This window comes from Stieleria sedimenti (assembly GCF_025060895.1).
In the GTDB taxonomy this organism is placed as follows: domain Bacteria; phylum Planctomycetota; class Planctomycetia; order Pirellulales; family Pirellulaceae; genus Stieleria; species Stieleria sedimenti.
The window spans coordinates 1-46,782 of sequence record NZ_JANZKV010000026.1 but is presented as its reverse complement, the minus strand read 5'-3'; the positions used below and the strand labels follow the sequence as shown (position 1 = coordinate 46,782).

General features: G+C 57.6%; 31 protein-coding genes. 4 read left to right on the top strand and 27 right to left on the bottom strand.

Annotated elements, in window-relative coordinates; all coding sequences use genetic code 11:
• Window positions 1-23: 23 nt before the first annotated feature.
• From NZK35_RS03755 to NZK35_RS03740, 4 genes are all read right to left on the bottom strand, one after another.
• Window positions 24-1,364 carry a tetratricopeptide repeat protein gene (locus NZK35_RS03755; RefSeq protein ID WP_259631261.1) on the bottom strand — a complete coding sequence of 447 codons (1,341 nt, stop codon included), beginning with the start codon at window positions 1,362-1,364 and terminating at the stop codon, window positions 24-26.
• Window positions 1,365-1,516: 152 nt separating this feature from the next.
• Entirely contained in the window at window positions 1,517-2,647 is a 1,131-nt protein-coding gene (locus NZK35_RS03750; RefSeq protein ID WP_259631260.1) for a multiheme c-type cytochrome, read from the bottom strand.
• Between the two features lie 125 nt (window positions 2,648-2,772).
• Complete coding sequence (locus NZK35_RS03745; RefSeq protein WP_259631259.1) at window positions 2,773-2,955, bottom strand: hypothetical protein; 183 nt, start codon at window positions 2,953-2,955, stop codon at window positions 2,773-2,775.
• Between the two features lie 106 nt (window positions 2,956-3,061).
• On the bottom strand, window positions 3,062-4,333 hold the full coding sequence (locus NZK35_RS03740; RefSeq protein WP_259631258.1) for a DUF1559 domain-containing protein: 1,272 nt from the start codon (window positions 4,331-4,333) through the stop codon (window positions 3,062-3,064).
• Between the two features lie 486 nt (window positions 4,334-4,819).
• On the opposite strand from NZK35_RS03740, the gene NZK35_RS03735 reads away from it, so the two are divergent.
• Window positions 4,820-7,861 (top strand): FG-GAP-like repeat-containing protein, encoded by a 3,042-nt coding sequence (locus tag NZK35_RS03735; protein WP_259631257.1) that lies wholly within the window; start codon window positions 4,820-4,822, stop codon window positions 7,859-7,861.
• 65 nt (window positions 7,862-7,926) lie between these two features.
• Window positions 7,927-10,227, top strand: a complete 2,301-nt coding sequence (locus NZK35_RS03730) for a CRTAC1 family protein (protein ID WP_259631256.1) — start codon at window positions 7,927-7,929, stop codon at window positions 10,225-10,227.
• A 278-nt stretch (window positions 10,228-10,505) separates the two neighbouring features.
• Here the strand turns inward: NZK35_RS03730 and NZK35_RS03725 are convergent, their stop codons facing one another.
• Window positions 10,506-11,747, bottom strand: coding sequence for an Nramp family divalent metal transporter (locus NZK35_RS03725; protein ID WP_259631255.1), 1,242 nt, complete (start codon window positions 11,745-11,747; stop codon window positions 10,506-10,508).
• Complete coding sequence (locus NZK35_RS03720) at window positions 11,734-12,900, bottom strand: DUF2891 domain-containing protein (protein WP_259631254.1); 1,167 nt, start codon at window positions 12,898-12,900, stop codon at window positions 11,734-11,736. Before NZK35_RS03720 ends, NZK35_RS03725 begins: the two co-directional genes overlap by 14 nt.
• A 551-nt stretch (window positions 12,901-13,451) precedes the next feature.
• Here NZK35_RS03720 and NZK35_RS03715 point away from each other — a divergent pair.
• Entirely contained in the window at window positions 13,452-16,025 is a 2,574-nt protein-coding gene (locus tag NZK35_RS03715) for a S8 family serine peptidase (protein ID WP_259631253.1), read from the top strand.
• A 74-nt stretch (window positions 16,026-16,099) separates the two neighbouring features.
• On the opposite strand, the gene NZK35_RS03710 is transcribed toward NZK35_RS03715, so the two are convergent.
• The 21 genes from NZK35_RS03710 to NZK35_RS03610 all read right to left on the bottom strand — a co-directional run bounded on the left by NZK35_RS03710 (window position 16,100) and on the right by NZK35_RS03610 (window position 44,820).
• On the bottom strand, window positions 16,100-16,486 hold the full coding sequence (locus NZK35_RS03710) for a VanZ family protein (protein ID WP_259631252.1): 387 nt from the start codon (window positions 16,484-16,486) through the stop codon (window positions 16,100-16,102).
• 99 nt (window positions 16,487-16,585) lie between these two features.
• The gene (locus NZK35_RS03705) at window positions 16,586-18,019 is read right to left on the bottom strand and encodes a glycosyltransferase WbuB (RefSeq protein WP_259631251.1); all 1,434 of its coding nucleotides are present in this window, start codon (window positions 18,017-18,019) and stop codon (window positions 16,586-16,588) included.
• Between the two features lie 168 nt (window positions 18,020-18,187).
• Window positions 18,188-18,925: a class I SAM-dependent methyltransferase gene (locus tag NZK35_RS03700; protein WP_259631250.1), complete on the bottom strand. Its 738-nt coding sequence runs from the start codon at window positions 18,923-18,925 to the stop codon at window positions 18,188-18,190.
• Window positions 18,926-18,962: 37 nt separating this feature from the next.
• On the bottom strand, window positions 18,963-19,982 hold the full coding sequence (locus NZK35_RS03695) for a glycosyltransferase family 2 protein (RefSeq protein WP_259631249.1): 1,020 nt from the start codon (window positions 19,980-19,982) through the stop codon (window positions 18,963-18,965).
• Complete coding sequence (locus NZK35_RS03690) at window positions 19,979-20,959, bottom strand: nitroreductase family protein (RefSeq protein WP_259631248.1); 981 nt, start codon at window positions 20,957-20,959, stop codon at window positions 19,979-19,981. The genes NZK35_RS03695 and NZK35_RS03690 overlap by 4 nt, the downstream gene beginning before the upstream one ends.
• A 659-nt stretch (window positions 20,960-21,618) precedes the next feature.
• On the bottom strand, window positions 21,619-22,776 hold the full coding sequence (locus NZK35_RS03685; RefSeq protein ID WP_259631247.1) for a polysaccharide pyruvyl transferase family protein: 1,158 nt from the start codon (window positions 22,774-22,776) through the stop codon (window positions 21,619-21,621).
• Between the two features lie 95 nt (window positions 22,777-22,871).
• Window positions 22,872-24,089 (bottom strand): glycosyltransferase, encoded by a 1,218-nt coding sequence (locus tag NZK35_RS03680; RefSeq protein WP_259631246.1) that lies wholly within the window; start codon window positions 24,087-24,089, stop codon window positions 22,872-22,874.
• Window positions 24,086-25,270: a glycosyltransferase gene (locus NZK35_RS03675; RefSeq protein ID WP_259631245.1), complete on the bottom strand. Its 1,185-nt coding sequence runs from the start codon at window positions 25,268-25,270 to the stop codon at window positions 24,086-24,088. The genes NZK35_RS03680 and NZK35_RS03675 overlap by 4 nt, the downstream gene beginning before the upstream one ends.
• A 62-nt stretch (window positions 25,271-25,332) precedes the next feature.
• A complete protein-coding gene (locus NZK35_RS03670; RefSeq protein ID WP_259631244.1) occupies window positions 25,333-26,547 on the bottom strand; it encodes an acyltransferase family protein in 1,215 nt (404 codons plus the stop codon).
• The gene (locus NZK35_RS03665; protein WP_259631243.1) at window positions 26,544-27,977 is read right to left on the bottom strand and encodes a hypothetical protein; all 1,434 of its coding nucleotides are present in this window, start codon (window positions 27,975-27,977) and stop codon (window positions 26,544-26,546) included. Before NZK35_RS03665 ends, NZK35_RS03670 begins: the two co-directional genes overlap by 4 nt.
• A 57-nt stretch (window positions 27,978-28,034) precedes the next feature.
• Complete coding sequence (locus tag NZK35_RS03660; RefSeq protein WP_259631242.1) at window positions 28,035-29,315, bottom strand: glycosyltransferase family 4 protein; 1,281 nt, start codon at window positions 29,313-29,315, stop codon at window positions 28,035-28,037.
• Between the two features lie 110 nt (window positions 29,316-29,425).
• The gene (locus tag NZK35_RS03655) at window positions 29,426-30,541 is read right to left on the bottom strand and encodes a glycosyltransferase family 4 protein (protein ID WP_259631241.1); all 1,116 of its coding nucleotides are present in this window, start codon (window positions 30,539-30,541) and stop codon (window positions 29,426-29,428) included.
• 40 nt (window positions 30,542-30,581) lie between these two features.
• Window positions 30,582-31,865 carry a lipopolysaccharide biosynthesis protein gene (locus tag NZK35_RS03650; protein ID WP_259631240.1) on the bottom strand — a complete coding sequence of 428 codons (1,284 nt, stop codon included), beginning with the start codon at window positions 31,863-31,865 and terminating at the stop codon, window positions 30,582-30,584.
• On the bottom strand, window positions 31,862-32,929 hold the full coding sequence (locus NZK35_RS03645) for a GDP-mannose 4,6-dehydratase (RefSeq protein WP_259631239.1): 1,068 nt from the start codon (window positions 32,927-32,929) through the stop codon (window positions 31,862-31,864). The genes NZK35_RS03650 and NZK35_RS03645 overlap by 4 nt, the downstream gene beginning before the upstream one ends.
• Window positions 32,930-33,040: 111 nt before the next feature.
• Window positions 33,041-34,159 (bottom strand): GDP-mannose 4,6-dehydratase, encoded by a 1,119-nt coding sequence (gmd, locus tag NZK35_RS03640; protein ID WP_259631238.1) that lies wholly within the window; start codon window positions 34,157-34,159, stop codon window positions 33,041-33,043.
• Window positions 34,160-34,327: 168 nt separating this feature from the next.
• Window positions 34,328-36,013: a sugar transferase gene (locus NZK35_RS03635; RefSeq protein WP_259631237.1), complete on the bottom strand. Its 1,686-nt coding sequence runs from the start codon at window positions 36,011-36,013 to the stop codon at window positions 34,328-34,330.
• A gap of 69 nt (window positions 36,014-36,082) precedes the next feature.
• Window positions 36,083-38,509, bottom strand: a complete 2,427-nt coding sequence (locus NZK35_RS03630; RefSeq protein ID WP_259631236.1) for a GumC family protein — start codon at window positions 38,507-38,509, stop codon at window positions 36,083-36,085.
• A 409-nt stretch (window positions 38,510-38,918) separates the two neighbouring features.
• Entirely contained in the window at window positions 38,919-39,296 is a 378-nt protein-coding gene (locus NZK35_RS03625; protein WP_259631235.1) for a hypothetical protein, read from the bottom strand.
• Window positions 39,297-39,757: 461 nt separating this feature from the next.
• On the bottom strand, window positions 39,758-41,665 hold the full coding sequence (dnaX, locus tag NZK35_RS03620; protein ID WP_259631234.1) for a DNA polymerase III subunit gamma/tau: 1,908 nt from the start codon (window positions 41,663-41,665) through the stop codon (window positions 39,758-39,760).
• A gap of 248 nt (window positions 41,666-41,913) precedes the next feature.
• On the bottom strand, window positions 41,914-44,085 hold the full coding sequence (locus tag NZK35_RS03615) for an ABC transporter permease subunit/CPBP intramembrane protease (RefSeq protein ID WP_323379604.1): 2,172 nt from the start codon (window positions 44,083-44,085) through the stop codon (window positions 41,914-41,916).
• Window positions 44,086-44,091: 6 nt separating this feature from the next.
• Window positions 44,092-44,820 carry an ATP-binding cassette domain-containing protein gene (locus NZK35_RS03610; protein ID WP_145213103.1) on the bottom strand — a complete coding sequence of 243 codons (729 nt, stop codon included), beginning with the start codon at window positions 44,818-44,820 and terminating at the stop codon, window positions 44,092-44,094.
• Window positions 44,821-45,313: 493 nt separating this feature from the next.
• Here NZK35_RS03610 and NZK35_RS03605 point away from each other — a divergent pair, with 493 nt between their 5' ends.
• Complete coding sequence (locus tag NZK35_RS03605; protein ID WP_407699762.1) at window positions 45,314-46,678, top strand: MerR family transcriptional regulator; 1,365 nt, start codon at window positions 45,314-45,316, stop codon at window positions 46,676-46,678.
• Window positions 46,679-46,782: the final 104 nt, after the last annotated feature.

Sequence of the window (46,782 nt, the reverse complement as noted above, 5' to 3'; positions counted from 1 at the left end):
TATCCCGGCGCACCTGCCCCGAATCATTCTGCCTCCACTCTCCCCACCTCTCCCCCCAGCCCGACGCCACAAACGACAAACGAATCACTGGGCCCAAACTCCCCGGTCTCTCGAAGTTCCTGCCGCCGCTGATCGATCTGCCGCATCCGCTCGATCGCCTGCTGCTTCGTCAGCACCGATTGCCCGTAAAGCACTTGCACGGACCGCCAAGCCAGGGCCTCGTCATGGCGTTGCAATTGCTCAAGTCGTTGAATGAGTTCATCGATCTGGGCCAGACGTTCGTCGGCCGACGGCTTCAACCCGGTGGCGATCAGCTGGGTCCGCCCGATCAGCTCGGCACGCTCGGCCGCAGCATTCGACGATTCTTCACGTCCCAATTCGGCCAACGATTGACTCAGCGATTCATACGCCTGACCATCGGTCGGGTCTTGCAGGACGACCTCGCAAAAACAACGCGTCGCGGACTCGTGGTCCCCGGACCGTGCATGCTGTGTCCCCAAGGCGAACCAGGTATGGACATCGTTGCGGTCCATTTTTTTGCGTGCCATCCATTCATCAAGCGCCCTGCCATCCTGGACAAGTGCCAGCACACGTCCGAGCAACGCGTTTTGATCGGCGTCTTGGATTGAGGATTCAAGCAACACCTGACGCGCATCATGCAACTGGTTCTGCGCGATCAAATCGAGCGCCTTGGCACGCCCATTCAGCGGGTCGATCGAGTGTGTCCCGGACAGCGGAATGGAGACTTTCAACAGGGTCAGCAACTCTGATTCGTGAATGTCACCCTGGCGACAGATGATCCGCAGGTGATCGGCAGCTTCAAGACGTCTGCCCAGCCCGAGCAACAAGTTGGCCAGCGCGCGATGCGGCATCGCGACTTGGGGCACTTCATCCACGAGGCGTCGCAAGCGTGATTCGGCGTCCGCGTAGTCGCCGTGCAGAACAAGCCACTCGGACGTCTGGCCCAACGCGGGCAGACGTGTTTCCGGATGCGCGACCGCCAGCCGATCCAGCATCCGAACCGCTTCGGGAAAACGGTGGCGCAACCCCAGCACGCGTGCCATCAAGAAGATCACTTGCGGATCCTCGGGCGTTTGAGACATCGCCACCCGTACGTGTTGGTAGGCCGCGTCGATGTCACCGCTGCGCAAGGCTTCGGTGGCAAGTTTGCCCGCTGCGGCCGCCGTCAGCGAATTAGTCGGCAGAGTAGCCGACGCCGGAGCGGGCTTTCGTGCTTCGTTCGTGGAGGCGTCATCAAGTATCGGACGCGCTTTTGGCTTCGGTTCAGGACTCCGCCGTTGGTGGACCTGGATTTCGGCCGCGCCGCTTGAAGCGTTCGAAGTCGAAGCAGCGGAGTGAGGCACGCCGCCGTTCGTTTCTCGGGTTGCGTGCTCACACCCAGCAAACCAAATCAGTAGTCCGAAACACGTCGCGACAAAGTAAGTGTCTCGTCGAAACGATTTCGGCCAACTCCATGGGCACCATGCTTGAGACAGACGGCATCCAGGCAGGGGTTTCATGGTTCCTCCCGAACGCGAATCCAATGGTCGTGAAAGACCATTCCTTGCTCGAACGTTTTCGCCGGCATGTGACATTCGATACAACCGTGCGTCGGCGACACGCTGCAAGCGACATGCTTGTCGGAATCCGGTTGATGGCAATTCCGGCAATCCTGTTCGTAGTCGGCTGTCGACTTGGTCTTTGAGTCTTGATGCGGGTTATGGCACGTCGAACACATGAACGTGCCTTCGGATTCCAAGTAGCATTCGCTTCTCAGCAGCCCGACGGGTTGAAAGCGAAGTAATTCGTTGGCGTAGGCACGTAACGCTCCCGGGTCGATGTGGCGCGGCAACCGATGACAATCTCCGCACAATTGCAGTTCCGATTCTAAATCCCATTGTTCGCGGCCCACTGAATACGGCGGCGGTGACGAGGACGCTCTGGATTGACGAACATGCTCACTGCCAGGGCCGTGACACTTCTCGCAGTTCACGTCGGCGACCAGATTGATGATCTCCGTTCCGACGATGGTGCCGGTGGTCGTGTGGCAATCAACACACTGCCTGACGCTCTCGCCACGAACCACATTGCCCCAATGTTCCAGTTCGTTGTGCGGAACCAGGCCCACGTGTCCCGGCGTCAATCCGAAATCACCATGTGACCCGAACCAAGAGATCCGATGTTCGACCCCGGCGACATCCGGCCCGTTGTCGTCGATCAACGTGAGCAAGGTGACCGCATTACGTCCCGATCCGAGTACGAAATGCAGCGGAAATGGTTCTCCGTTGGGATCGGCCGTCCGTCGGGACTGCAGCCCCTCTTGTCCGAACCGATACTGAAAAACGCCATACGGCTCTCCGGCATCCAGAGCTTTCTCGGCATACTTCTTCGCGATGTTCGATTCAAGCGTTGTCGCAAACGTATCGGCGTGGCCGGAGTGCCGATGCAGTTCAAAATTTTCTTGGTGGCATTCCCGACAAACCTGTTTGCCAACATAGGTCGGCTCAGTCGCTCCAACGTCATCGTGAGCAACCACGCGATCGCCAGCCTGATCGAACGTCGCAAACTGGCACGACATCACCAATATGCACAGACCCGCGACGACTGCGGGAACCGCAACGCGGGTGTGATTTGCAAATCGATTCATCGGCAACGAAAACGAGACGGGCGATCCAATGGCGACCCCGCTGCCCGGATTGCCCGGGACGTTTGACCCAGGCAATCCGGCAACGATAGCCGGTAGGTGTGATGCGAGACAATCGGTGGCAGCGATTAACTCGCCGACTGTTGCATCGCTTTGGCGTATTCTTCCTCGCTCATGCCTTCAACCGGTACATCGTTGGTCGCTTCTGTCTCGGGCGGCCCGACGATCGCCGTGTCTCCGGAGCCTCCGCAACCGACGGCGGGAATCAAACAGAGTATGCAAATCGATATATAGAAATACTTTCTCATCATAAAACCTTTATAGTTAACTGGTTAATAAAGATCTCGCCCCCTAGGAACGAGGGCGAGACGCGATGGTTTCGAGCCGAGGTTGCAATTGGGTTTACTGATTCAGCGATTACTGATTCAGTTGCTCGTCGATCACTTCACTGGCAGCCTTGGTGCCGAGGGCGCCCCACAGGCCGTAGGGGCTTTCCGCACCGGGACGGGACTGGTTCTGGTCGTACCAGATCCCCGAGGCCCGCTGGTCACCGGCTTCGATCGAATCGGTGATAAACGTGACCGCACCGTCACCCATCAGCACGTGGCACCCGCCTTGATGAAAACTGCTCGGTGAAAAGTTGCCGGGATTGTCGGCCCAGCGTCCGATACAAAGCTCGCTGTTAGGCGGACGGACCGTAAAGACGGCTTGAATCGAAGTCCGGAACGCCGAGGCCCAACTCATGCCGCGGCCATTGGTCTCACCCACCACAACGCTGGTCGGCGGAGTGCATCCACCCGTGCTTTGGCTATCACACCAGAACCGCGGTCGATCCGGATCAATTTCATTGGAATCGACACAGTGCATCGGATTAAAGAAGTGATCGTCGTCGCCGCCAGTGGAAGACCACGAGATCGATCCATTGATCGCCTTGTCGCCTTGATCGGTGACAATTTCCCCACACGCGATCGTGTTGGACAAGCCGTCTTTCACATCACGAAACGCGAATTTCGTATACGGAGCGAACATGCCACGGTGAAGTGTTTTGGCGTTTCTCGCATTGCCGGCATTGGTCGTGGGCACCATTTGAGCGGTGTCAAAGTGGGAGATGATCTGGTTCTTGGGGGCTTCGCCCAAGCAGGCGCCGTAGTTGACGCGGCCACGCCCAGGAAGTCCCGATCCTCCGTCACTCGGGCAACGCAGCGTCGGAATCTCCGACTGCCAAGGGATATACCCCGGATTGGTCGAATACGACTTGGGACTCGGTCCCATCGCCGGCCAGTAATTGAGTGGGCCGGGCGGTGCGGCACCGGTCACCGTCTGGATACTTCGATTGGAAATGTGATCCCACAGGCCCTGCTGCTCAAAGTACGCCGTCAAAGGCACCCAAATACTCAGGCTTTTGCGATTGGCCGTGTTGCTCGCACGCCACCATGCCGGCGGCGTCTCGAGTCCTTTGCCCGTGCCGCCACCGTACGGCGGCAGTTGCTTGAATGCGGAATGATAATTGTGAATTGCCAAACCGAGTTGCTTGAAATTGTTGCTGCAACTCATTCGTCGTGCAGCCTCTCGAGCGGCCTGGACCGCGGGCAAGAGAAGCCCTACTAAGATCCCGATAATGGCGATGACCACCAATAACTCAACGAGTGTAAAACCAGCAGGGCGACCTGCTGCGCGGGTTCGAACCATTTCGTGCTCCAATGAAACAAAGAAGGAAGTGATAACGCCAACGAAAAGCCTCACGCACAATGTGGTCCGTTCTAGATCTAATCGCATCCAACGAATTAAATACCAATCAATGAACGTAGATAGATGTCGAACCACCTCCCCAAAGCAGGGAAAGTTTCAATGCCTGTTTGGTGGGTGAACGAATTGCTTCTAGGCGGGCAACTGATTCGCTGGCCCATCGATGGGTTTGCTATCAGCCATGTAGAGCAGTGAACCGCGGCAGAGGCCGAAATGTTCCGCATAAAATGCCGCTTTTGTTGTTTTATGGAACCAACTTATATCTTGCACACACTATGGGTCTTGCAGAATGGCCACAGGTGGCATTGGTTGTGTTCACTAATTTTCAGTGGGTATATTGTTATTCTGTCCCGTATCATTCTGCCACTTCAAATCGTTCTGCCATGCCCTCCTTTCGATTCGATTGGAGCGAGGCTAAAGGTCCCGCCGATGCAACGTTGGTTTCTGCTCGTCGCATTCTGTTGGGTCGTGGGGTGTGGCGCCGATGTAAACCAGACGATTCAACCCGAGGTCGGCAACGATCAGGAACAGTTGTCCGATCCGATCCAGGCGATGCAACGCGCGGTTTCAGATCGCAACTGGGACGTCGCTTGGGAAATGGCCCCAAGAGCATTGCTATTGGCCCCGGACGATCCAGCGATGATCACAGAAGTTGCAGTGATCGCGGCGAGGATGGGGCGCACGTCGCAAGCGGCTGATCTGATGGTCCAGGCTGCTCGGCACAGCGACTTCGATCCGCAGCGGGTTGAGCACGCGATCCAAGCCTTGATCGACGTGGGGCGTCTCTACGACGTGATCGATTTGCTGCAAGATACGGTCCAAGCCAATCCATCCGATCATCTGCTGCGCGTCAAATTGATCGGCTTCTTGAAAGAAGCTCAACGCAATGAATTGATCGAACCACATTACCAGACGCTGATTCGCAAACGTCACTTTGACCTGCAGTTGTTGGTCGCGTTGACCGATGCCGAGAGCCGCACGTTTTCAACACAAACGGTGCAATGGATGATCGAGCGAAATCCCGATGACAGGCGCGTTCGGATGGGAGAAGCGATCGATTTGAAGGACAATCGTAAGTTTGAAGCGTCCCGGGACGTTTGTCGCGAGATCCTTGACCGACATCCTGATTTCGCGCCCGCCCAAGCCCTACTTGGGTATGTCCTTGCGGCTCAACAGCTTGAATCGGAATTGGTGGCCTGGATCGCCCATACGTCGGAGCATTGTAAGGAACAGGTTGACTACTGGCTCGCCCTGGGCAGCTGGTGGACATCCAGAAACGAACACGCCCACGCGGCGCGGGCGTTTCACGAAGCGACGCGGCGAGATCCCAACAGCAGCGTCGCGTGGGCTCAATTGGCAACTTCGATGCGCGTGCTTCAGAATTCGGCCGACAAGTCTTCTGATTCGGTGTCGGAGGCCCAACTGAATCAGATCGACCAGCGTGTGCAGAACCTGTTGCTGATGCGCAAAGATCTAAGCGCGTTCACTTGGAGCGAACACAAGAGCCAGCGGATCGCTGTCGAGATCGCCAAATCGCTTTCCCGTCTTGGGAGAAACTGGGAAGCAGAAGCGTGGGCCGCAGTTGCCACGACGCTTGCCGACGAACCGGTTGCAGATCTGGCCGGCACACGAACACAGATTGTTGATCGACTGAAGCGCGATCAACGCTGGCAGTCCACGACCTGGAACCACGAGTTCGACATCGACCTGTCACATCTGCCGATGCCAGCGACAACGCCAGTGACAACGCCAGTGCCGGACGACATCGACGTCGATCCTCAAATCGCGAACATCCCCACCGATTCACCGCGTGTTTCGATTCGTCTGGGTGATGAAAGCGGTCGCTGGGGACTGACCGGGCTGGGGGCCGACAGCGATCCAGACGACGATCGACGCGGCGCGCTGACGCGGTCGACGGGCGTCGGCGGCGGCGCCATCGACTACGATCTTGACGGCTGGTCGGATGTCGTGGTGATGGGGGCCGGTGGAGAGATGTTGCAATCCGACTCGCACCCTAACGAACTGCTGAGGAACGACGGTGACCGCCTGCTGCCGGTCTCAAAGCCGGCCGGGATCGCCTACACCGACTTCGGCCAGGGATGTTGCGTCGGCGATTTCAACGAAGACGGATTCCCCGATCTGTTCTTTGCCAACCTCGGTGCCAATCGACTGTTGCGAAATAACGGCGACGGATCGTTCAGCAATTGTGATGACCTTTTCAGCGACGAAACGACCGCCGAGTGGACGACCTGTGCCGCGTTCGTGGACATCAACCGCGACGGCATCTCTGACTTGGTGACCGGAAATTATTGCTCGACCGCCGGCGACCCCGATCGGCCCTGCCCGAACGAATCCGGCAAACTGGGGACCTGTCATCCGCTTCGATTTCGCGCCCAAGCAAACCGTCTCTACTTGGCAGATGCTTGCGGCCGTTTTTCCGAAGTCACCGATCGCCTGACCGATCCCCTCTCGTCCGGCCGAACGATGGGAGTGCTTGCGGGCATGCTGATACCGGACACGCTGGGGATTTTTTTTGCCAATGACATGTCGCCCAATGAACTGTTGACGCAAACCGTTCCAGCGCAAATCGATCAATCGCATACCGCCCAATCGCAAACAGAGCGATCACCCGTGCGACTGGACCAAACGGCGGTCGCACGCGGCGTGGCCGTCGACGCCGCCTCCCGGCCCCAGGCTTCGATGGGAATTGCGGCCAGTGATTTTGACGGCGATGGCGATCTGGACTTGTACGTGACCGGTTTTGCCAATGAGTACAACATTTACTACGAACAAGTCTCGCCGGGGTTTTGGAGCGACCGGTCCGGCAAGGTCGGCTTGCTGCAACCGACCCTGGCGACGGTCGGCTTTGGAACCGAAGCGATCGACTTGGACGGTGACGGGAGCGACGAAATCGTGGTCACGAACGGTCATATTGGTGAATTTGATGATGGAGAGTATGCCTATGAGCAACCGTTCCAGATTTTCAAACGCCGCACCGACGGCATGTTTGTGTTACTCGACGACGACGATTGGGGAGACTATTTTTCACGCCCCCACGTCGGCCGAGCGCTCTGGACCATAGACATCAATGGTGACCACCGCAATGACGTGATGATCACCCACACGCGCGAACATGCTCGACTGTTGATCAACCAAACGCCCACGACCAACCGTCACCTCTCCTTTCGATTGATCGGTCGGGAATGTGCGCGAGATGCGACCGGCGCGATCGTTCGTTTTTCGCATGACGGTAAAAAGCGATCGTTGTGGTGCCTGTCCGGCGATGGCTACATGTGTAGCAACGAACGCATCTTGCGAGCCGGCGTCGGATCGTCCGATGAAGTCAACAACGTTCACGTCATCTGGCCAGACGGCTCGGTCGATCGGATCGGCAACCTGGCAACCAACACCCACTATTTGGTCGTCCAAGGCGACGACGCGGCAACCAGTCTCCTACGCGGACAGAAGTGAACGCAATGCAAAACGAGGAGCAGACGATGCGCCGGACGACCACACCGCTTTGCACCGATTCTCGCATGGGCCGATCTCCCTGGGACGCGGCTCGGTCGATGCTGTCGCTCATGCATGGGCGTCTTGTGACCGGGTTGATCCTCGCCTTGATCTGTTCGACGGGTTGCCACTCGCCACGATCGGACGATTCTCCGGGATCCGATCGCGGGGATCTGGCTTCCCAAGACTCGCATGATCGAATGCTCGACACCCTGGCAAAAATGAAAGCCGATATCCCCACGCAAAACTTCTTCCTCGGCGACGCCGACTTGGTCGATTTGCAATACCAGCTTGACGTCCAGCCGGACCACGCATATGCGATGCGGGGGGCGTTGCTGTTTGAAATCGGCAGCAAAAACGTCTTCTTGGGGCAGACGTCCAAGGGCATCCGACAGCAGAAAGCGGCGTTCAATCTGCTCCGCCAGGCCGAGGTGCCGCAAAGTGTGTTTGACAAACTGTTCTTTTCCATCGGAGTGTCACACCTGCGAAAAGCGGAAAACGACAACTGCATCGATGCCCACACCGCGGGAAGCTGCATCTTTCCGATCCGAGAGGATGGAGTCCATGTCCATCAAGACGAAACGCTCCGGGCGATCGCCTACTTTAACCGGGTGCTTGAGACTCGACCGGACCACTTGCCCTCGCGATGGTTGTTGAACCTTTCTTACATGGCGATCGGTCGTTATCCCGATGACGTTCCCGAATCGTTTCTGATTCCACCGGACGCATTTAAATCGGAACAGACCTTTCCACGCTTTGTGGACCGCGCCCCGGAACTGGGGCTGAACACCTTCAGTCTGGCCGGCGGAGCGATCGCGGACGATTTTGATGGTGATGGTCTTCTGGATCTCGTCGTCTCGTCTTGGAGTCCCGCCGGGCAACTGCGTTTGTACCACCACCATGGCAACGGGACCTTCTCCGACCAAACCGAACAGGCCGGGTTGCTGGGCATCTACGGTGGGTTGAACCTGCTGCAGGCAGACTTTGATAACGATGGAGACCTCGACCTGTTGGTCCTCCGCGGCGGTTGGTTGGGCGAGTCCGGTCGCCACCCCAACTCGTTGTTGCGCAACGACGGCAACGGCCACTTTCGCGACGTCACGTTTGACGCCGGGTTGGCCGAGCACAACTTCCCCACGCAAACCGCCTCGTGGGCCGACTACGACAACGATGGCGATCTGGACTTGTACGTCGGCAACGAAGGTTTTCCCAACCAGCTCTTCCAGAACCGGGCTGACGGGACCTTTGTTGAGATCGGCACGGACGCCGGCGTTGCCGATCCGGGATTCACCAAGGGCGTCTGTTGGGGCGACTACGATGGCGACCGGTTTCCCGATCTGTACGTTTCCAATTTAGACGGTCCGAATCGGCTTTTTCGCAACCTGGGAAACGGCCGCTTCGTTGACGTGGCTCCGGAACTAGGCGTCGCGGGGCCGAACGCGAGTTTTCCGCTTTGGTTTTGGGACTACAACAACGACGGTGCCTTGGACATCTATGTCGCAAGCTTTTCACAGAGCGTTGACCCGATCGCGGCCGACTTTTTAGATCTTCCCCATCAAACAGAAATGGATTGTCTGTACCAAGGCGACGGGGCGGGCGGATTCACCGAAGTCGCTGCGGAAAGAAACTTGCAACGGGTGACACAACCGATGGGCTCCAATTTTGGCGACCTGGACAATGATGGCTACTTGGATTTTTACCTCGGAACCGGCTTTCCAGACTTTGAAGCGCTGGTCCCCAATCAGATGTTTCGCAACGTCGCCGGCGAATCGTTTTCCAACGTGACCACCGCGGGCGGGTTCGGGCATCTACAGAAAGGCCACGGAATCGCGTTCGCCGATTTGGATCACGACGGAGACCAGGACGTGTTGCATGAACTCGGCGGCTGGTTCGCCGGCGACGCGTATGGAAACGCGTTGTTCGAAAACCCGGGGTTCGGCAACCACTGGATCGTCGTCAAACTGGTTGGTACCGAGTCGAACGCCGCCGCGATCGGGGCACGCATCCGCGTCGATCTCAGCGACGGATCAACGCAGCGTTCGATCTATCGTTGGGTCAACAGCGGCGGCAGTTTTGGCGGCAACCCGCTGCGTCAACACATCGGACTGGGACAGTCCAATCGTATCACGCGACTGGAAGTGTATTGGCCCACGACAGGCAAGACGCAAGTTCTGGAGGATGTGCAGGCGAACCAGTTCATCCGCATCACCGAAGGCCGATCCGACTACGAGCCGCTGCCGTACAAGCCAGCCCCGTTTTCCGCAGCAGCGACCGCAACGCCCGATCATTCCCATCACCATCATCACACCACCGACGGTCAACACTAACGATTCATCCCGTTCCAAAGTTTGGAATGTTCCCCAGTTGCACCGGCCGGAACCTCGTTTTCTCTCCTTGTCGGTGCCGTAGGTGTTAGCGGAACGGCGCGAGCCGTCCGGTCGCGTTTCAAAAACACCGTGAAAGACCGGAGGGCTCGCGCCCTACCGCTAACAAGCAACACCCCGCATGGCGTCAAAGCGGGAGGCATTGGGGTTGCGTTATGCAGCGAGACACCAACGAAGATTACATTTCCATTCGGACTCGGCACATTTAATCGCAACACCATTTACCAAAACACACCGACGACGCGCCAGATCCCCAACAGGGCGACGCCGCACACGACGAGCGCAGCCAGACCTTGCCGCCTCCGCCCAACGGTTTCTCCCGTCGTTCGTCCTTGCTTGGCCACAACCCCTAACAGAAAACAGGCGACAATCGGCAACAACAATCCGTTGGCAACCTGTGCGAATTGGATCGTCAGTGCCGGACTCTTGCCAAACCAGATCGCAACCAGCCCGCCGACAAACACCACGCCGAGTGCGATCATCCGAAAACGTCGACTCGACGGATCCGCGTCCCATTGCAGCGAACCGCAGATTGCATACGCGGTCGCGAGCGGCGCCGTGACCGCGCTGGTCAGCCCGGCCGCAAACAAACCCAGTGCGAACGCGATACCGCCGCCTCGGCCCAGGGCGGGCTGAAGCTGCTGGGCGATTTGATCGATCGATGTCCAAGCCGTTCCGGTCTGGTGAAAAGCCGTGCTTGCGGTCACCAAAATCGATGCCGTCACCAATCCGCCGAGCGCGACCGATAGCCCGGTGTCCCAATCCGATTGCACCATCGCTTGATCGGGATCAGCACCCCGCCAAGTGACCGCGGCGCCGCTGGCATGCAGAAACAGGTTGTACGGCACGATCGTGGTTCCGATCAGGGCGATCACGATCGTTAAGTTCTCCGCGTTGAGCCGCGGCAGGAAAACGCCTCGCAAGATCTGCGTCGCAGGCGGCATCGAGATCGCGCCGGCGACCAGGAATGAAACACTCAGTAGAATCACCCAGACGACCAAGACGCGGTGCAAAATCTTGTAACGCCCCAGCCAGATCACGCCCGACGTCAATGCGATCAGAATGACCAGCCAAACGACGGCGTCCCCATGGGTCACCGAAGTGATGCCCGCCGCAGCCCCCGTCAGATTTCCCGTCTGATAGGCCGCGTTTCCCACACCGATCGCCGCAATCACCAAAACGATCGCCGGACGCAGCCATCGCGACTGTGAGAGTGATTGCCGAATCGATTCCCCCAAACCCGCGCCGCTCAAAATTCCCAATCGGGCCGCGAGCGATTGCAGCACGATGGTTCCGAAGCTTGCGAACAGAATCGTCCACAGCAATTCGCATCCGAATTGGGCACCCGCCCGGCTGGCCGTGACGACGGTTCCCGGTCCGATGAACGCCGCCGTGACCAGCAACCCCGGTCCGACTCGAAACCGGATTCGCGGCTTGACTGCCGTCGCATCACTGCCCGCCATCGACGACCCCGACGCCCGCGATCGCGTACAACCCGAACGTCGCCAACCAGTGATCGCCCTCGTAGTGCCCACTGTTGATGTACGCCAACCCCGCCGCGAGATGCGACTCCGCGTTCTCAACCAAGACGCGTTTGAGTGGATGGTCGTCGCGAAGCGCCGACGCAACCGAACGCAGACACCAGGCGCGGTTCAAATTCAATCCCGCCAAGTGAACGATTTTCGGATCCGTCACATCGCTGACCGCAACCGGCGCGATCGTTCCATCGGTCAGTTGCGTCGCCAGCCGGGGCACAAACTTAGCCAGCCAGTCCTCGAACGCTTGTTGCGATAACACCCGGCGCATCAAATCGGCTTCGTTCCAACACGACGAGAAAAAATCATGACCTGAGGGTTCATAGTGCACGGGGTAGTCGAGGTCGGTGGCAAAGTACTCGTTCGCTCGATCGATGACCAAAGCCTGCAACGCGGGCATCTCCATCGCACGCGCATAATCCAAGATTTGTCCCAACGCGAATCCCGTGTCGGTATGCTGGCCGGTTCGAATCGGAAACGTCAACTTTGGCAGATAGTCCTTCACGCGTCGCGCCAAGACTTCTTCCAACGGGCGCAGATTGTTCCGCCAGCGTTTCGCATCCGCATCGTCCCAGCCGTCGAGCTCGATGACCAAGCGAAACAACCACGCCCAACCATACATCCGCTCAAAGGTCTTCTGCTCGTCCCGGGCAAAGAACGCAGCCTCCTGGCTCAGGTTTTCATCGGACAGGTGCCGCGACAGCACCTCGCGTATCTGGGGTGCCGATACCATGCCCGGATCGTCTTTCAACAGTCGAACCAGCACCCAATGCCCGTGTACGCTGCTGTGCCAGTCGTAGCAACCGTAGAATGCCGGGAAATGCTCACGCGGTGCTTTGATCTGATCCTTGCTCAGATAAACCAGTGACAGCTTGTTGGGAAACTCTGTGTCGACACCCTTCAGAACCAGCTTCGCCCACGACTCGGCCATCTCCGCGTTCATGACGACCGGAGTGGGCGACTGCGCGATCGCATTGCCTACGGACTGGAGCATCGCCAGCGCGGCGCAGGCGACCAACCACCAACGAACGAGCGGTGGCGAGGATGGCTTTGAACGGAGCGATAGGCTGATCGATATCATCGGCAATGGAGATCGAAAACGTTGAGTTTCGGGACGGACAACGGTGCATCATGACAGATGATCCGTCACCGCTTGCACGTCAGGCCCCGATTATGGGTCAAAAAATGGGTTGGTCAAAAAATGTCGGACACCGATTCGTCACCGTGCACTGCGCCCGTTTTTTGACCAACGCACCGTTGTTCAGCTTGGCACCGACGGCGCACGTCTCTCTGATGATGCCGGGCTCGGTGCGTTGTCCAAAACGACCGTGGCGAGCCAGGTGATCGATCGAGGCCTTTCTCGCGCCCCGAACCTGTGTTGTGGTACAGTGCCGCGGTGCGAAGCCGATCGAACTCTACTGCTCTCCCGATCGCTTCAAAGAAATCCCCCTGCCTGAGCGCCCGAACGGAACGCGGATCTTGTCTGGTGTATTGAGAGGCGTACCGATCGCTCTCGGTGTCAGTCTGCCTTGCCTGTCCCGTCTCCCCACCTGCCGATTCGCCGTCTACGTTTCCATGGACCCCCCAATGGCACTTCCTGATTTCCGACAACGAAGATCCGCTCCTCGACGAATGCCTCGATGCCTGCAACACAAACGGTCCAGACGAAAGCTTTTCGAACAACTTGAGCCCCGTTGCCTGCTTGCCGCCGATGGCGGGGACAATTGGCATCCCGACGATCTCGGAGGAACGGGATTCGGCGGCCCTTTCGTCACCACCGGCCCCCCGTTGGTCAGCTCGGCTCCGTCATTCTCTGACGCCGCTGAAGTGATGTCCAACGCGTCGTTTGATCCGGAAAATGCTTCAACGGCCAATCTTTTTCCGACTGCGGCCCACCCCGTCGATGGAAACAACAATGTGATTGTGCCGCAAGCCGGTGAACCTTTTTTTGTCCGTGTGGAGTTTACGTACGACAATCCGCTCAGCGACGCCTATTCCGTCGGCCGCACGGTCAACAACAATCCGCAGCATGTCGCCCCGCCGATCACCTGGGGATCCGGTTTGGGTGGCCGGACGACGTGGCACCACGTTTGGGGAGCCTGGGTGATGCACAAGGCGGGGACTTACAGCATCACAGTGACTCTGGATGTCGACGGTACGGTGGACGAATCGAACGAAGCCGACAATTCGATTACCGTCAATTTTTCGGTCGGGGGTGACATCACGCACGAATGGTCGTTGGTGGATGCTGAACAGGGCCGCAACCTGCTTGGCGACGGTACCGATGTCATTGTGGGCACGATGGACGACGCCTTCGATTTCAACCACCCTTGGTTCACCGGAGTGGATTCTTTGGGCAGGGAACGATTAGTCGCGTCCTCGCAAAACACCGACGGGCCCGGGGACAGCCCGGTCAATGCAAACCATGCCACAGCCGTCATGGGAATCGTCATGGCGCGCGGTGAAAACGATGGTGACGTGACGGGCTTGGCCCCGGACGCCCGATTTGTCACCGCTGAATTCATCAATCGGGCCCAAATTCCCGGCTTGAGCGTGCAAGATGTCTTCGACGCTGCGGGGTTCCTGGTCGAACATGGAGCCGAGGTGATCAACATGAGTTGGTCGTGGTGGGCGGGTTCGGCAACCGATTCGTATCTTGGGGAAACCTCCAAGACGAATCTGCTGGTCGACTACCTCAGCTACGGACTGGACATCGTCGCCGTCCCGGCCGTCAATCAACTGGGCAGTCATCCTCGTCCGACCGCGCCGGGATCGTCTCGAAACGTGATCACCGTTGGCGGACTCCGAGAGACCCTGGACCGGGCGTGGAGTCAACAAGATTACGGCCCGACGCTCGATGGACGCAGCAAGCCCGATTTGATCGGCAATGCGGCCGTCGATGTCGTTTCCACACGGGCCGACTGGCGCGACGGACGCCTTGCCGGTGGCGGATTTGGCGGCACCAGTTTCGCCACCCCGTTTGTCACAGGAGCCGTGGCGCAGATGCTCGACTACGGAAAACGGAACCAGTTGACCACCGATCACCGACTGATCAAAGCGATCGTGATGAATTCGGGAACTAAAACGCTCGACGCCGACGGTTCACCGTGGAGCAATACCGTCACGCAACCACTGGACAACCAGCAAGGCACCGGCGTCCTCAACCTGTCACGCGTTCACGACATGTACTCATCCGGGCAGCAGCTCCCAGGGAAGGTGGCGCCGATCGGATACGATTTTGGTGAAATCAACGGCACGGTTAACTCCGGCGGAGGCGTTGCAACGTACGATCTCGGCCACGCCACGAGCGCCGGCGAAATCGACGTCACCTTGACCTGGGATCGACATACGTTCTGGAACGATGTCAATTCAAACGGGCGCATCGATGCCGCCGACAATTTTTACGTCGACCCCAACGACGCACAGGACAATCTTGACCTCGTTCTGTTGCGTGATTCGGTACCGGTCGCGCGATCCGAAAGCACGGTCGACAATGTCGAACACCTGCACGTGACCAATCTGCAACCGGGGCGATACGAACTACAAGTGCTCCGTCGTGATGTCGCCAATTCGGGCCCGGGCGAAACGTATGCGCTGGCATGGCATTCCGACGCCGTCTACGCTCAACCGCCGAAGGTCGATTTGATCCAAGTGGGCCAATCAGCCTCTCGCAGTCTCGTGACCGAGGTCACTGTGAACTTCGATCAATTAGTCGAGCACGCCGAGCTGGCGAGTGCATTCGTCCTCACGAACACGTCGACCCAGACGCAGGTGGGGCAAGTCAACGTGCTCGCGGCCGACAATGGGAACAAAACCTCGGCAAAACTGACCTTCGCGGGAGCATCCACGTCGCCGCGACAGGGACCCGGTGCCTCGACAACTTCCTTGGTCGACGGCCAATATGAATTGCGGATTGTCGCCAGCCACGTCATTGGGCAGGGTGGAATCGGACAGGGCGGAATCTCGATGTCCGAAGACTATTTCTACACTGGTTCAGAGGCGACCGATGACTTTTTCCGACTCTTCGGCGATACCGACGGCGACCGGGACGTCGACGGACAGGACTATGGACGCTTCGGATTGACGTTCTTGCAAAATTCGCTGAATCCGAATTTCAATTCCCAGTTGGACTACGACGGGGACGGCGACGTCGACGGCCAAGACTACGGCAACTTCGGAATGCGTTTTCTCAAATCGCTCGACTGAACACAACGCCCGCAACCCTCCAACGCGTCTTACGCCATCCGCCTCGACCGGCATCACCGTCGTGGCTGAGATCGCTAGACGGAACAGCCCTTTCCCGATGCGGGTGGAGTCGCCGAACCGACCCGGCGGGCCAGCAGAACCAAAACTTCGGCCGCGGCAACACCTGCGAACGTATACCCTACATCGGCCCAACCGAATCGTCGTGTCGGGATCCACAACTGAATGAATTCCAGACTGACCAACACGATCAAGGCCACGGAAAGCAATCGACGTCGGACGTTATCCGACTCACCAGAAGCCAGCAAGAATGCCGGCACAAGACACACGCCGAGCGTCATCACAAACGTGCGAAAATTGAAATTCTCGTCCAGCCAACCGACGACCGGGTTCGGTAGAAATGTCAAGTCAGCCGCAGTCGTCCCGGGTTTCAAGATCGCGTAAGCGGCAGTCGATGCCGTCATCACAATCCAACCGCTAACCATACAAAACCGCCAAAGAACCTTGTTGTCTCGCTTGAAAGTACCCACACCAATCTCAACGTTTCGTTCTGATTTCAACGCTCAACGTCCTGTCGCATGCGGGCCTATCGCATGCGGGCCTATCGCAAAGGAATCATCTGACACCCTCCCCGCCGAAGAATCCGAATCGCTCTTGGGGGGCCGAATCGGTTCCGCGGCGTCGATCAGGACTGGGTCGACCCTGACGCCAGCGGTGGGTGAATCAGTACTGGACACCCGCACCGGCGCAACATCGGTCGCGCATAGCTCGTTCAAGTCGCTTAGGAACTGAGCGAGAATCGATCGTCGGCCTAAACGCTCCACCGCGTAGGTGCGTGCCGCCGCGCCCATGAATTCGCGGAGCAGCGTGTCGCCGGCCAATCGCACCATGGCGTCTTCGAACGCCGCCGCGTCCGCCGGTGGAACAACGATCCCGTGCCCCTCGACGACATCAGCAATCTGTGTCGCTTTCGATGCGCAAGCAACAATCGGCCGCCCCGTCGCCAGCATACCGGTCAGTTTGGACGGCATCACCAAATCTGCCGCATCGGCGCGTTGGGGCAACAAATGGATATCCGCACAGTTCATCAAGTCGTTGAAACATTCCATCGGCTGCAGCGGCAGGAATTGCACGTTCGACAAGCCTCGCGCAGAGTCCACCAGTTTCTCGTGCGCCGCTCCGCGGCCGCAGATGACGAAGTGCAACTCTGAACGATCCAGGCAATTGCGGGCGGCATCGATGACGATCTCCAGCCCCTGCTTTGCACCGATGTTCCCCGCATACAACGCCACACATCGATCCGCCGGGATGCCAAACTTCGCTCGCAATTCAGGACTCGCGTCGATCGGTCTCATGACCTCGCAGTCGACCCAGTTGGGAAACGACACGACACGCTCTTCGGCGACACCTTTGTGAATGAGTTTCATCAGCATATTGGGCGAGATACTTGAGACACGGTCGAAGCGCCGCATTAGAAACGCTTCCACCGCCAAGACCAATCGCTTCAATCGCGGCTGTTTCAAAATACCCAATTCGAACGCCGCATCGATTTCAAAATCCTGCACATGCAACCAGGCCTTGGCCCCGCAAACCCTTGCGGCCATCCAGGTCGTCGGCATACAAAAAGCGGCCGGTTCGACGGTCATCACGACGTCCGGCTGAAACCGGATTGCGGTCCAAAGCAATGCCGGAATGCTCGACAATCCGAAGGACGCCAAATGAATCACGCGACTTATCCCCGTTATCGTCTGGGGTACCCACAACGGACATCGAATCACCTCGACACGCCCTCGACCCGCGTCTGATTCAGTCACCTCCCGGGAATAGACCGACCCTCGGAAGCCGTCGAAAATTTTCCAGTGGGGATAATACGGAGGTGTTGTCACGACCACCACGTCGTGGCCGCCTTGAGCAAGCTCCTGTACCATTTCCCCTGAATATTTACCGATCCCGATTTCTTCGGGACTGTAGTTCAAACCATGCAAGAGGATTTTCACGAGTTTACTCACTCACCGGTTGCGTTGCTGCGTGTCCAACCAAGATGATCGCTACGCGTTGGGTCACGATTGAACCTTCGCCATCGCAGTCTGAGTTCGCCCCAAACAGGACAGCGGACGTGAAGCTCTGAGCGTTCCCGAGGACGCGAACGCTGAAACCGCACGACCTCAATTGCCCGGGGTCGTCGCCTTGAAGGCAAAATTCCGAGTCCAAATCCCTTCACCACGACACCCGGTTTCGACCAGATTGGCGGTTGCGAAAATGAAACGCTGAAATTTCCACGCCAACGAACGCATACGTCCTTGAATGCTCTTCGAGTTTCCGAGATGCTCTGCGGCCGCAAAATCGACAAACCGAGTTACCGAGAGCATGGTTCGCATCGCCGAAGGCGTCGGACACCACTGGTGTGTCGGGTCGCCGTAGAACACGTGGCCTGCGAAGGGGGACAATCCATTGGGAACGTGTCCGATCACCAGCCCACCGGGTCGCAATTTTCGTCCGATGATCCCGAGAAGGTCGAATGTTTCTTGCCGCGTCAGGTGTTCAAACACGTCAAACAGGGTGACCACGTCGACACTGTGGTCCTCTCGGTCATTCAGAAAATCAAAAAGATTCTCCGTCGCAACTTGGGACGTGATCGTCCTTGCCAACGCCACTTGCTCCTCGCTCAAGTCGCATCCGCACAGATTGCGAAAGCCGAGATTGCGAAATGCCAAGAGGAGTTCTCCGGCTCCGCATCCGAGGTCCATCACGACGGAGTCGCGCGACAGTGGCGTCACCCAAGGTTCAATCACGGGTTGCAGTTTATCGGCATTGAACGCCAAGGCATTGGCGTCGGCATCGCCTTTGAATGCAGACCGATAGGAAGCGTAGATCGCGTCTTGGTAGGACATGTACTTAATCATCGAAGGAAAATCCGTTTGAGGACGGGACGGGTATCGATCACAGCGTTGCCTGCGACGATAGAGTGGCTTCGCGGGCGTCACGCTCTTCCGAGCGACTCGACGGTGAGCATTCAGACGACTCGAAGTCTGTGCCAAGATCCAGCCCAGTCAGTCTGGAAAGCTCTTGCAAAATTTCATTCCTGTCGTCCAGATGGGCAACCGCCCTCTCAAGTTCCATCAACTTGGCCCCGACAAGGAAGCGGTACCAATAACCTTGCAGAAAGTGGTACACCAAACCGGATCGTCCGTCGAGAAAACCGAATTGGATGATGTAGCGATACAGGAAGTATGCCAACGCACTGATCGTGAAAGGAATACGGTTGTAGACACGTTCTTTGATCACACGTTTTGCTGACGCTTGAAATGAGGAGTTTTGACGCGTCACGCCGGACTGTGTCCCCAACAATCCCAACCGGTCGCCGAGGACCTGAACCGCCTCGCGGGTCGCGTATTTGTTGTGTTTATCGGTGAAATAGCTCAGATCGTTCAGATTGTGGTCGGCGAAACCGCCTTCCAACAGGACGGTGCGGCCGCCGGAAACCACCAGATGCTCATCCATCCAGCGATCTTCGACATGGCCGTGCCCGCGACGGAACAAACGCGTCATGACGAGCGGATAGCGGCCGCCATGACGAACCCATCGGCCCATGAAAATGTGTTTGCGTTTAAAGTTCACACCGACGACGTCTTGTGCCAGTGCCGGCACTCGTCGCAGAATTTCATCCTGCAGATCTGGTTCGATGATCTCGTCCGCATCGAGACGCAGAACCCATTGTGATGTGATGTTCGCATGATCCATCGCCCACTGAAACTGCTTCGCTTGATTGATGAATTTGTTCTGCAGGACCACCGCACCGAAGTCTTCTGCGATTTTGACGGTGTCATCGGTCGAGTAGGAATCGATGACAAAGACCTCGTCTGAGATCGCTTGGATGGAGTCCAGCGCGCGTCGCAGGTGATTCGCTTCATTCTTAGTGAGAATCACGACCGTGATGTTTTTCTTCGTCAATTCATTCACCCGACTGGATCATGAAACGTGAGCACTTGCGTGACGGGCAGCCTTTCGGACCGAGCGGCTCCCCGATCGCGTGCATTTGGTACACCGAATGCCATCATGAGAATGAGTTTCTCAGCCTGAGAGATTCCCGCGGCCTGTTTGATTTGCTTTTCGTGTCGATTGGTTACGGCCAAATTCAGGAAACAACATCCGTAGCAATGGGAGATGCAGGACATACCCAATTGCATGGCGAAGATGCCTCCGTCGACGTAGGGCTGATGCCGTGGTTTCGCACCGCTCCAGGCAAACGTTTCAGAGGTCACCACAAACAGGTTGCTGACCCGCTGTGAAAATCCGCCGGAACCTCCCTGCAGTCGCAACAGTTCTTCAATCAGATGTTTGCCCTGATAAACGTGGACGCGCACGGATTGACGGTTGCATTGGGAGGGCGCGGACTGCGCGCATTTTACGATCCTTTCGACGTCTTCCCTCGGAACCGTCGCCGGCGTGAAGTCGCGGCAACTCCAACGAGAGCAGAGAAAATCAGAGGGCGATAGACCGTCGATCTGAGTTCGAGGCGTGACGGTTCCGCCCTTGGGTTCGATGCCCTGACCTTCGGCGCGTTCGATAAATTTCGATATTTTCGAGCCGATTTCGCCCAGGTCGATGTTTCTCTCGGAATGAAACTCTCTGTACTCGCTTAACGCTCCATACGCCATTTGCAGAGGGAAACTCGGACCGCTCCAATCGTATTGATCACACAAATCGAGGACCGCCGCAATTTTCTGCTGACCGAACGACGCCCGAGTGTCGGTCAAGCTGAGTCCCTTCTCAACCGTGTGTGCCAACAGAACGATGTCGTAGTAGAGACTCGGCTGGGACGGCGAAAAAGGGCTGCCTTTTCCCCACCGCAGGCAATGCAGCCAGTCTCCAAAAAGCTCGCCCGGCAGCAACAGTAACGATGCCAGTGCCCGAAGGCGGTGCACGATCCACTTCATGACACATCTGCTCCTGCGGGATGGGATTCCAATATCACACGATCTTTCAATCGAACCGCAGGGTTCCCACCCACGATTTCCCATGGATTGACATTCCTGACGACGCAAGCACAAGCTCCCACGACGGCGCCTTCACCGATCGTGACACCCGGTCCGACGAACGCTTGGGCCGCCACCCAAACATGATCTGCAAGGCAGATCGGTGCGGTCGTCAGTGGCCGCCGCAAGCTCGTGACCTCATGCGTACCGGTGCACAGAAACGCGCGTTGACTGACCGCGACTTTCGAGCCAATTGTGATGCGGTTCATGCAATAGCAGTCGACTTGGTCGCCGAGCACCGAGTAGTCACCCATCGACAAATTCCACGGTGCCCAAATCTTGCAGGAGGGCGCGATTTTGCATCCTTCCCCGATTGTTGCCCCAAAGGCCCTCAACAGTGTCCTTCGCCAACCGTGTAGGATCCAACGCGGGGTGCTCCGAAAAGCGATGAACCAGATCATCGCCCATGCCAGCCTGAGCATCCTTTCGCGCCGAGACAATTGATCGACGTATTTCCACTGACGAAATTCACTTTCACTTGTCCTGGATGAACGGTTCTTGAGCGCAATCAATCGTGGTGCCTGTGGTGAGATTTGTCGATCGGGATGATTCACGGTCGTCTAAGCACGGACGAACGATCCGTCGCTGAATCGGCATGCCGAGATATTCTCGAGAAGAAAGCTTCGACCTTCCGCCCGCAATCGAGCGATCGCATGATTTGCTGACGACCAATCGATCGACTCCTTCGCCAACCTGTTGGCGGATTCAATGTCATTCGCATCGATCAAACGCTCCTCAAGCCCGACGGATCGGAGCAGGTTTTCAAGCCGAACGCTCAGCTTTGATCGCGCCCCGGGCAACTTGACTGCGATGAAGGAACGACGAAAGAGGATGCTGAATACCGTCGCGTGAAATGAGTTGGTGAGCACCAACTTCGACGCGTAGAGATTCGACAACCAAGCGATCGGGCCGCCCGACACAGGAATGCCGATCTCTCTCCATCGCCGCAACGGGTTATAACCGCTGATCACTTTCGCATTGAGCGTCTTCTTCAACTCGTCCGCCAGTCTCGAAAACCCCGCTCCAGATCGAAGGACATAGGAAAAGATTGCACGAGATGCGACGATCGTGTTGTCGTCGATCAGGGCCGAGTAGTCGCTGATCAGAAACGTGGGGTCGGGAAGACAGGGCACCGGTGATCCGATCAGAGACTCCGCAAACTTCGCGCCGCCCCGTTCCCGGATCGAGATCGCGTCCAATCGACCGAGATAGCCCGACAGGTCGGCATGAAAGGCCGGCGACAGTTCATTCGATCCGAAACTTGCGGCATAGGAAATCCGACGCTTTGATTTCGCGACAAAATCGAGGAAGTAGACGGGGTCCAATCCGAATTGCGGCGACGGATTCCAAATCTGGTCGCTCCCGCAGACGAGAAGGTCATATTCCAATTCGGCCGATTCCAGTTCCGCCCGAGATCGCCAGGTCGGGCCGCCGATACCAAGTTGAGTGGCCCTGAATTCTTCCAACGCGGCGAGAGCGTTGCGGTGAAACAAATGAGAACGTAGCTTTGAGTACTGAAGAAACAGCGATTTCAAATTCGTTCGGATCCCGTTTGCGCTCAGTTCAATGGCGAACTTTCCCTCTTCGACGTAGCGCGGGTGGTAATTGATAAACTCCGCATCGACTCCTTCACCCGACAACCATGTGCGCAACGCATACGCCTGGAGTAATGCGCCATAGTTGTTGCTAAAGTGAAACGTGAGCAATCCGACTTTCATGTACTTTTCTCTGCGTCTGTTCGTTGCAATACGTGGCACATCGGAAACATTCCGTGGTGCGGTCGCCGATGGAGAGCGAAGGGGGCGCCGTCCAGCTAAATTGCGAGTGCTCGGACGAGATTGTGTGCCGCAGTCTGTGGTGAAAAGAATCGCCCGAAGCAGGAAAGACAGTCTTCCACCATCATCTTCGGCGGATGGGAGTTTCGGTCCAACCAGGCCTCCAGCAACTGCCGTGTTCCGTCCAGCGAATCGGGTCTTGCGATACCGGCGTTCGAATCTGAAATCTCTTTCCAAATATTGACTTGGTCGGACACCAAAACCGGTTTCCCGCACGCCAAGGCTTCCACAACGGCGATGCCGAAATTTTCTTGGTGGCTCGGTAAGACGAATGCTTCACATCCGTAGAACGCGCCCCACTTGGCATCACCGCGAAGCATTCCGGGAAAAAAAACACCCCTGTCGCGTGAATCGCTGCCGTCGCCCGAGCTGCACAGACCGAGTTTCTCCGCGAGTTGCCGCATCTCCATGGCGTAGGCCGAATCATTCGGACCGGCAATCACCAGACTCGGCAGAGAACGTCGGGCCGATTCGTCGGCGGCCACTTTCGCGTACGCCTGGAGAAGCAGATCCACTCCTTTTTTGGGATGGATTCGACTAAGGAACAATAGATAAGGCTGGTTCTCTAGCGCCGGGCACGCTTGTCGAAACGCGGCGTCCATCCGGTCATCCTTTGCCGGCGGCGAGGGGACGCCATAGCCGATGTTGATCTCGCGTTTGGGTCGATAGGGGCGAAAAGCTTCGCGTGCCAACTCCAGTTCGCGTTGGCAAGTAAACAGCATCCCGTCGGCCTGCGAAATGACTCGGTTCTCAATCGCCTTCCAATACACCCAATTGCGATACGCCTTGAACCGTCGAGACCGTGCACGCTGAAACCATGGGTCGAGCATCCCGTGCGGCATCACGAAAACACGTGGCACCTTGGCTGACGGTGTTCGCTTCAACCTCGCCACCGCACGCGTCACGGCAAAGGAATGGTAGAGCCAGAGACCATTGGTGACGACGGCATCGTACTTCGGCAGGGACTCGATCAACCAGCGGTGAAGATGTCGCGAGTACGACCAAGGCCCGCGTCTTGATCCGAGACGGAAGATACGAAACGAGTCCGCCATCTCGTAGGTTGCATCACTCTCGTCAAGGCAGACCACGTCACTGTGGCAACCCATCGATTCGGTCGCCGGCAGCGTGTTTCGAATCCCCTGGCAGACTCCACCGGTCTTGGGATCCATTGATGAAACGACTTGAAGGATCTTCATCGAATCGCCTCCGTTTCAACCGACCAGGACTTCACGACCCGTTCATAAATCTCCTCGTACGCATCCAACGCGGTCTTGGTCGTAAACTTGCCCGCGTGTTCCAGTCCGCGTTGGACACGTTTCTCACGCTCCCGTTGGGAAAGGCTGAGCAATGAGTCGATCAGTTCGGCGCCATCGGAGGCCCAAGTTTTGTCCACCGCTGACCAGCGTCTGAAGTAGCTCGCCGCGTCACCCCCGACTTCGGTCATCGGTGCCGCGTCGGTTGTCAACACAAGTGTGCCGCAGGCCAACGCCTCGGCAATCGGCCAACCGAATCCTTCTTCGAGACTGGGAAACAGGAAAAGCGAGGCAAGATTGTAAGCGGCGATCACTTCCTCGTTGGAACATCCCGCCAGGAATCGCACCGTCCCGCCGTTGGGAATGTCCCGAGCCGCGACTCGCAACGATTCCTCCGGCTCGGTGCCGACCATCCACAAAGGCATGGGGCGTTCGGTGCGACTTGCCCAAGCTCGGTACAACGCGATCACACCGCCGCGGTTTTTGTACCACTGGCTGCCGCCGACATGTAGCAGAAACCCGGTCGCTTCTTCACCCCGCAGTTTGGACTTCAAGATTTCCTTGCTCGTCCGGTCGTCTAGCACCCGAAAGTCACCATTCAATCCCAAATGGACCGCCTCGGCCGACAGCGGGGGTCTGAGTGTCAAGCGTTGGAGGTCCCGGTTGGTCGCATTGGAAATACTCACGAAATGCGAGCCTCTCGAGAAACCGCGACGGATGAAGTGCTGATAGACTTTTCCCGACCATTTCGTCGGATTCTCAGGGAACTGATCGAGAGCCGATCGCAAGGCCAAAAAATCATTGCAATGAATCACATGCGGCCGGTGCGTGATTTTCGGTACCCAAATGCCCAGAGCCTGATCGGTGACGACAAACACCGTCCCATCGGGTTGGTTTCGAACATTCTTCGCGAGCGACCAAGGGTAGATGAGATACTGGTCGAGATACCCCAGCCATTTGCGAAGCGATCCGGATCGCTTCGCAAAACGTCCCAAACAGGGTTTCGACGTCCAGTAGCTCACGCGATGCCCCTTGGACTTCATCCCTTCGCCGAACATTCTTGCCAGACGTGGCATGCTTGACGATTGCATCCAGTCCGGGTGCGTCAAAAAAACGATATTCATCTCTTCCTTTTGCCTCACTTGTTCCCCAAGACTTGATTCACCAGCGGTGTCACGGAAATTGATTAGCCCCGCCCCAACGGTCGGCTTTTCGGATCTGCTTTCTCATCGAACGGGTGCATGCCAACGGTCTCGATCAGATTGTTTCCAGAAAGGGGATTCTGGTTTTCTGGAACGTGGAGACGTGTCGCCCGACGTTTGGCGAGTCGCCGTGCCCAGACGTGGCTCGGCAATTCAAAGACTTTGAAAAAACACCAGGCAAAGGGAATGACAGCGAACGTTGCGAGAGTCGGCGCGAAGAAACTCGTCGGTTTCGTGCCGTAGGTCTCGACCCACATCGCCCCGAACACTTTGAATAGCGGAAAGTGAATCAGGTACAACGAATAGGAAATCGTTCCCAACGCCGTCAAAGGTTTCAACCATCCCGCATCCGAAGGCAGCCAAGTCGCCCCGTCGGTGATCAGCCACCAAAGTACCAGCAAGGCACTCAGACCCCAGCCGTAGTCAAGGTAAAAGTGATCCACGCCGGCCAATCCCAAGATCGGCGTCACGATGCCCGAAATTAACATGAGTCCCGTGTGCCACTTCGTCCATGTCGGCAAGACGCCGCGAACATATTGCTCGGCGAGCCATGCTCCGCTATTCCAAATGATCGCATACTTGAAAAATGTTCCCGTTGCGACGGCGAGTCCTTGAAAATGCAGGATCCAACCGACTGACGTACACGCCAGCGTAAAGACGAGGCAGGACTGCATGCCGCATTTGATGTAGATCAAAAGCAGCAGTGGATAAACGACATACAACTCGGCCTCCACCGGAATGGACCACAGTGATGGATTCAACGCGACCTGGATGCCACCGGCAAACCAGTTCTGTAACATTGCCAAGCCCCAGAAATCGCTTGCGTTGAACGGCACGCCGCTTTCAAACCAACGATTGAGTGCGGTCGTGGCGATGAAACAAAAAAGGAGCGTTACCAGATACGCCGGATAGATCCTCAAAAATCGTCGGATGACGTAGGGTGACCAGTCCACCATGCGCCCCTTCCCGGCTTGAGGAAGGTGGATGCAAAATCCACTGAGCACGAAAAACAGCATCACCAACGAACCCAGTTGCGAGACGGGCAGCGACGCCCAACTCAACCCGCGGTCCAATACCGAATAGGCATCCGGATCACTCTGGATTTGGCGAAAGCCGACCCACAGATCGACGCGCGAGTGATACCAAACCACTCCCAGCGCGGCCAACCCACGTAGAACATCGATGGCCGGGAGATTCATCTGCCCTCCGTGGGTTTGACCAAACCATTCACCTGGCGCGAAATGAGTTCGGATGCATGGTCGACCGGGAACACCAAAGTACGGCGATGCCTACTCTTCGGCATGCAGACCGGGTTGATGCTTTGACGAATGTTCTTGGTGGATGCCAAGCAAATGCCACATGCGATAATGGACGACCCCAGCGAAGTTGTTTGTCCCCACTGTCCCAGCAGCAAGAACTGGGCCGCCGGCACCAGCATCGGCAACGCTTCGAACTGAGCTCTCAACATGGCTCGGCAAGTGCGCCAACAAATGAAGGCAAGCAGCAACATTCGGAATCCGAGTATGGGAAAGCCCAACAGAACCCCTCCCTCGGCCAGGATCCGTCCCCACTCCCCTTCCGATTCACCAAATCCTCGCTCTCCGGTCAACAATTTCTGCCCTGCTTGGGTCGAAATCCCGGTTCCCGATCCGATCGTCCCGACGGTGGAAAAGGGTTCAATGATCCCGCCAAGGACACGACCAAGAATCGCATGCTCCATCCCGCCATGCTGCGTTGTCGCACTCTTCCAACGCACGCCAAACGCCGCGAAGGCTTCTGAGGTTCCCGGTGTAAGGACGACGATGGCCAGTGCAATGACACCCCCGATTGCCGCCCGCCCGAGAAGTTGTGGTGTCAGTGAACCACCGGCCACCAAAGCGGCACACCCCGCGCTCGCAACCAACAGTTCCCCAAACAGCAGTGAACGGCTGATCGAAAACGGAATGGCCAACAAGATTGCGCCGCCGGCGAGTCCCATCAGCGCGAACGACAGTTTCCGACGACAAAGCAGATAGAACCAAGCAGCGCAGAACATCGGATAAAGCTGAGCGGGACCAGTGATGAAACTGAACGTGCCTGGGGGCCGAAACTTTCCGAGCGCTCCGGAAAAACCCGCGCCGCCGGTGCTTCCACCCAACCCGCGATTTACCCAAGCGCTTTGCGGCGAATAGAATTGGAGAATCAAAAGCAGTGTGTACGGTATCGAGATCCAAAGTGCTACCTTGCAGAGTCCATCAAGGTCTTTGCGGCGCATCACTCGCGCGATAATAAAGATCAACGGCACGTGTAGAAAATCACAGCGAACGCCATAGGTTGCAATCACCAGATTCCCATGCCCGACCGTCGTCGCCAGCATCCAACTCAGCGGTGCGAGAAACAACATCGCAGTCACCAAAATGTTTCTGGGCCAAACGCCCTGTTTCAGTGCGAGCCAATAGATCGCCAAGGCGACCGGGTCGCGAACGACCAGTAGCGGTGTCGCCAATCCGGGTAAAAACCAGCGCCGCAATCCGCCTTCGATCAGCCATAAAAACAGATACAACCAAATCCCCATCCGAATCAATCGGAACGGATCCGCTTGACTCGCAACGCGTGGGCGTTCGCCGTGATTCACAGAACCTTCAACCATCGCAGACGACACGACTGTCATCCATCCCGGCGAGGCCGCAAGGCCGATGAGCAAAATTCACGAGACCTGCGAAACCTCAGCGGCCAAGTCGGTGCAATCCTGGACCGCGGCGACAAGCTGCTCTCGATAACTCTTCCAACTGACTTCCGCCGCCTTGACGACCGCGGATTGAGACATCGCAAACAACAAGTCCCGATCTCTTTCCAGTGTTTCTAACTTGGATGCAATGGCTTCCGGAGAGCGGAATGGCACCAAGAATCCGGCGCGACCATCCTCGACCAGATCTTCCGCTCCGGCATTTCTTGTGACGATAATCGGTAACCCGCAGGCGAGCGCTTCCTGCTGAACCTGGGCCCGTCCCTCGACGATCGACGGCAGCACGAAAACGTCCATGGATCGCATCAATTGCAACACCTGGTGATGTGGCCTGGTCGCATGATAAATGAACGCGGGGTATTGTTTATAGTAGAATTCAAGGCCGGCGATTGGGCTGCCCATCACATGGAGTTCAAATCGCTTGGGGTCGAGCAGTTGCATTGCTTTGAACAGATCGGCCAAGCCCTTCCGCTGGGTCATCCCCCCGGCGAACAGGACCTTCAGGGGCCGAGTCTGTTCTCGAATCCCGCCCCTGCACTCTGCCCCACCGATCTCTCGATCAACGATTGGGCTTCCGAACGGAATCACATGCACCGGCTTCGCAGCTGAGATATTGTGACGCAGCGAATCTTTCACGAATTCACTCGGGCAAACGACGGCATCGGCCAGTTCCAGTTCTGCATCCTTACGGTCACACATCGCCTGGGAATCGCGGTTGCCGACCAATGTCTTTTCCCATTCAGGCAGACGTTCGGCTTCCTCGGTCAGCAACGTTTTGGAAGTCCGCCAGTGGGCGATGGGAAGGTCGTAGATACATCGCAATCCGTATTGCTTGGCGGCCCGAAACGTGTTCAACGCGGCCGCTTCGTAACAATAGACTGCCGCAAAACGATTCGCATCCGACGCGACCCGTCGGGCGACAGCCTTGTCAAACGAACGATAGACCGCATCAACGCAAAACAGGCCTGACTCCTGCGTCAGAAAGATGTCGCCGCCAAATCGCTCGGCAAGCAACCGAGCCGTCTCTCGCCAAGGGTGTAAATGCAGGAACTCGCGCAGTCGCGCGTCATACGTTCGTCGCCGGATCTCAGACACACCAGGAAGAGCAGCCAGACGGGCAAAAGAATTTCCTCCGCAAGCCGCAATCCCCAGATGCAACTCCGCCAGACAATGGGCGTCGAAGAAAGCCATGGCCGCTTCGCGGAAAAAGTTGTTTCCAGTTGGATGAGCAAGAAGAATCATAGCTAGCTCGCAGTGGCGTCTTGAGTCAAATGATACGACGGCGCTACCCGAGGGCGACGTGCATGATCCGATGCCGGCTTGGACGGTTCAAAGAGTTTCATTGAAACGCATCAGTCGATCTTGTCGAGACGCGGGCTTGCCCCCTCGCTCGACACGGCCACAACATGGCGCATCGGTTGGACAGAGAGGAGCCGTTCATAAGTGCGCGTGTAGTGTGTCATTGGCTTGAGATAGTCGGCGAGAGAGTCGAAGCCCTGGTCGCAACGACGAACGTACTCTGTCTCCCCCATCGCTGCGGCCTGTTCCAAGACGTTTGCCAATTCCTGAACGTTTCCGGGCGGCACGATCAGTGCCGCCGGTCCACCCGATTCGGGCAGTCCGCCATCACGGCTGACGATCACTCCGGTTCTTGCCGCACGAGCTTCGATCGGCGTCAGGCCCATGTCCTCTTTGGTGTTTGCCGCCGCGACGAGCCATTTGCACGATGCAATTTGCCGTTCCTTCTCCGCGCCGTCAACAAATCCGGGTGATCGCACGCTCGACTGCAACCCCAGAACCGATACTCGGTCAAGGATTTGACCACGAAGCGGCCCGTCCCCCAGGATCGTCAATGGCCATGCGGCACGGTCCAGCCGCGCACGGGCGTAGGCTTCGATCAGGTCATCGAGGCCCTTGTTCGGGATCCATCGTCCCACAAACAAGAATCCCCGACGCCTTTCAATGGGAACGAACGGAGAGGACAGGGAACAGACCGTGGGCACACATTCACTGTTGGGCTTTGGCCCTCTCGGTTCCCAAGTCTTCCAGACAAACGTCGAGTTATAAAACCTTCGTCCCACCAACGCGTTGCAAGCCGACCAGACGATTCGGTGCGGAGAAATTTCGCGACGTTGATAGTTGTGGATCGTCGCCAAAATTGGCCGTCGAAGGAAAAACGCCGGCAAGATCGCATCGGGGCAGAGATTCTGGACATGCAGCAGGTCAGCCCAGCGAATGTGTTCTCTCAGCTCTCTCGAATTGCGCTGCACGAAGTAGACGGGAGATCTATATCTGCTGCCAAGCTTCGTTTTGAGTTTGTCGAGATGACAACCCTTGACCCGCTTGAAGACAACTCGAACCTCGTACCCTTGAGAATCGACAAGGAAATCCGCAACGGTCATGACAAACGCTTCAATGCCGCCGAAATCACCTTGCGTCGCGGCGACAAGTGCTATTTTCTTAGACAAAATGAAAAGACCTCTGAAAGACAGACTGGCTACTCACTGGCTACTCACTGGCGGCGCGGCGGTTGTAGAACAGGAAGACGCCGATCGAGCACAGACACGTGGTTGCCCAAATCGACGCATTCATTTTCAAAATTCCACTGGTCGTTCCGACATCAAACGAGCACGCAAACAAGAGTAGTGAGATTGACCCGATGATCGGCGAAAAATACCAAGCCGGTAGATAAGCCCTGGCATGGCTGGCCGCGACGTTGACATGATTGATCATGCTCAACACACCGCCGATCGCCATCAGGATCACTTCGTCGTGAAGGTCGGCGTAGTTGTCGCCTAGCAAATACAGTGTCTGGGCCGGAAACATCCACACGAAAACGACAATCAGCGTCGCCAGGCCAAATAGAGCGCCCTGCATTGCGACAAAATTTCGTCGCAACTGTGCGCCGTTGTTTGTCGAGCGTGCAAATCGGGGGACGAGCGTGATGCCAAACGCCATGTTAAAAACTGAAAGTACCATCACCAACCGACTCAGTGCTCCGACCTCGGCAACCGCCTCGGTGGTCCCAAACACCGAAAGCAACCAGATGATCACCTGACAGGACAACGTGTAGTAAACAGCGGCCGGAAATACCCGCTTGACGACCTTCACGATTTCGGCGCGGATTTGTTCATCTTCGCCTTGGTCACGATCAACGTATTCATCACATTTCCGTCGCAGCAGCGTATTGCCATAGACCTGGGAAGTCCCCGCGGAGAGGATCGCGAGAGCAGCAAATGGCAGGCCGAACAGTGAAATTGCAGTGAGCAGCAACCGGCTCAACGCCGCCTTCACTTGAATCAGCTGCAATCCGGCGACATCTTGGTGAAGCTTGGGAATGATCTCAAGCAACCTGCTCGAGAGGGCGGACAAAAATGCGGGCATGAGCGATACCACCAACACGATCGTCATCGCCCACGGCGCGTTGTGCTTTCGCAGCAAACCCACGAACACGGGAATCGCGAACAGGAGACCAAATATCGCGAATCTCCGTCGGAGCGTCATGCCTGTCGACAAGACCGCGCCGAGTTTTGTCCGGTCTTGCCAAACTCGACCACCTTGCGACATCACCCCGCTCGCGATACCGCCATCGGCCAGAATCGCCATCGCGCCGAGCATCGTATTGGCCAAGGTGTAGAGTGCGTACTCATGGGTCGGCAACCATCGAATGATCAGAATTCCACTTGCAAATCCGATCGCCTGAATCGCTGCTTGGCTGAATCCGGTGATCGCAAATAGACGAGACCAGTGTCGAACACGCACAAACCGATCAACCGAAACACTCGCGGTCATGACGTGACTCGCCTCGACTGCGTGGGGTCCATTTCTGATGACACACGAGACGAGCCGGAATGTCTTTCCTGTGACGCAAGCAAATCGAGATCGGATCGCACCATCCGCGCTACGATTTCGTTGAAGTTGGTCTGCGACTTCCAGCCCAACACCTCGCTTGCTTTCGAAGGATCCCCGCGGAGCTCGCAGACTTCAGCCGGCCTCAGGTACCTGGCGTCGACCTGATAGTGGTTCTTCCATCGGAGCCCGACGACGGCAAACGCCTCTCGTAAAAAATCCTCCACACTGTGTTCGACTCCCGTCGCCAAAATGTAGTCGCCCGGCTGATCATGCTGCAGCATTCGCCACATCCCCTCGACGTATTCGGGGGCATAGCCCCAGTCACGTCTGGCATCCAGGCTGCCCATCAAAAGATGATCTTGCCGGCCCAACGAGATTGCGGCGGCGGCCCTCGTGATCTTTCGGGTCACAAACGACTCGCCTCGGCGAGGTGACTCGTGGTTGTAGCAGATCGCGTTACAGGCGAAGAAGCCGAAGGACTCGCAATAGAGTTTCGTCATTTGCGTGGCGAAGGTCTTAGCAACTCCATAGGGCGAAACCGGTCGCATTGGGGTTTCTTCATTTTGGGGCGATCGATCAGGACGCCCAAAAATTTCGCTGCTGCTGGCATGCAAGAATTTCGGCCGGTTCGGCAAGTCGCGGATAATTTCCAGGAGTCTCAGTGTTCCCATTGCGGTAAATTCACAGGTGGACTCGGGAATTTCGAAGCTGGCACCGACGTGACTTTGACCGGCCAAATGATAGATTTCGTCGGGTAAAGTGTTGATCAAGATTCGGCGAATCGTTGTTGTGTCGTCGAGGTCGGCATAGTGCAGGAAAAGCCGTTTGTCGTAGATCGTCTTGTCGTGGAACAAATCTTCCAATCGTTTTCGTGACGTCGAGCTGTTGCGACGCACTAACCCGTGAACGGTGTATCCCTTGTCAAGCAACAGCTCAGAAAGGTACGAACCGTCTTGACCGGTGATGCCGGTGATCATGGCGGTTGGCGTGCGAGGTTCCTGCATTGTCATCGTGATGTCGGAAACGTGAACGAAGATTTCAATCGTGTCACCGAGACAGTTTTGGTTTGGTCGATTCCACGCACGGGCGATCTTCGCGACGGCGCGATGGCACGGCTACTCAATCGCCACATTGACGTTGTGGCCGTGGAGTTTGAGTAGGGCGTGTTTGCGGGCGTTTTCGAGGTCGTTGGCGACCATTTCGGCGCACATTTCTTCGACGCTGATCTCGCATTCCCAGCCCAGCTTTTCTTTGGCTTTGGTGGGGTCGCCGAGCAACGTCTCCACCTCGGCCGGGCGGAAGTAGCGAGGGTCGACCCGGACGATCACGTCGCCGGGGTTCACCAAGGGAGCTTTCTCGCTGTCGGTGACTTGCGTGACCGTTGCGATCTCGTTGACGCCTTCACCCGTGAATTCGATTGCCAAGCCGGCTTCGTGGGCCGACATCTTGACAAACTCTCGGACGCTGATCTGTTTTCCCGTCGCGATCACGAAATCATCGGCTTGTTCCTGCTGCAACATCATCCACTGCATCCGCACGTAGTCCTTGGCGTGCCCCCAATCTCGCAACGCGGCCATGTTGCCCAGGTACAGGCATTCTTCCAGGCCCTGCGCGATGTTGGAGATCCCTCGCGTGATCTTGCGGGTGACGAAGGTCTCGCCCCGCCGCGGTGATTCGTGATTGAATAGGATCCCGTTGCAGGCATACATTCCATACGACTCGCGGTAGTTGACCGTGATCCAGTAGGCATACATCTTCGCCGCCGCATAGGGCGAACGCGGATAAAACGGCGTGGACTCTTTTTGTGGGATCTCTTGAACCAAGCCGAACAGTTCTGACGTGGAGGCTTGATAGAACCGCGTCTTCTTTTCGAATCCCAAGAATCGAATCGCTTCGAGCAGTCGGAGCGTTCCGATCGCGTCCACGTCGGCCGTGTACTCGGGTGACTCGAACGAAACCGCAACGTGTGACTGGGCTCCCAAGTTGTAAACTTCGTCGGGCTGCACCGCGTTGATGATCCGCGTCAAGTTGGACGTATCGGTCAGGTCGCCGTAATGCAACTTGAACTGCGGTTGTTCCTCGTGCGGCGACTGATAGATGTGGTCGATCCGGTCGGTGTTGAACGAGGACGCTCGACGCTTGATGCCGTGGACCTCGTAGCCTTTCTCCAGCAAGAACTCCGCCAGATAGGATCCGTCTTGGCCGGTGATTCCGGTGATGAGTGCTTTTTTCATGGGGCAGAGTGAGTTAGCAGTTAGCTGGAAGAAAGGGAACGAAAGTTGGCAGCCTTCAGAAGGAGAGAGTGGGGGAGACAGGGAGAAGGAGAGACGCAACATGAGCGCGTCCGCCTACAGACGCTCCTCTTCTTTCCTCCACTTCCCCATAATTTCCTTGTCTCCTTGTCAACACGCTCCTTCTCGCAGCAAGGCGGTTTTGACGGTCCGCCAGAGGATGAAGATGTCCAGGCCGATTGACCAGTTATGCAGGTAGAAGCGGTCCATGAAGACGCGCTGCGTGTAGGTCGTGGAGTTTCTGCCCGAAACTTGCCACAGCCCCGTGATTCCGGGCCGCACCATTTGGTACAGCTCAAAGACTTCCGGATACTCTTGGATGTATTCACGGTCGTAGTCGCCGCTGTCGATGATCGGACGCGGCCCGACCAAACTCATCTCTCCGATCAGCACGTTGAACAGTTGCGGCAACTCGTCCAGACTGGTCTTCCTCAGGAATTCGCCGATCTTCGTCACCCGTGGATCTTTCTGCAGTTTGTGGGTTCGCTTCCATTCCTTCATCATCAGTGGGTTTTGCTTCAGATACTCGCTCAGCCGGCGATCCGCGTCACAAACCATGCTGCGAAACTTGATCGCCCGAAATGGACTGCGATACCTGCCGACACGGTCCTGATAGTAGAACACCGGGCCCGGGTCAAAGATCTTGATGGCGACCGAGATCGCGATCATCAGCGGCAGCCATAACGGTAGGGTCAACAGCACCAGGGCAAGGTCGATCACCCGTTTGGCCAACTGGGCATGGGGGCTGGTCAGTGCTGTGTAACAGTGAAGCTCAATTCCCGATCCCCGCTCCGCAAGCCGAACCGATTCGGTCGGATGGTAGGAAAAATCCATCGGCAGCATCACATGCGGAATCCCGTGAAACGCGTGAAAGTCCTGCCATTGACCGGCGTCCTGTTCGGCCAGGGCGAGTCGGCACGCGCCGGTCCCATTGAGGATGGATTCCAACTCCGTCGTCGGTCCCAACCAGCAACTCTCCGAGCGACGCACCGGTCCGCCGTTGCCGCTCGGGCTACCATTGGATCGTCGCAGTCCCTCGGGCGAATCGACTCGAAAGACCTGACCGTCGGCTTGTTCGCGGATTTGGGGCTCCGCTGTTTTCTGCTCGGGTGCATTCGTCGCCGGGAAACCGTCCCAATGTCGCGTGGGGTCAAAAATGATCCCCGCCGGTCGCAACCCTTCATGCCGCGATCGATCAAGACGCTCAAACAGCTGCCTACTCGCAGCACCATTGCCGACGATCACGACCGGCTGAGTCCACCAGTCGAATTTGCTGAGAAATAGCCTGGCCACCGGACGCACCGCGGCCAGGCTGAAGAATAACGTGATCGATAGGGTCACCCAGCAGAGCCAAGGGAATGCGGCGAGGTTGGAACTCATTAACAGCCCGAATGCGACACCCACCGTCACAACGATACTGGTCTGCATGATGCCGCGAAACTCTTGCGCGTAACTTGCACCGCAAGCGGGATACAAACCGTGGATCCGATGCATCAAGACGACGAGCAGCACCACGCTGAAGCAAAATGCCGGATGCGGCGTTCCGCCATTCCAGCGGTGAACCAGCGTCGCCGCCGTCACCGCGACGCTGCTGGCAAGGATGTCGGAGATCAACAGCGGTAGGGTCGAACGCAGGTCATGCCACGCCTGCTTTCGGCCCAATGCCAACGCCGTCGGCGTGCCGAGCTTCTGCAGCGACGAGGCTTCGATTCCGCGGCTCGACGCGGTCCGCTGCGCGGCGGTTCCACCGGCGACCACGGGCTGGTTTTTCAACGGCTTCTTAAATGTTGTGCTCATCGATTTCCTACACGTCCATGACCGAAATTAACTCGAACGACAACTGCAGAGTGAGAACGGAACAACGCTTCATCGCTTCCCTGTGATTAGACGATCATCACCGGCGCTTTGTCCGTTTCGCTTAGCGGATTCGCCATTGGCACGTCGTCGCAACCGTCCATTGGTCGGAAGAGAATCATCTTCACTCGATTTGTAATACCGTCGATAGTCGTCGACACATCCGAACTGGTCTTTTCGATAGTAGTTGTAGCTGGTGTACCCATAGCCACAACGGCGGGAGTGACGGCCATTGACGATGACACCGTCGATCGACACGTGCTGGTCATGAAGGATTTCTGCCGCTCGTTCGACCAGGGTACGATTGTTCTTGACAATCCGGACCGCCAGCAGACAACTATCGACATGAAGCGAGATGATTGCCGGGTCAGTGACGGCAAGCAACGGCGGAGAATCAATCAACACCAAGTCAAACGAGTCACGGGCTTGCTTGATGAACTTTGCGAATTGCTCCGACTCGAGAAGTTCCGAAGGAACAGAAGTCCACGAACCGGCGGGACAGAGCGTCAAATTGAGTTGCTCGCAGTTGTGAAGACACTCCGAAAAGCGGACGACGCCAGCCAGATAGTCCGAAAGGCCCGGCGCACGTTCGATGCCAAACGTTTCGGCCATCATCGGCCGCCGCATGTCGCCGTCGACGACAAGGACTCGTTTACCAGCCTGCGCCATGGAGACCGCGATGTTGGAGATGACGGTCGACTTCCCGTCCAAAGGACTGGGGCTGGTCACCAAAAAGACCTGTTTCTTATGCGTTTTCGCCAAGCAGGAAATGGCCGTTCGGACGACGCGCAACGTCTCCGAATCGATGGCCCGAGGCGTATGGAATGCTGTGACCTGCGGAGCGATTGCCGAACCTGCAATCGCCGTCTTGCTGAGCTCTGACAAGCGAAACATGGGCAGATGGGCAAGGATCGGAGACCCGATCACTCCCTCGACCTCCCCCGGGTCTCTGAATGTCTGGTCCGTTCTTTCGGCGATCAACGCGAAACCGAACCCGAGCATCACACCCCCGAATAATCCGATCAACGCGATCTTTGATTTGGCGGGCCAAACGGGCCGGCTTGCCGGCTCTGGCTCCACCAGCAAATCCGTCGAAAACCCGGCATAATCGTTTGTCAAATTGAGTTCCTGAAGACGTTTGAAAACCTCATCGTAGCGGCGCTGAGCGCGATCTAGATTCGCTTTGAGCGTCGCTCCCTTCAAGAAACTAACCTCAACCTGCTTGGCCAACTTTGATTCCTGCTCAGAGAGTGCGAGCAATTCTTGCTCCCGCTTGGAGAACGCGTTGATGTCGCTCTTGAGTACCGCATAGTGAGTTCTCAGAATCTCTGCTGGTGGAACATCAAATTCGACTATGTCAGTTTTCGACGAGCCGGTTTCGTTTTGGCCCTCGAATTTCTGGACGCTGATGATTTCCGCGTCAAGCGCCGCAACGCTTGGATGCCGCTCTCCATAGGTGCTCCGCATGACACGCCGTCTGCTGGTCAGATCCATCAGCCGTTGCGTTTTGGTCTGACTGGATGCGTTGGCAATCAGACGAGCCATTTCCAATTCGTTGTCTGCGGACTTTCGTTGCTCCTCGATGCTGATCAGCGACTGCAGCCGCGAAATGTCTTCCTTCGTCAAAAGCGTCATCAACTCCGCATCAGTCAGCTCATCAGGCTTGCGGCCTTTGACCGCGTCGATGATGCCAAGCCGTCGCGAATTCGCCGTCGCGATCGCGGTTCGCACGGTCGCAAGTTCGCGTTCGATCGCATCCAATCGTGTCCGATGGATGTCTTCTAACCCTCCGACGCCATCGCCGCTTAAGTTCGTCAAGGCAGGGACTGATGCGACGAAATCGCTGTATTGCTTATCCGCATCCCGAAGCGTCTGTTCGTTTTGCAACAGTGCCTTCGCGATGAGACTCGCAGCTTCGGTGCCGACGCTCTGTGATTGGTTGTTGATGTACACCTGATAGGTGTCAAAAATTGCTCTCAAAATTTCTGCGGCGGCTTCGGCATCAGAATCCCTGTAGGTCGCCTTCAAAAGGCTCGCAGGCTCCCCCGCTCCATGACCACCCTTGCCCATTGCTAGGCCGTCCTGCAACTGCTCCAAGCTGCGATTTAGATGATGGCGTTGAATCGTTTGTCGCAAAATCTTGGGGCTGCGAAAGACTTCAAGCTGTGTCGAAAGGACCTCGTCTTGCAAGGATGCACTGCCGTCGGAGGAGTCACGAACTCCGGTGCTTGTCATCTCGCTGGAAAGCTGACCGACCAAAACGGCCAAATTCGACTCGTAAACCGGCTTCTGCTTGACAAAGTAAATCGTGGCACATGTCGCCCCGACCAGAATGCCCAACATGATCAGATGGAAACGGCGGCGGACGATGCCGAGCAGATCGATATTCAGCTCTTGGCCGTCGTCGGACTCCAGAGCTTCGTCTTGGTAACGTTTCATGGTTTCAGTGGGGAGGGAGAGACGGCGTTTGAAATGAGCAGGGGGTCAAACGCGAGCGTGGGGCTTCGAGGGGCTTTGGTGCGTGTTCATCGATGATTTGCCGAAGTGGCGTAAGCTTCCAGCTTGTGTTCTTCGTTGTTCGACAGGCAGGCGAGCAAGATGCTTACCCCACTTCCTAAACCTGGACTTCGTCCGCTTGGGTGACATACACCCCATTCACAACACAATGGTTCACTAGGCAACGGTTGATCAGTCAAGCATCAGATCCCGGTGCGACGTGGCGTTACGAGATCAATTTTCAAAACGTGGCGCACCAACGGTGCGTCAATTCGGCTATCTGCGAGCCAATCGGCGGCTCAATCGAGAATGGAATTGCGATCGGCCGGGCAATCCTATGCCGGTTAGCGGATCATTCATAAGAGCCATTTGGAGGGCGCACCACACGCGGGTCGACATGCACCACACAGGGCGCGACGGCGGCGGTAAGGCGGTGAAGAGATAAACCGGTCGTTGGCCACGAAGAGATCATCTGGCACGGATCAAATCGGTCGGCGCACAGCAGTGCCGGCGCATCGGATCGGTTTTTCAGCGGGCACACCGCGATGTCGATCGTTCGTTCCATCAGTCGTTCCATCTTACGGCAGCAATCTGTCAATCGCTGCGTGATCTCCGTCATCGGTTTCAATGAGAACACGCTTGCGCGGTTGTCATTGGGGCGTTGGCAATTCAAGTTTTCGCTCCAGCGAAAGGTACGCTCTGTGATGAGTGTGTCGCCGCCAATCGACATCTCGATTCTACAGCGATTCAAAAAGTGTCAAGCGAATTCATTCGGGGCAAGATGCAAGTCGGAATAACCTCCCCCCATTCTGCTGTTGGAGAATTTTGGCGATGTTATCCAGTTCCCCCTTAAGCAACACGAAGGGGACCTCGCCGAACCGACACCCGAGGTCACTCGCAGGCCTTTACCGAACATTTATTTTGCAAAAGTTCTTTGCGACACCGGGGCGAATTGCATGGGCGAACGTCAGTTCACGTATGCCAAATGATAAGCATGCTTCACCCACACACATGATGTTGTCGACGCACGTCGTCGCATCATTTAAAGAGCGAATCGTCTCGCTTCCTGACTCGCCTGCATGGAGTGCACGTTGAGAGTCAACGGCTACGGTTCAGGCGTTTACCATCGCCATGGCGGTGGCGTGTAAAGGGCAAGACCGCTAGTCGTTCGGCGAACCATTCGGTGTCCGATCATTGCTTGGGATCGATCTTGACGATTTCGGCTTGAAAGGTTTGCACGCAGGCTTGGACCCAAGGATGGGACTCGATTTCTCGCATCCGTTCCATGCGTTCTTTCGCGGTCGCTTTTGGCGCGGGCTTGGGGGCCTGGGGGCGGCCCGGTGATGCGGCGCCGGCGACCATTTGAAGGGTGACCGGATGACCGACGAGGTCGGCGAGCGCCTGGGAGACCGGGCCGCGGTGTTCCGGCAAATCCATCCGCTTCATCGACATCGATGATTCGGCCGGAAAGACCAAATTGATTTTGCCGTCACCTGCTAGCTTTGCCTCTGCCATCGAGGCGATCGATGCGGTCATCGGCTGAACGCCTTGGAGCGCCCTGGCGAGGACTTCTTGAACATTGGAGACCGACAGCTTCATCTTGGGCGACGGCGGCGAGCCGACTGCGGCGGAGTCGGAACGCTGGAGCGACGGGGAGCCGAGAGTTGCGACCGTGTCGGCGGAACCCGTGGCGGGCTCCGCCGCAGATGATGTCAGCCCTGACGGTGTCGGCGCAGGCGATGACGCCGGCGAAGCCGCGACTGGGGCCGGCTGCGCAGCGGGCGTTGGCGCAGCGGGCGTTGGCGCAGGAGACGCGGCCGAAGAAGGTGCAACTGAGGAAGACGCCGGCGGGGCCGGAGTCCCCGCAATCGGTGACGACGGGTCAGCGGCTAGCTTTTTTTTTTGCGGGGCCGGCCGGGCGTTCGGCAACGGTTTTCCGCTGCCGACCGCGGCGGCCAAATCTGCGATCGCTTGCAAGTCGGGCAAATTGCAAATCTGAATCACCGTGGATTCGAGGAGCACCCGCCCGTAGACGCTGTGTCGAATTCGAACGAGCGTCTGGTCGATCAGCGCCACGACGGCGAGTACGGTTTGCAATCCCCAGCTGTCTCCCAGTTTTTTCAGTTCGCCGTGCATGGAGGCGGCCGTATGGCGCTGTAGCGTGGCGTCGCAGCCAACCGTCACGGCCATCAGATCGCGAAAGTACCCCAACAATTGTTCAGCGATCCGCCCGGCATCGACACCGGCATCGATTGCCGCATCCAGTTGAGCGAGCGCGGCGGCGGCATCACGCTCGCACATCGCTTGGGCCAGCGTGTGCAGCCGCTCATCATCGGCGGTCCCGAGCATCGAGTGGACTTGATCGGCCGTCAAATGCCCATCGCTAAAGCTGAGCACCTGTTCGAGCAACGATTGACTGTCACGCATCGAACCGGCGGCCCGGCGTGCAACCAACTCGAGGGCCGCCTCGTCGGCCTGGGCGTTCTCCGCGGCCACGATCTCTTGCAGCCGTTTGACGATCTTGGAAACTTCGACCGGTGCAAAATCGAAGCGTTGACACCGACTCAACACCGTGATCGGCATCTTTTCGGGATCGGTGGTGCAAAAGATAAACTTCACATGCTCGGGCGGCTCTTCGAGCGTTTTCAGCAGCGCGTTGAACGCCGCCTGGGTCAGCATGTGGACTTCGTCGATGATATAGATTTTGTATCGCGAGCGGCTGGGGCGGACGCCGACGTTGGCCCTCAGGGAGCGGATTTCGTCGATCCCGCGGTTGCTCGCTCCGTCGATTTCGATGACATCGATGTCTTCGCCCGAGTCGATCGCCTGGGCGACATCGTCCTCGTTGTCAAACGTCGCGCTGGGCCCGCTGGGATTATTGAGCGCCTTGGCAAAAATCCGCGCCGTGCTGGTTTTTCCGACCCCCCGAGCCCCGGTGAACAGGTAGGCATGACCGACCCGCCCGGTTTCGATCGCATTGGTCAGCGCCCGGCCGACGTGCTCCTGGCCGACCAATTCTTCGAAATTGCGAGGACGATAACGGCGAGCGACAACGACGTACGAGGAGTCTTTTGCGGGGACAGGATGGTCGTCGGACATTCGTGATGCAATCGAATTCGAACCGTGCGGGCGTTAATCTGGGCATCCTACACGATATCGGATGGAAAAGAATCTGGTCAAAAATGGGCGGGGCAATAAATGAGTGGGTCAAAAAATGAACTGGTCAAAAAAAGGGGTGGAACGAAACCTCAGCCATCGACCACAAGCCCAAAGCCGATTCTGAAATTTTTTGACCCGCCCATTTTTTGACCCGCCCTCCGTTCGTCCACCCCGCCCCCGCGTCCGCCTCAGGCGGGGGTGGTTGCCAAATTCGAGTTGGCAACCTGTGGCTTGCGGGTCGAAAACCAAACGACGGCCAATCCGGTCAACGTCGTGGTCGTCAAAACGATCAGCCAGGTCGCCGGCAGATGCATTTGGTTCTCGAATCCTTCGCCGAGAAACGCGATCTTGTCCTGATACTTCGTGGCCAGATTCAACAGGGCGTTGTGGGTGAAATGCATCAGGACGCCGGGCCAAACGCTTTGGGTGCGATAAGCAATCCAGCCGAGGATCAGCCCCAGCAGCGTCGTCGGCACAAATCGCTCGATCAGCAACATGTTGCCGGTCACGACGTGGAACAGTCCAAAAATGACGGCCGTGGTCACGATCACCCGAGTCGGCGACAGAACCTTGCGCAGTGCGGTGAATAAGAATCCGCGAAAACACAATTCTTCGATCACCGCGGGTGCCAGCGCCAAGGTCCCCACCAGCAACCACGCCGGAGCGACTTTCAGTGCTTCGACGGTTTGCCGCGTCTTTTCGATCCGATCGACATCCAGTCCGCCAATCCCCATCTGTTTGGCAAGCACAAACGACTCGTGCGCAAACCCCCAGGCTCCCAGCCCGACCAGCAGCGCCCCCAGCAGCGCCAGCGGTGACGGCGTCGCCAGTTGATAGCTGGTTGAGAAATTGCAGCGTGCCAGCACGACCGCGGCAAGCGGGATCAGGCCGAACGTCAACACGAGCGCGATGGCGTTGAGCAACAACACCCAGGTGATCGACAACTCGGGAACGATTCGCATCAGGACATTGCTGACCAGATAATAAATGGGGACCAACAACGCCAACGTCAATGCGGCGGCTTGGGGTGACGGCGTCGGCGTCGATCGCGTCGGTCGTTTCAGCATGGCGCCGAAGGATTGCCCGCTGGTACGACTGACCGCATCGCTGCCGAACAGCTTTGATGCGACGGCGATCGCTGCCGCGGCGTAACCGATGGTGCTGAGGACCGTGATCACCGCCGGGGCGGCTTGCGCCGTGCCCTGCAACACCTCCCGCGCCAGCAAGACGATATTGATCAACGGGGCAATCGCCAGCGGACCGTTCAAGGTCACGCCGGGCATCAACGACAGCATCCCCGGCGTCAACGACAGCAGCATCACGGGAATCAAGTACGCCTGGGCTTCTTTGAATGAGCGGGCGAAACTGGTCAACGACAGCAGCACGGCCGCAAAGAAGCCGCTGAAGAGCACCAGCAAGCCCAGAATTTGCAGCACGGCCAGCCACGGAAACGCGTCTTCACCGCCGGTCAACAGCGGCAACAAGCGGCCCGCCCACAGCGTCGTGAACATCGCCAGCAGGTTAGCCATCGCGGTGAGTAGGGCTACGACGACGACGGCAACGTATTTAGAGAACAAGATGTACGAGCGCGGGACCGGTGATGCCATCAGCGATTCCATCGTCCCCCGTTCCCGCTCGCCGGCCGTCAAATCGATCGCCGGATAGACCGCACCGGTGATCGTCATCAGCACCAACACGAGCGGCACGATCGTGCCCAACATCGATGGCTTTTCCGCGACCCCGATGTTCTCAACGGACACGTCCGTTGGCGGCGTGTAGTCACTCAACTGTGACTCGGCGAGCGCTTCGGCACGCGCCAGTCGCAACCAATGCAACCGCTCGGTCAAGATGCGTTGGGCTCCCTGGCTGGCCGGATCACCGTTGAACGCCGTCAATCGCAATTGAGGCGGATTTCCCGGTTCGATACGGGCGGCCAAGTCAATCTTTTTCTCTTGGAGCGCTTGCTTGGGACTGAGCCCGACGGACGTGGTGTTGACGACACGAAACGTGGCGAGGTTCCCCTTGCTGGCCTTCAGGATCGCCGCGGGCGGCGTGCTCATCGGATCTTCCAGCCAGGCCAACAACAGCGAACCTTCGTCGTCGGTTTCGACGCCGATCGTGTACGGGGTCTGCTCGGACGTTCCCGCTGTCGACGAAACCAAAAAACGATTCAACGCCATGCTCAATAACGGATAGACCAGCAGGGGCATCATGACCAGCGTGATGATCGTTCGCCGGTCACGCATCGTTTCTCGCAATTCCTTTTGGCACATCCGCACGAGCCGATTGCCGGGTTGGTGCTTCTGCCGGCGTGGGTGGCGTTGCGTCGTCGTGCTGCGATGATGGAGGTCGTTTGACACGCTCGGCTAATTCCTGATCAAGTCCACGAAGATGTCCACCAACGATGCCTGGCCGGTCTGTTCCTTTAACTCGTTGAGCGTGCCACAGTATTTCAATTTGCCGGCGTGCAACAAACCGAATCGATCACACAACCGTTCCGCTTCATCCAAACGATGCGTGCACACGACCACGGCTTTACCGCCGCGACGCAGAATATCGATGTAATCAAAAATGGTTTGAACGCCGACGACATCCAACCCGCGCGTCGGTTCATCGAGCAGCATCACCGGCGGGTCGTGAATCAGCCCGCGAACCAGCGTGACCCGCTGCCGTTGTCCCGTGCTGAGTTCACCGGCACGCCGATCCAGAAGATGCTTGATATCCATCATGTCCGCCAGGCTTTCACAGCGTTGTTCGGCCAGCGTCGCATCGACGGCGTACAGATCGGCGAAGTACAACAGCATCTCGCGGACCGTCAACCACGGATAAACCCCGTCGCTGGCCGAGACGAAACCGAGACGGCTTTTGACAGCCATCGGATCGGTCGCCGTGCGAACCCCGTCGACTTCCGCGTAGCCCGAATCGGGTTCCAGCAATCCCAAGATCATCCGCATCGTCGTCGTCTTGCCGGCCCCGTTGGGTCCCAGCAGCCCGAAAACCTCACCCGGCGAAATACGAAACGAAACGTCGTCGACGGCGGTCAACACACCATCATCGAGGGGAAAGGATTTCGTCAGCGAATCGACATGCAGCATGGACGTCCGCAACCACGGAGAATGGCAATGAGTGAAGACAAGGCAACCTGACCGCCGCCCGAGGATCAGCCGGGTCAGGTTAGGAAGTCGACTAGTGCGATACGCAGCGACTCGCGTTTCGGTGCATTGTTACAGAGAATCCGCCGACTCGACTACTCCCAGCGGCCGGTTCTGCGATAATCCACGCCGTCGGCCTTCCAATCTCTGGCCATGACACCTTGAAACACAGTGTTCGATCGCAACAATCGCGAGAAACGACTTTTCGCGACGCCCCCCACCAAGCCCCCCGACGAATCACCCTCCTCGACGATTATTCCATTGCCCGAGTATTCCATTGCCCGAGCCGACCGACACAAACGATCCGGCCCCCCTTCGCATCCTCTCGTTCTCGGGCGATGACCCACGCGACGGCGGGGATGGCGCCGAACCGCCCCGCCCGGACAAGCCCCTCAGCGCGGACGAACCGCCCGGCACGACCGCGTCCTTCATGACGATGGCTGGGGATACCGGAACGCAGCCCCCCAGTACGCAGGACACTCTGGTGAGCGAGGACGAGGGCGAAGATGGAGAATCGGACGCCGAGTTGTTGGTTGATGAACCGTCCCCGAACAAGTCGGGCGACGCCGACCCGGCGAGTTTCGCCGACAAACGCGTTGCCTTGGTCGGACGATTCGGCAGCATGAGTCGACGTGAAGCGGCGAACGTCTTGCAGTCGTTCCAAGCGGTGGTCGTCGATCTGCCCCGGCGTTCCTCGGTTTCGGGGAGTGGGAAAAAACGCGACGATCTGTCGGACCCGCCCGCCGACCGCATGATGCTCGACTTGGTCGTCATCGGTGCCGACCAACCGCCGCTTTCGCAAGACGAATTATTGCCGCCCGGTGTGATCGATGCGGCCGGCCGCGGTGAGCTTGAAATCATCCATGAAACCGAACTCTGGCAGCGACTGGGACTGTTCGACGTCGGACGCTCCGCCCAGCGTTATTACACGCCGGTCATGCTGGCGGACTTGCTGGGGGTTTCGGTACGCGTGATCCGGCGGTGGCACCGCAGGGGGCTGATCACTCCGGTGACGACGCTGCACAAGCTGCCCTACTTCGACTACGCGGAGGTGGCGACTGCGAAGCGTTTGGCCGGATGGATCTCCGCCGGAGCGAGTCCAGCTGCGATCGAGCGTCGCCTGGTGGACCTGGTTCAAGTGCTTCCCAATATCCGCCGACCACTCGATCAGCTTTCCATCTTGGTCGAGGGCAAGCACGTGCTGTTGCGACAAGGCGATGGACTGGTCGAGCCGGGCGGACAGATGCGGTTCGATTTTGATGCGTTGGAAAGCGACGGGGCATCGCCGCCGGAAGTGTTGGCGTTTGAGCCGCCCGACCAACCGCCGATGCTGCGCGCGGTCAGTACCGCCGAGCACGATCCGATCCTGCTGGCCGCCTATCAAGCCGAAGACGAGGACGATCTGGAAACCGCGATCGACCTGTACCACACCATCCTGGCCCGTGACGGGGCACGCGCCGATGTCAGTTTCCAGATCGGCGAGCTGCTTTATCGCATGAACTTCTTGATCGCCGCGCGCGAACGCTACTACAGCGCGATTGAAATGGATCCGGAATTCGTCGAAGCCCGGGCCAGCTTGGGCGCCGTGCTGGCCGAACTCGGTCAATTCGAACTGGCCGTCGCCGCGTTGCGTGGCGCTCTGTCGATGCACGACGACTACGCCGACGTCCATTACACGCTCGCCAAAACGCTCGATCGCATCGGCGATGACCTGCAGGCCCTCCGGCATTGGCAACGCATCCTGCAACTCGCCCCCGACAGCCCCTGGGCCGAGGAAGCGAAAGAACGGTTGGGCGTTTAGGAAGAGATGTCAGGGATCAATGGCATGGGCATGACGAAAAACTGATTCAGCAACCGTTGGTGTCTAGCCTTGAGGCGATTTCCTGTCGCTGCAAAGCAGCGACA

Coding starts and splice junctions, on each gene's coding strand:
- NZK35_RS03610 (WP_145213103.1), bottom strand. CDS start 44,820: ATGCTGCATGTCGATTCGCTGACGAAATCCTTTCCCCTCGATGATGGT.
- gmd (WP_259631238.1), bottom strand. CDS start 34,159: ATGAAAAAAGCACTCATCACCGGAATCACCGGCCAAGACGGATCCTAT.
- NZK35_RS03645 (WP_259631239.1), bottom strand. CDS start 32,929: ATGCAGGAACCTCGCACGCCAACCGCCATGATCACCGGCATCACCGGT.
- NZK35_RS03605 (WP_407699762.1), top strand. CDS start 45,314: ATGGCTGGGGATACCGGAACGCAGCCCCCCAGTACGCAGGACACTCTG.
- NZK35_RS03725 (WP_259631255.1), bottom strand. CDS start 11,747: ATGGCGGGCAGTGATGCGACGGCAGTCAAGCCGCGAATCCGGTTTCGA.
- NZK35_RS03750 (WP_259631260.1), bottom strand. CDS start 2,647: ATGAATCGATTTGCAAATCACACCCGCGTTGCGGTTCCCGCAGTCGTC.
- NZK35_RS03690 (WP_259631248.1), bottom strand. CDS start 20,959: ATGAAGTGGATCGTGCACCGCCTTCGGGCACTGGCATCGTTACTGTTG.
- dnaX (WP_259631234.1), bottom strand. CDS start 41,665: ATGTCCGACGACCATCCTGTCCCCGCAAAAGACTCCTCGTACGTCGTT.
- NZK35_RS03710 (WP_259631252.1), bottom strand. CDS start 16,486: ATGACGGCATCGACTGCCGCTTACGCGATCTTGAAACCCGGGACGACT.
- NZK35_RS03665 (WP_259631243.1), bottom strand. CDS start 27,977: ATGGTTGAAGGTTCTGTGAATCACGGCGAACGCCCACGCGTTGCGAGT.
- NZK35_RS03630 (WP_259631236.1), bottom strand. CDS start 38,509: ATGAAACGTTACCAAGACGAAGCTCTGGAGTCCGACGACGGCCAAGAG.
- NZK35_RS03650 (WP_259631240.1), bottom strand. CDS start 31,865: ATGACCGCGAGTGTTTCGGTTGATCGGTTTGTGCGTGTTCGACACTGG.
- NZK35_RS03720 (WP_259631254.1), bottom strand. CDS start 12,900: ATGATATCGATCAGCCTATCGCTCCGTTCAAAGCCATCCTCGCCACCG.
- NZK35_RS03745 (WP_259631259.1), bottom strand. CDS start 2,955: ATGATGAGAAAGTATTTCTATATATCGATTTGCATACTCTGTTTGATT.
- NZK35_RS03735 (WP_259631257.1), top strand. CDS start 4,820: ATGCAACGTTGGTTTCTGCTCGTCGCATTCTGTTGGGTCGTGGGGTGT.
- NZK35_RS03675 (WP_259631245.1), bottom strand. CDS start 25,270: ATGAATATCGTTTTTTTGACGCACCCGGACTGGATGCAATCGTCAAGC.
- NZK35_RS03700 (WP_259631250.1), bottom strand. CDS start 18,925: ATGATTAAGTACATGTCCTACCAAGACGCGATCTACGCTTCCTATCGG.
- NZK35_RS03625 (WP_259631235.1), bottom strand. CDS start 39,296: ATGTCGATTGGCGGCGACACACTCATCACAGAGCGTACCTTTCGCTGG.
- NZK35_RS03635 (WP_259631237.1), bottom strand. CDS start 36,013: ATGAGCACAACATTTAAGAAGCCGTTGAAAAACCAGCCCGTGGTCGCC.
- NZK35_RS03680 (WP_259631246.1), bottom strand. CDS start 24,089: ATGAAGATCCTTCAAGTCGTTTCATCAATGGATCCCAAGACCGGTGGA.
- NZK35_RS03685 (WP_259631247.1), bottom strand. CDS start 22,776: ATGAAAGTCGGATTGCTCACGTTTCACTTTAGCAACAACTATGGCGCA.
- NZK35_RS03715 (WP_259631253.1), top strand. CDS start 13,452: ATGCCTCGATGCCTGCAACACAAACGGTCCAGACGAAAGCTTTTCGAA.
- NZK35_RS03730 (WP_259631256.1), top strand. CDS start 7,927: ATGGGCCGATCTCCCTGGGACGCGGCTCGGTCGATGCTGTCGCTCATG.
- NZK35_RS03660 (WP_259631242.1), bottom strand. CDS start 29,315: ATGATTCTTCTTGCTCATCCAACTGGAAACAACTTTTTCCGCGAAGCG.
- NZK35_RS03740 (WP_259631258.1), bottom strand. CDS start 4,333: ATGGTTCGAACCCGCGCAGCAGGTCGCCCTGCTGGTTTTACACTCGTT.
- NZK35_RS03670 (WP_259631244.1), bottom strand. CDS start 26,547: ATGAATCTCCCGGCCATCGATGTTCTACGTGGGTTGGCCGCGCTGGGA.